Annotated in this window: 54 protein-coding genes and 1 pseudogene (1 of these 55 only partly in view); 33 read left to right on the plus strand and 22 right to left on the minus strand. The window is 71.0% G+C overall.

The annotated features are described in order from the left end of the window. Positions 1-642 carry the 5' portion of an extracellular solute-binding protein gene (locus ACZ7L5_RS27905; protein WP_471519735.1) on the minus strand. Its footprint begins 627 nt before the window's first position, so 642 of the gene's 1,269 nt are visible here — the first part of the coding sequence; it begins with the start codon at positions 640-642; its stop codon lies beyond the left edge, outside the window. Positions 643-907: 265 nt separating this feature from the next. Here ACZ7L5_RS27905 and ACZ7L5_RS27910 point away from each other — a divergent pair, with 265 nt between their 5' ends. Continuing rightward, complete coding sequence (locus ACZ7L5_RS27910; protein WP_471519737.1) at positions 908-1,753, plus strand: GntR family transcriptional regulator; 846 nt, start codon at positions 908-910, stop codon at positions 1,751-1,753. Positions 1,754-1,763: 10 nt separating this feature from the next. Here the strand turns inward: ACZ7L5_RS27910 and ACZ7L5_RS27915 are convergent, their stop codons facing one another. Beyond that, positions 1,764-3,410 (minus strand): serine/threonine-protein kinase, encoded by a 1,647-nt coding sequence (locus tag ACZ7L5_RS27915; RefSeq protein WP_471519739.1) that lies wholly within the window; start codon positions 3,408-3,410, stop codon positions 1,764-1,766. Between the two features lie 277 nt (positions 3,411-3,687). On the opposite strand from ACZ7L5_RS27915, the gene ACZ7L5_RS27920 reads away from it, so the two are divergent. The 3 genes from ACZ7L5_RS27920 (at position 3,688) to ACZ7L5_RS27930 (ending at position 6,308) form a co-directional block, all read left to right on the plus strand. Further along, entirely contained in the window at positions 3,688-4,941 is a 1,254-nt protein-coding gene (locus ACZ7L5_RS27920) for a low temperature requirement protein A (protein WP_471519741.1), read from the plus strand. Positions 4,942-5,050: 109 nt separating this feature from the next. Beyond that, on the plus strand, positions 5,051-5,845 hold the full coding sequence (locus ACZ7L5_RS27925; protein ID WP_471519743.1) for a hypothetical protein: 795 nt from the start codon (positions 5,051-5,053) through the stop codon (positions 5,843-5,845). Then, entirely contained in the window at positions 5,838-6,308 is a 471-nt protein-coding gene (locus ACZ7L5_RS27930) for a GntR family transcriptional regulator (RefSeq protein WP_471519745.1), read from the plus strand. Before ACZ7L5_RS27925 ends, ACZ7L5_RS27930 begins: the two co-directional genes overlap by 8 nt. Before the next feature lie 90 nt (positions 6,309-6,398). On the opposite strand, the gene ACZ7L5_RS27935 is transcribed toward ACZ7L5_RS27930, so the two are convergent. From ACZ7L5_RS27935 to ACZ7L5_RS27945, 3 genes are all read right to left on the minus strand, one after another. Then, positions 6,399-7,535 carry a PQQ-dependent sugar dehydrogenase gene (locus tag ACZ7L5_RS27935; RefSeq protein ID WP_471519747.1) on the minus strand — a complete coding sequence of 379 codons (1,137 nt, stop codon included), beginning with the start codon at positions 7,533-7,535 and terminating at the stop codon, positions 6,399-6,401. Positions 7,536-7,715: 180 nt separating this feature from the next. After that, complete coding sequence (locus ACZ7L5_RS27940) at positions 7,716-8,198, minus strand: hypothetical protein (protein WP_471519749.1); 483 nt, start codon at positions 8,196-8,198, stop codon at positions 7,716-7,718. A gap of 93 nt (positions 8,199-8,291) precedes the next feature. Then, positions 8,292-9,653 carry a glutamate decarboxylase gene (locus ACZ7L5_RS27945; RefSeq protein ID WP_471519751.1) on the minus strand — a complete coding sequence of 454 codons (1,362 nt, stop codon included), beginning with the start codon at positions 9,651-9,653 and terminating at the stop codon, positions 8,292-8,294. A 330-nt stretch (positions 9,654-9,983) separates the two neighbouring features. Between ACZ7L5_RS27945 and ACZ7L5_RS27950 the strand changes: the two genes are divergently transcribed. Next, on the plus strand, positions 9,984-10,463 hold the full coding sequence (locus ACZ7L5_RS27950) for a potassium channel family protein (RefSeq protein ID WP_471519753.1): 480 nt from the start codon (positions 9,984-9,986) through the stop codon (positions 10,461-10,463). 183 nt (positions 10,464-10,646) lie between these two features. Further along, positions 10,647-11,096 (plus strand): annotated as a pseudogene (locus ACZ7L5_RS27955) (HD domain-containing protein); the annotation flags it as partial. Positions 11,097-11,188: 92 nt separating this feature from the next. Here the strand turns inward: ACZ7L5_RS27955 and ACZ7L5_RS27960 are convergent. Continuing rightward, complete coding sequence (locus tag ACZ7L5_RS27960) at positions 11,189-11,767, minus strand: dihydrofolate reductase family protein (RefSeq protein WP_471519755.1); 579 nt, start codon at positions 11,765-11,767, stop codon at positions 11,189-11,191. A gap of 236 nt (positions 11,768-12,003) precedes the next feature. Here ACZ7L5_RS27960 and ACZ7L5_RS27965 point away from each other — a divergent pair, with 236 nt between their 5' ends. The 3 genes from ACZ7L5_RS27965 to ACZ7L5_RS27975 all read left to right on the plus strand — a co-directional run bounded on the left by ACZ7L5_RS27965 (position 12,004) and on the right by ACZ7L5_RS27975 (position 15,039). Next, the gene (locus tag ACZ7L5_RS27965; protein ID WP_471519757.1) at positions 12,004-12,567 is read left to right on the plus strand and encodes a snapalysin family zinc-dependent metalloprotease; all 564 of its coding nucleotides are present in this window, start codon (positions 12,004-12,006) and stop codon (positions 12,565-12,567) included. A 227-nt stretch (positions 12,568-12,794) separates the two neighbouring features. Continuing rightward, positions 12,795-13,781, plus strand: coding sequence for a pyridoxal-phosphate dependent enzyme (locus tag ACZ7L5_RS27970; RefSeq protein ID WP_471519759.1), 987 nt, complete (start codon positions 12,795-12,797; stop codon positions 13,779-13,781). 181 nt (positions 13,782-13,962) lie between these two features. Next, on the plus strand, positions 13,963-15,039 hold the full coding sequence (locus ACZ7L5_RS27975) for an NAD(+)/NADH kinase (protein WP_471519761.1): 1,077 nt from the start codon (positions 13,963-13,965) through the stop codon (positions 15,037-15,039). Between the two features lie 117 nt (positions 15,040-15,156). On the opposite strand, the gene ACZ7L5_RS27980 is transcribed toward ACZ7L5_RS27975, so the two are convergent. Beyond that, positions 15,157-15,666 (minus strand): COG1361 family protein, encoded by a 510-nt coding sequence (locus ACZ7L5_RS27980; RefSeq protein ID WP_328883595.1) that lies wholly within the window; start codon positions 15,664-15,666, stop codon positions 15,157-15,159. 326 nt (positions 15,667-15,992) lie between these two features. Between ACZ7L5_RS27980 and ACZ7L5_RS27985 the strand changes: the two genes are divergently transcribed. Beyond that, positions 15,993-16,814 carry an aminoglycoside adenylyltransferase domain-containing protein gene (locus ACZ7L5_RS27985; RefSeq protein WP_471519763.1) on the plus strand — a complete coding sequence of 274 codons (822 nt, stop codon included), beginning with the start codon at positions 15,993-15,995 and terminating at the stop codon, positions 16,812-16,814. A gap of 20 nt (positions 16,815-16,834) precedes the next feature. On the opposite strand, the gene ACZ7L5_RS27990 is transcribed toward ACZ7L5_RS27985, so the two are convergent. Beyond that, a complete protein-coding gene (locus ACZ7L5_RS27990) occupies positions 16,835-17,092 on the minus strand; it encodes a hypothetical protein (protein ID WP_471519765.1) in 258 nt (85 codons plus the stop codon). A 171-nt stretch (positions 17,093-17,263) separates the two neighbouring features. On the opposite strand from ACZ7L5_RS27990, the gene ACZ7L5_RS27995 reads away from it, so the two are divergent. Beyond that, positions 17,264-17,842 carry a hypothetical protein gene (locus ACZ7L5_RS27995; protein ID WP_471519767.1) on the plus strand — a complete coding sequence of 193 codons (579 nt, stop codon included), beginning with the start codon at positions 17,264-17,266 and terminating at the stop codon, positions 17,840-17,842. A gap of 45 nt (positions 17,843-17,887) precedes the next feature. Here the strand turns inward: ACZ7L5_RS27995 and ACZ7L5_RS28000 are convergent, their stop codons facing one another. Together ACZ7L5_RS28000 and ACZ7L5_RS28005 are read right to left on the minus strand one after the other, a co-directional pair. After that, positions 17,888-18,529, minus strand: a complete 642-nt coding sequence (locus ACZ7L5_RS28000; protein ID WP_471519769.1) for a response regulator — start codon at positions 18,527-18,529, stop codon at positions 17,888-17,890. Next, complete coding sequence (locus ACZ7L5_RS28005) at positions 18,526-19,728, minus strand: sensor histidine kinase (RefSeq protein WP_471519771.1); 1,203 nt, start codon at positions 19,726-19,728, stop codon at positions 18,526-18,528. Before ACZ7L5_RS28005 ends, ACZ7L5_RS28000 begins: the two co-directional genes overlap by 4 nt. A 235-nt stretch (positions 19,729-19,963) precedes the next feature. Here ACZ7L5_RS28005 and ACZ7L5_RS28010 point away from each other — a divergent pair, with 235 nt between their 5' ends. Next, complete coding sequence (locus tag ACZ7L5_RS28010) at positions 19,964-20,533, plus strand: GlcG/HbpS family heme-binding protein (RefSeq protein WP_471519773.1); 570 nt, start codon at positions 19,964-19,966, stop codon at positions 20,531-20,533. Positions 20,534-20,554: 21 nt separating this feature from the next. On the opposite strand, the gene ACZ7L5_RS28015 is transcribed toward ACZ7L5_RS28010, so the two are convergent. Continuing rightward, positions 20,555-21,139 carry a TetR/AcrR family transcriptional regulator gene (locus ACZ7L5_RS28015; RefSeq protein ID WP_471520195.1) on the minus strand — a complete coding sequence of 195 codons (585 nt, stop codon included), beginning with the start codon at positions 21,137-21,139 and terminating at the stop codon, positions 20,555-20,557. Between the two features lie 125 nt (positions 21,140-21,264). Here ACZ7L5_RS28015 and ACZ7L5_RS28020 point away from each other — a divergent pair, with 125 nt between their 5' ends. Both ACZ7L5_RS28020 and ACZ7L5_RS28025 read left to right on the plus strand, forming a co-directional pair. Then, positions 21,265-21,693, plus strand: a complete 429-nt coding sequence (locus ACZ7L5_RS28020; protein ID WP_471519775.1) for a nuclear transport factor 2 family protein — start codon at positions 21,265-21,267, stop codon at positions 21,691-21,693. Then, a complete protein-coding gene (locus ACZ7L5_RS28025) occupies positions 21,690-22,571 on the plus strand; it encodes an NmrA family NAD(P)-binding protein (protein ID WP_471519777.1) in 882 nt (293 codons plus the stop codon). Before ACZ7L5_RS28020 ends, ACZ7L5_RS28025 begins: the two co-directional genes overlap by 4 nt. 170 nt (positions 22,572-22,741) lie before the next feature. Here ACZ7L5_RS28025 and ACZ7L5_RS28030 read toward each other — a convergent pair whose 3' ends face one another. Genes ACZ7L5_RS28030 through ACZ7L5_RS28045 form a run of 4 tightly spaced genes read right to left on the minus strand, consistent with a single transcriptional unit; the run spans position 22,742 to position 27,572 of the window. After that, entirely contained in the window at positions 22,742-23,758 is a 1,017-nt protein-coding gene (locus ACZ7L5_RS28030; protein ID WP_471519778.1) for a peptidogalycan biosysnthesis protein, read from the minus strand. Further along, a complete protein-coding gene (locus ACZ7L5_RS28035; protein ID WP_471519780.1) occupies positions 23,755-25,062 on the minus strand; it encodes an MFS transporter in 1,308 nt (435 codons plus the stop codon). Before ACZ7L5_RS28035 ends, ACZ7L5_RS28030 begins: the two co-directional genes overlap by 4 nt. Continuing rightward, positions 25,059-26,318 (minus strand): ATP-grasp domain-containing protein, encoded by a 1,260-nt coding sequence (locus tag ACZ7L5_RS28040; protein ID WP_471519782.1) that lies wholly within the window; start codon positions 26,316-26,318, stop codon positions 25,059-25,061. Before ACZ7L5_RS28040 ends, ACZ7L5_RS28035 begins: the two co-directional genes overlap by 4 nt. Positions 26,319-26,321: 3 nt before the next feature. After that, positions 26,322-27,572 (minus strand): ATP-grasp domain-containing protein, encoded by a 1,251-nt coding sequence (locus tag ACZ7L5_RS28045; protein ID WP_471519784.1) that lies wholly within the window; start codon positions 27,570-27,572, stop codon positions 26,322-26,324. Positions 27,573-27,788: 216 nt separating this feature from the next. Here ACZ7L5_RS28045 and ACZ7L5_RS28050 point away from each other — a divergent pair, with 216 nt between their 5' ends. The 3 genes from ACZ7L5_RS28050 to ACZ7L5_RS28060 all read left to right on the plus strand — a co-directional run bounded on the left by ACZ7L5_RS28050 (position 27,789) and on the right by ACZ7L5_RS28060 (position 32,216). Further along, positions 27,789-29,228 carry a coproporphyrinogen-III oxidase family protein gene (locus ACZ7L5_RS28050; protein WP_328883608.1) on the plus strand — a complete coding sequence of 480 codons (1,440 nt, stop codon included), beginning with the start codon at positions 27,789-27,791 and terminating at the stop codon, positions 29,226-29,228. Then, positions 29,225-30,292 carry a DUF1152 domain-containing protein gene (locus ACZ7L5_RS28055; protein WP_471519786.1) on the plus strand — a complete coding sequence of 356 codons (1,068 nt, stop codon included), beginning with the start codon at positions 29,225-29,227 and terminating at the stop codon, positions 30,290-30,292. The genes ACZ7L5_RS28050 and ACZ7L5_RS28055 overlap by 4 nt, the downstream gene beginning before the upstream one ends. Positions 30,293-30,593: 301 nt before the next feature. Then, a complete protein-coding gene (locus tag ACZ7L5_RS28060; protein ID WP_471519788.1) occupies positions 30,594-32,216 on the plus strand; it encodes a sigma-70 family RNA polymerase sigma factor in 1,623 nt (540 codons plus the stop codon). Positions 32,217-32,282: 66 nt separating this feature from the next. Here ACZ7L5_RS28060 and ACZ7L5_RS28065 read toward each other — a convergent pair whose 3' ends face one another. The 7 genes from ACZ7L5_RS28065 to ACZ7L5_RS28095 all read right to left on the minus strand — a co-directional run bounded on the left by ACZ7L5_RS28065 (position 32,283) and on the right by ACZ7L5_RS28095 (position 40,489). After that, positions 32,283-33,716, minus strand: a complete 1,434-nt coding sequence (locus ACZ7L5_RS28065) for an aminobutyraldehyde dehydrogenase (protein WP_471519791.1) — start codon at positions 33,714-33,716, stop codon at positions 32,283-32,285. Continuing rightward, entirely contained in the window at positions 33,709-35,043 is a 1,335-nt protein-coding gene (locus ACZ7L5_RS28070; RefSeq protein WP_471519793.1) for a flavin monoamine oxidase family protein, read from the minus strand. The genes ACZ7L5_RS28065 and ACZ7L5_RS28070 overlap by 8 nt, the downstream gene beginning before the upstream one ends. 74 nt (positions 35,044-35,117) lie before the next feature. Next, on the minus strand, positions 35,118-36,188 hold the full coding sequence (locus ACZ7L5_RS28075) for an ABC transporter ATP-binding protein (RefSeq protein WP_471519795.1): 1,071 nt from the start codon (positions 36,186-36,188) through the stop codon (positions 35,118-35,120). A gap of 5 nt (positions 36,189-36,193) precedes the next feature. Continuing rightward, positions 36,194-37,078, minus strand: a complete 885-nt coding sequence (locus tag ACZ7L5_RS28080; protein WP_363032131.1) for an ABC transporter permease — start codon at positions 37,076-37,078, stop codon at positions 36,194-36,196. Beyond that, complete coding sequence (locus ACZ7L5_RS28085) at positions 37,075-37,974, minus strand: ABC transporter permease (RefSeq protein ID WP_471519798.1); 900 nt, start codon at positions 37,972-37,974, stop codon at positions 37,075-37,077. Before ACZ7L5_RS28085 ends, ACZ7L5_RS28080 begins: the two co-directional genes overlap by 4 nt. 3 nt (positions 37,975-37,977) lie before the next feature. Beyond that, a complete protein-coding gene (locus ACZ7L5_RS28090) occupies positions 37,978-39,102 on the minus strand; it encodes a polyamine ABC transporter substrate-binding protein (protein ID WP_471519800.1) in 1,125 nt (374 codons plus the stop codon). 193 nt (positions 39,103-39,295) lie between these two features. Continuing rightward, complete coding sequence (locus tag ACZ7L5_RS28095) at positions 39,296-40,489, minus strand: aromatic ring-hydroxylating oxygenase subunit alpha (protein WP_471519802.1); 1,194 nt, start codon at positions 40,487-40,489, stop codon at positions 39,296-39,298. A gap of 430 nt (positions 40,490-40,919) precedes the next feature. Here ACZ7L5_RS28095 and ACZ7L5_RS28100 point away from each other — a divergent pair, with 430 nt between their 5' ends. The 16 genes from ACZ7L5_RS28100 to hypA all read left to right on the plus strand — a co-directional run bounded on the left by ACZ7L5_RS28100 (position 40,920) and on the right by hypA (position 55,477). Continuing rightward, complete coding sequence (locus ACZ7L5_RS28100; protein ID WP_471519804.1) at positions 40,920-41,348, plus strand: hypothetical protein; 429 nt, start codon at positions 40,920-40,922, stop codon at positions 41,346-41,348. After that, positions 41,345-42,583, plus strand: a complete 1,239-nt coding sequence (locus tag ACZ7L5_RS28105; RefSeq protein ID WP_471519806.1) for an NADH-ubiquinone oxidoreductase-F iron-sulfur binding region domain-containing protein — start codon at positions 41,345-41,347, stop codon at positions 42,581-42,583. Before ACZ7L5_RS28100 ends, ACZ7L5_RS28105 begins: the two co-directional genes overlap by 4 nt. 54 nt (positions 42,584-42,637) lie before the next feature. Then, on the plus strand, positions 42,638-42,829 hold the full coding sequence (locus ACZ7L5_RS28110) for a ferredoxin (protein WP_362379586.1): 192 nt from the start codon (positions 42,638-42,640) through the stop codon (positions 42,827-42,829). Between the two features lies 1 nt (position 42,830). Next, positions 42,831-44,885, plus strand: a complete 2,055-nt coding sequence (locus tag ACZ7L5_RS28115; RefSeq protein ID WP_471519808.1) for an acetate--CoA ligase family protein — start codon at positions 42,831-42,833, stop codon at positions 44,883-44,885. Between the two features lie 47 nt (positions 44,886-44,932). Then, positions 44,933-46,105 carry an acyl-CoA dehydrogenase family protein gene (locus ACZ7L5_RS28120; RefSeq protein WP_471519810.1) on the plus strand — a complete coding sequence of 391 codons (1,173 nt, stop codon included), beginning with the start codon at positions 44,933-44,935 and terminating at the stop codon, positions 46,103-46,105. Positions 46,106-46,145: 40 nt separating this feature from the next. After that, positions 46,146-47,318 carry an acyl-CoA dehydrogenase family protein gene (locus ACZ7L5_RS28125; protein WP_383232867.1) on the plus strand — a complete coding sequence of 391 codons (1,173 nt, stop codon included), beginning with the start codon at positions 46,146-46,148 and terminating at the stop codon, positions 47,316-47,318. Positions 47,319-47,352: 34 nt separating this feature from the next. Beyond that, positions 47,353-48,255, plus strand: coding sequence for a 3-hydroxybutyryl-CoA dehydrogenase (locus ACZ7L5_RS28130; RefSeq protein ID WP_471519812.1), 903 nt, complete (start codon positions 47,353-47,355; stop codon positions 48,253-48,255). Positions 48,256-48,302: 47 nt separating this feature from the next. Further along, positions 48,303-48,914, plus strand: a complete 612-nt coding sequence (locus ACZ7L5_RS28135) for a TetR/AcrR family transcriptional regulator (RefSeq protein WP_471519814.1) — start codon at positions 48,303-48,305, stop codon at positions 48,912-48,914. 109 nt (positions 48,915-49,023) lie between these two features. Continuing rightward, positions 49,024-50,517, plus strand: a complete 1,494-nt coding sequence (locus tag ACZ7L5_RS28140) for a hypothetical protein (RefSeq protein WP_471519816.1) — start codon at positions 49,024-49,026, stop codon at positions 50,515-50,517. A gap of 1 nt (position 50,518) precedes the next feature. Beyond that, on the plus strand, positions 50,519-51,607 hold the full coding sequence (locus tag ACZ7L5_RS28145) for an NADH-quinone oxidoreductase subunit B family protein (protein ID WP_328883627.1): 1,089 nt from the start codon (positions 50,519-50,521) through the stop codon (positions 51,605-51,607). A gap of 88 nt (positions 51,608-51,695) precedes the next feature. Continuing rightward, a complete protein-coding gene (locus ACZ7L5_RS28150) occupies positions 51,696-53,489 on the plus strand; it encodes a nickel-dependent hydrogenase large subunit (RefSeq protein ID WP_471519818.1) in 1,794 nt (597 codons plus the stop codon). Continuing rightward, a complete protein-coding gene (locus ACZ7L5_RS28155) occupies positions 53,482-54,048 on the plus strand; it encodes a NifU family protein (RefSeq protein ID WP_471519820.1) in 567 nt (188 codons plus the stop codon). Before ACZ7L5_RS28150 ends, ACZ7L5_RS28155 begins: the two co-directional genes overlap by 8 nt. Then, positions 54,045-54,641 carry a DUF5947 family protein gene (locus tag ACZ7L5_RS28160; RefSeq protein WP_471519822.1) on the plus strand — a complete coding sequence of 199 codons (597 nt, stop codon included), beginning with the start codon at positions 54,045-54,047 and terminating at the stop codon, positions 54,639-54,641. The genes ACZ7L5_RS28155 and ACZ7L5_RS28160 overlap by 4 nt, the downstream gene beginning before the upstream one ends. A gap of 42 nt (positions 54,642-54,683) precedes the next feature. Next, positions 54,684-54,890, plus strand: a complete 207-nt coding sequence (locus ACZ7L5_RS28165) for a hypothetical protein (RefSeq protein WP_383232847.1) — start codon at positions 54,684-54,686, stop codon at positions 54,888-54,890. 22 nt (positions 54,891-54,912) lie between these two features. After that, positions 54,913-55,113 (plus strand): hypothetical protein, encoded by a 201-nt coding sequence (locus tag ACZ7L5_RS28170; protein ID WP_471519825.1) that lies wholly within the window; start codon positions 54,913-54,915, stop codon positions 55,111-55,113. A gap of 7 nt (positions 55,114-55,120) precedes the next feature. Next, entirely contained in the window at positions 55,121-55,477 is a 357-nt protein-coding gene (hypA, locus tag ACZ7L5_RS28175) for a hydrogenase maturation nickel metallochaperone HypA (protein ID WP_328884577.1), read from the plus strand. The last annotated feature ends 51 nt before the right edge of the window (positions 55,478-55,528 follow it).

Raw genomic sequence — 55,528 nt, forward strand, 5'->3', positions numbered from 1 at the left:
CCGCGTGGCGAGGTCGCCGCCCTCGTCCCAGATGAACCCGGCCAGCGCGTACCACATCCGGCCCGGCAGGTAGATGCCCTGAGTCCCGCCCTTGTTCAGCTTCTCGGTGGCCGTGATCCACTGGTCGCGGGTCTTGATGGCGGCGGGGTCGATGCCGGCCTTCTTGAACAGGTCGGTTCGGTAGATCACCACTCGGTTGGCCGCGTAGTACGGGATGCCGTATTGCTTGCCCTCGTAGGCGCCCGGTTCGGCCAGGCCTTTGAGCCAGTTGCCGCCGCCGAGCTCGTCGACCTTGCCGCTGAGGTCGAGCAGCCCGCCGCTCTGCGCGAACTGGGCGACCTGGGTGTTGCCCGTCTCGATGACATCCGGAGCGTCATTGCTGGCGAGGGCGGCGGTCACCTTCTCGCCGATGCCGTCCCACTCCTGGATCTGGACCTTCACGTCGATGTCCGCGTGGGCTGCCTCGAAGCCCGCGACGAACTCCTTCTGGAACTGCGCCGAGACGCTGTCGCGCATGAGCCAGACATCGATGGTCGTCCGGCCGTCGGCGGATTCACCGGACGAGTCCGAATCGCCGCCGCAGGCACTGAGACCGCCGGCGAGCACCAGCGCGGAAACACCAGCAAGCATGCGGAGCTTCACAGTTCACCCCTGGGAGGAAAGCACCACGCCACTTGACCAGTTCATCGACTGGTCAGGTGACCTCTTGTTGGTCGATGAAGGTGGCATAGACCAATCGAGGCGTCAACCCTCCGCGTCTATCTGGCGGTTGGTGGAACGATTCACGCTGAGCCGTGCCGTGGTGGAGGGTTGATGGCTACACTCGATCTGACCAGTGCCCGACCGGTGGTAAGAAGGAATGAGGACTGGTCAGGTGAAGTCACGGACGCGGGGCGGGAGCAGCAGCATGAACGCTGGCGAGTCGGGGACGGTTCTCAAGCGAGAGCGCGTCCGGGACCACATCCTCGAACTCATGGAATCGCTCAACCCCGGCGACGCCATCCCCTCCGAGCGGTCCCTGTGCGCTGATCTGTACGTCTCCAGGCCAACTCTGCGGGCAGCAGTCGACGAACTGGTCGCCGCGGGACTCCTTGTGCGTGAGCACGGCCGAGGCATGTTCGTGGCACCGGAGAAGATCACACAGGAGCTGGTGTCGGACCACCGGGCCATGGTCGTCCCCAGGGCATCCGGCGCCTGGACGAGCCGCCTGCTGGAGTTCACCACCATCGCCGCCGGTGCCAGGGTCGGCCGCAAACTGCACCTGTCACCCGCCGCCGACATCGTCTACGTGGCGCGGCTACGGCTGGTCGACGGCGTCCCCATGGCCATCGAGCACCTGCACATCCCCGCGAGCCTGGTGCCGACGCTGACCGCGCAGGAACTCGAAACGGGCGACCTCTACGAGCACCTGCACGACCGCCATGGAGTCCGGGTGAGCGAAGCCGTGCAGACGATCGAGCCCACCGTCGTCAGCCAGGCCGAGGCCAGGATCCTCGGGGTGCCGCACCTGTCGCCGGCGCTCCTGTTCGAGCGCCTCACCAGCGACACCAACGGCCGTGCCGTCGAGTACGTCCACTCCATCTACCGCGGCGACCGCTACCGCATCGTCACCCGCCTGACCTTGGGAGGACCGTCGGCCGGTGATGAGCAGGCGACCCGGACGGAGTCCATCCCGGGTATCCCGCCCGGCGCCTTCCCTCAGCAAGAGGCCGTCGTTGTCACGGCTCAGGGGGACGTGCACGCCGACCGGTGACGGTCAGGTGTCAGGAGGAGCGGGTCAGCCGGGAAGGCGACCCCGTCGTCTGACTGCCCTCGTTCTTCAGGGCCAAGGTGTCGGCGCCGGTCTTGGCCAGGGTGTAGAGGTTGCCTCGCGTGCACAGGATGCCGGCCGACGGATCCGTGGGTGCGCTGGTGACCGCCTCGAAGACCATGGACGTTCGATGCGTCTCCCGCAGGCTCAGCGTCTCGGTGCACCCGAGGTCCCGGCCTGTGCCGTCCTCGGTCACGTGGCTGACCTGTCTGCCCACGATCTCGCCCTGTCCCGCAGCGTGGAGGGTGACGGTCACGGCGACCCGTGTCGTGCGCGCGTTGACGATGCCGTCGCCGGCGGGGCTGCCGGGTCCTGTGCCCTTCCAAGTGCCCACCCAGGACGCGGGCAGAGCCTTCCCGGCAGCGGTGGCGGAAGGAGAGGTGGAGGCGGGCGGGGTCGTACGACCGTTCCCACCCGCCCTGTCATCGGCGCCGTTGTGCCAGGCCGGCGCCGTGACGACGGCCGCGGTCACCACCGTGCCCGCGGCCACTGCGGCCGTCCACGCCGCCCGCGCCGACCGCCGGCCGGGCGCGGCACCGGCCCCGGACGGAGCGTCAGGCACGCGGCCGGGAGCGGGACCCGAAGGGAAGGCAGGAGGAGGGCCGAACGCGATCGGCGAGCCGTCGGCGGTCGGTGGCCCGAACCCGGTCTGCGGTGCCGGGTTCGGCGCTGGTTGTGACTCCGGGGGGAGGGGTGCCGAGTGTTCCAGCAGCGCCGCCAGCTCGGCTTCCCGCGCGGTGATGTCCGCCTCCAGGCCCGGCGGCCGTGCCGAGGCCCAGGCCCCGGGCCCGGCCTCGAACCCTTTCAGCAACTCCTCCGCGGTGGGACGGTCCTGCGGTGACTTCTCCAGGCAGGCGGTCAGCAACGGCGCGAGCGCCTGCGGCACGCCGACGAGCGCGGTCTCCTCGTGCGCGATGCGGTAGAGCAGTTGGGCCGCGGACGGATCCTCGCCCGGGTGCAGAAAGGGCCCGTTCCCGGTGACGGCGTACACCAGGACCGCGCCCAGCGAGAAGATGTCGCCGGGCTCGGCCGATATGACCCCGGTGACCTGCTCGGGTGCCATGTAACCGGGGGAGCCGATGACACCGCCGGTACGGGTGTGCCGGGTGTCGTCAACGGCCCGGGCGATTCCGAAGTCGATGAGCAGCGGATGGCGGCGGGCGAGCAGCACGTTGGACGGCTTCACGTCGCGGTGCGCGAGCCCCGCCCGGTGAACGGCCCGTAGCCCCTCGGCGAGTTCCGCCGCCAGAGCCCGGACGGCGGACTCGGGCAGCGGACCGTCGGACGCCACCCAGTCCGCGAGGGAGGGTGCTGCCACGTACTCCGTGGCCAGCCATTGCGGCCGGTGCCCCGCCGGGCTGTAGTCGACGACCGACACCGTCCAGGGGGAGCGCACCTGGTCGCTGCTGGCGATCTCGCGGGCGAACCGCTGCTCGAACCCGGGGTCGCGGCCGAACTCGGGGCGTACGGTTTTGAGGGCCAGCGGACGGCCGGACGGGGTGCGGGAGAGAAACACCTGCCCCATGCCGCCGGCGCCGAGTCTCGCCAACAAGGGGTAGCCGCCGATGGCCGGCGGATCGGTGGGATCCAGACGTCTCATGAAACTCTCCGGGCACTGCTGGGGCCGCAGGGGCGGTGTGGACGGTGCGCCGTGGCTGTGGGGGACGGACATCGCCCGTGTGACACGCGGGTCTGTCCTGCACGCGATGCATTCATATCAGTTCATATGCTGAGTGCCCGGCGGGACGGGACCGCAACAGCGGCAGCGGCAGCGGAGCCCGGCTCGGCGGCTCTGCCGCCCGCGGCACGAACGTCCCCGAGTGCAGCCGTCACCAGCACCGCGCCACACGTTCGGCCGCGCCATACAGGAGCCTCACATGTCCGACAGCGCCCCCGAGCCCCGTCCTGTCACCGCGGCCGCAGTCCCCCTGGGCGCTGGTACCCGCCGATGGCTCTTCCGCCCGCCCCGGCGCCACGGCGAGGTCGACACCGGTCGCAGCGTCAGCTTCCTCGAGCTCTTCTACGACCTCGTCTACGTCGTCCTGGTCGGGCAGGCGGCCCACACCTATGCCGAGGACTTCTCCTGGCGGGGTACGGCAACGTTCGCCGTGGTCTTCGGGCTGATCTGGATCGCCTGGCTGAACGGCACGCTCTTCTACGAACTGCACGGCCGCGAGGACGGTCACACCCGCTCGCTGATCTTCGTGCAGATGCTGCTGCTGTCCCTCATGGCGGTCTACGTCGGCCACGCCGACGGCGACGACGGCCGCACCCTGGCGGCGCTCTACGCACTGCTGCTCGCCCTGCTGAGTTACCAGTGGTACTCCGTGTACCGACTTGACGAACCGGAGCTGCGCAGGACGCCCCGTCGCTATCTGACCGTCATGGTCGCGGGCATCATCCTGATCGCCGCATCGGCACCTCTGTCGGCCGACGTCCGTCTCGTTCTCTGGGCGGTGTTCGTTGTCGCGTGGTGCGGCGTGGAGTGCGTCATTCTCATCTACTGGCGCAGAGCGCCGAGTTATCACGTTGTGACCGAACCCATGGTCGAACGCTTCGGACTCTTCATCATCATCGTGCTCGGCGAAGTCGTCATCGGTGTCGTGAACGGCCTGACGGACACCGAACGCAGCACACTCGTCACGACGACGGGCCTGCTCGGGCTCGCCATCGGCTTCGGCTTCTGGTGGAACTACGCCGACTTGGTGTCCCGACGACTGCCTCGCGAGTCCGGCCACTCGCTGGCGACGTGGATCTTCACGCACCTGCCGATGGCGATGGCCGTGGCGGCAGCCGGAGCGGGCATGGTCGGGCTCGTGGAGCACGCCACCGACCACCGGACACCGGTCGCCCTGAGCTGGCTGATGGGCGGGTCCGTAGCCGTCATGCTGATCACCACCGTGGTGCTTCTGCCCACCCTGGCGGACTACGACCGCTTCCTCGCCGTCTACAAGTCGGTGCAAGCCGTACTCGTCACAGCGGCCGTCGCCGCCCTCCTCGCCGGCTGGTCCCGTCCCGCCCCCTGGCTCCTGGCCCTCATCCTGCTGCTTCTCCTCTCCGCGACCTGGGTTTTCGCATTCGTTCGATGGCTGAGACAGGGCTCCCTGATCAACGAGATCCCAGCCGACTGACACCGATCCGCCTGCTCGGCGTCTTCTTGTATCGAGGGTTTGACACAAGATTCCGACCAGGGCATCTTGTACCCACCGTTTGGTACAAGATGCCCTGGGGGATCTCCACGTGCTCGACACCGTCCCGCTCCAGTCCCGGCTCCTCGACCACGCCGACCACTACGCCCGCTGGTCCGGCCTGGCCATCGGCATCGTGGCCGCACAGCAGTTGGTCATGATGGAGAGCGGCGACATCACGATCCCCCTCGTGTTCGCCATCACGGCCTTCGGCTTGTGCGCCGTGGTCGGTGTCCTGCTCGGTGACGCTCTGACCCTGCGTCCCCAGGAAGCGGTACGCACCGCGAGCCTCGCCCCGCGGCTGGTCAGAAACCACGTACCGCCCCGCATGGCGCCGTTGCTTCTTCTGCAGGCCGCCTCCCTCGTCGCTCTGCTGGTCATGGGCGCCGTCACGGCCTCCTCCGGCCCCGACCGGGCAGGCGGGGCGGGCCGTGTCATCAACGTCGCCTGCCAAGGGATGGGGGCATCCCTCGGCCCCTGGCCCGGCCTGTACTACAGCGGCCCGATGTTCGCCGCCCTCGCGGTCGGAACCCCCGCCTGTGTCTGGGCCCTGCGCCGTATCGCCTACGGGCCGGGCGACTACCAGCAGCGCCGCGACCGCGCGTGGGCGATCACGGGAGCCTGGGGGCTGTTGGTGTCGAGTCAGGTCCTGCTCGTCGTCCTGATGCTGCTCGTCGCGCTCACGGAAACGTCCTGCGCAGGACTGCTCGGCGCCGTCACCATCGTGGCGATCTGCCCCTTGGGCCTGCTGAGCCTGTTCACGTTCGGGTGGTCCCTGGTAACCGTGGTGGCACCGCGGGCGGTTGACGACGAGGTAGCAGACGATGGGACTTCCGCCGATGAGTGACCGCACCGTTCGCGTCGACACCACCAGCCAGGTGCCTCCGTACGAGCAGATCCGCGCCCAGCTGGCCGCGCTCATTCGCACCGGCCGGCTGACCGAAGGCGAGCGCCTGCCGACCGTGCGCCAGCTCGCTGCCGACCTCGGTCTGGCGCCGGGCACCGTGGCCCGCGCCTACCGCGAGCTGGAGGCCGTCGAGCTGATCCGCACCCGCCGCGGGGCTGGCACCAGGGTGGCCGCACCGCCGTCCGGGCCGCAGGTCCACGATGCCCCCCAACTCGGCACTCTGGCCCGGGACTTCACCTCCGCCGCCCGGGCGCTGGGAGCCGACACCGAGGACATCTTGACCGCCGTCCGCAATGCCCTCAACTCGGAACCCGACGTCGACAGCGGAGCGGGCGGCCACCGGACGACCGAGGCGTCGGTGAAAGTCACCGGTGTGGGTCGCAGGCGTCAGGCACAGGCTTGAGTGACGGGCCTGAGCGACAGTCGTAGCCGCCGCTTGGCCATCGAGCAGTCACTCCTGCGTCCGCGGGCAAGGTTCTCCGTCCGTTAGCCGTTACGCCGGGTCGATACGGAAGACGCTGCCGCCGATCGCGAGCACGTACAGTTCGCCGTTGCCGCCCTGCGCGAAGGAGATGACCTCGCCGCCGTTGACTCCGAGGTCGTTCACGGCGGTCACCTTGCCGTTCTTCAACTGCAGTGAGCGGACGGTGCCGTCGCAGTAGTCGCTGTACACGTACTGGCCCCTGAGGGCGGGGATCGCCTTGCCCCGGTAGACGAAGCCGCCGGTCACCGAGCAGCCGAAGTTCGCGCGGTCGTATTCGTGGACCGGCGGCACGTGGTTCGCGGGTTCCGTGCCGCCGCGGAATGGATGGGTGCCCTCCATCCGGGCCCAGCCGTAGTTCTCGCCGCCCTTGCTGCTCGCCGGGGCCCAGTCGATCTCCTCCCAGTCGTTCTGGCCGACGTCACCGATGAAGAGGTCGCCCGTGCCCGAGTCGAAGGAGAACCGCCACGGGTTGCGCAGCCCGTACGCCCAGATCTCGTCCTTCGCGTTCGGGTCGTTCACGAACGGGTTGCCCGACGGGATCGCGTACGGCGTGCCGCCCCTCGGGTCGATCCGCAGGAGCTTGCCGAGCAGCGTGTCGAGGTTCTGCCCGTTGCCGTGCGGGTCGCCGCCCGAGCCGCCGTCGCCGAGCGCGATGTAGAGGTAGCCGTCGGGGCCGAACTTGATGTCGCCGCCGTTGTGGTTGGCGTAGGGCTGCGTCTGGGTGATGACCGTACGCCGGGTCTGCGGCTGGATCTTGCCGTTCCGTACGGCGAACTCGTCCACGGTGCTGGTGCCTTCGAGGTTCGTGAACGAGATGTAGAAGTGCGCGAACCTCTTGTCGAACGCGATGCCCAGCAGCCCGCGTTCGCCGTCGGTGGTGGTCTCGGCGGATATGTCGAGGACGGGCCGACTGAGCCCGTTCTTGTCCAGGACCCTTACGGTGCCCGGGCGTTCGGCGATCCAGAGCTTCCCGCCGGGACCGGCCGCGCCGGCCGTCGGATTCTGGGCCCTGGCCACGTTCTTGAGGGTGACCTTCGCCGCTTGCCGCGGCGAGGCGGGCTCGTCGGCCGACGCCGCGGTCAAGGCGAAGGTAGCGACGAGACAGACGGTGCCGATGATCGCCGTGCTTCTGGTGCGAACACTCACCGAGATCCTCCTAGAGGCGGTGAATCGGCAGGTCACGCGGCTGCCGGGGCGTGTCGTGGGGCGCCGCTCGCGTCAGCACGCAACCTGGTGGGGGGAGAGAACGGTGCGCTGATTGGCTCGCTACGGATGAGGATACTGAGACAGCGCCGCTTGGTATAGACCAGCTGCGTGTGATTACGGTCAGTGTGAGAGCGATCCGACGCTGCGCACCCAGACGGGGAAGGGTGCGGCCGCTGGCTCTGGCGCGGTCTGCTCGGGCTGGTCGCGCCCCTCCGCAAGGTCCGACCAGGCGACCACGCCCGGCTCCCGCTGGCTCAGGAAGCCCTCGACCACAGCGCCGAGATCGCCGCAAGGCACATAGGCGCCGCCAAAAGGCAGTTCGTCAGCGGTCACCGACCCGGTTGAGCACCGGAGCTGCCCAGCCTGCTCGTCGTGCCACACGTAGAACGTCGCCATCCCCGCGAAGCCCATCTCGCGGATACGGCGCCGGAGGCCGTCGGCGGTCCGCTCAAAGGCGGAGACCACCTCCGACACGGACAATGCCTCTCTGTCCTCGGCTTCCGCACTCAGCGACCAGGTGTTGGTTTCCCGCTCCACCCGCCGGTCGGTCGGCTCCAGCACCAGCGGCTCGTCCGCCACCTCGGCGATCCATGTCAACAGCACCGGAGAAGTATCCCCGCACAGCTCGGCGCCGGGCCGAGCATTGCCACGACACCCTCGTGCGCGTTCACGTTCCGCGCCCGCACCGGTCGGGTGTCAGTACGTGGTGTGGAGCTGCTTGGTGACTTCCGTCAGGTCGGCGATGAACATTGCGGCGAGTTCGGCGGTGAACCCGGTGCGTACCACCAGGCGCAGGACGGAGATGTCCTGGCAGGGGGCGGGGAAGGCATAGGCGGGCAGATGCCAGCCTCGTGCTCGCATCGCCTGGGCGACGTCGAAGACCGTGAAGCCCGGCGTGCCGGGTGTCAGGCGGAAGGCGAAGGCGGGGAGTTCGGAGCCGTCCGTGAGCAGTTCGTAGGGGGAGATGGCCTGGATGCGGGTGGCGAGCAGGCGGGCTGTCGTGCGGTTCTTCGCTGCCAGGTTGCGCAGTCCTTCGAAGCCGTACCTGAGGAAGCTGTAGTACTGCGCGACGACGTGGGCGCCCGGGCGGGAGAAGTTGAGGGTGAAGCTGGGGGAGCGGCCGCCGAGGTAGTCGACCTCGAAGACCAGGTCGTCGGGGAGGGCTTCGGCATTGCGCCACAGGGCCCACCCGAGACCGGAAAAGACGTGCCCGAACTTGTGTCCCGAGGTGTTGATGGAGGCGACGCGTTCGAGCTGGAAGTCCCACATGAGACCCGGGTCGAGGAATGGGGCCACCATGGCGCCGGACGCCCCGTCGACATGGACGGGGATGTCGGTGCCGGTGGCGGCCTGGTACCCGTCGAGGGCCACGCAGATGTCCGCAACGGGCTCGTAGGAGCCGTCGAAGGTGGACCCGAGGACGGTCACGACGCCGATCGTGTTGTCGTCGCAGTGGGCAGTGAGGGTGTCGGGGGTGAGGTGGTAGCGGCCCGGTTCCATCGGGACGAAACGGGGCTCGACCTCGAAGTAGTTGGCGAACTTCTTCCAGCAGACCTGGACGTTCGCGCCCATGACGATGTTCGGGCGGGTCGTGTCCTTGCCCTGGGTGCGCCGGCGGTCCTGCCAGCGGCGTTTGAGCGCCAGTCCGCCGAGCATGGCCGCCTCGCTGGAGCCGGTGGTGGAGCAGCCGCGGACCTGCTCCGGGCAGGGCGCGTGCCAGAGCCGGGCCAGCATCCGCACACAGCGCTCCTCCATCGCCGTGATCTGCGGGTACTCCGCGCGGTCCGCGAGGTTCTTCTCCGCGGTCTCCGCCATCAACTGCTGAGCCTGTGGCTCCATCCATGTCGTCACGAACGTGGCGAGGTTCAACCGGGCATTGCCGTCGAGCATCAGCTCGTCCCGCACGCGGCGGCCGACCAGTTCGGGCGACGACGCCGACTCGGGAAGTTCGTCGACCGGCAGCACGAGGGTGTCGGTGGACGGGTGGCCGGGGTGGGGTGAAGAGGTGGAGGTGTCGGACTCGCTTGCGGGGAGGGCGTCGGCTTGCGGGACGGACATGAGTACGTGGATGCCTTTCTGGCCTGTGTGACCCCGTGCACTCCGACGCTAGATCCATGGGCGGCCCGCCATCCGTGCCGATTACACCGATCCGGTGACCGGTTTGCAGACTGATGAACTGGATTTTCCCTTGGGCATACCGGCTGTCGGCTTCGCCGGAACGCGGTGGTCCTCCTCGGCGGCGATACGTCAGTCGCTCCGGGGCCGTGGCGCCGTTCAGGTCCGGCTGTGTCGCCTGCCCGTCGACCGGGGCCGCTGTTCGGGTCGGGGTTCTTGTCCCGCGGCGCGTTCTCGTGGGGCCCGGTTGGGGTGTGGCGCAGGATGCGGGGTATGTTTCCCGGTTTCCTGGCCCGGGTGGTCGAGCTGCTGTCGGGCCGTCAGGGGCGTTCGCTGCATGTGAGGGCGGCCGGAGCCGCGACGGTCGTCCTCGCGGTCGTGATCCTGGTGGGTTCGGGCCTCGTGGTGTCCGCCGAGCGGGGTGCGCCCGGGGCGCGGCTGACCTCGTATCCGCGGGCGCTGTGGTGGTCGGTGGAGACCGCGACGACGGTCGGGTACGGCGACTACTATCCGGTGACGTTGTGGGGGCGGCTGATCGCGGTCGTGGTGATGGTCGTCGGGATCACCGCCTACGGGATGGTCACCGCGGCCCTGGCCACCTGGTTCGTGGGACGGGACGAGGAACGCCGACACCACCGCATGCACGAGGCGGAGCAAGCGATGGAGCAGACGTACGCGGAGGTGACCCACGCCGTGCACGAGCGTTTCGATCGCCTCGAACGCATGCTGGAGGGCGACGGCAGGACACCGTGACGTCCTGGTCCTCCGGCTCCCAGGCCGGGAGCAGGTCGGACACACGTCGGTCGCCGTCGAGCTTCAGCGAGTCCACCGGAACACGGCCGTACAGGGCGAGAACCGGTTCACCGGCCGTGCCGCGGGCGGAGGCGCCGGCCGCGTCCGGGGCCCGTCGGCAGCGGTGGGCGGGTGGAGACGGACGACCACTCCCGGCGGGTGTTCCTGTTCGGGGCGCTGCGCGGGCGGGAGCAGCGGCTGCGCGTCGATCCTGAACTGCTGTACGTGGGGGTGATGTTCCACGACCTGGGGCTGACCGAGCGCTTCCGGCGCACCGACCGGCATTTCGAGATCGACGGTGCCGACGAGGCCCGCCGCTTCCTGCAGGCCCACGGCGTCACCGGCGGGCCGGCCGACCGGGTCTGGGCGGCGATCGCCCTGCACACCACCCCGGAGATCCCCCTGCACATCGGCCGCGCGTTGCTCGTCGCAGACGGCGTGGTAGCCGATGCCCAGGACGTCCAGCTCCACACCCCGGGTGACCAGGGCCACTTCGGGTGCCACGTCAAGGCGGACGTGCTGGCCCACTTCTCGCCCGGCTTCGTACGCGGCGACTTCGTGGCGGTCATCAAGAACTCGGAGTGGCCCGAGTAGCCGGCTGTGCGACCGCGAGTGCCGCCCGCAGCGGTGATGGCGGAACTCCCGTGACGCTCGGCCCCTTGACGGGATGGGGTGCCCGGACGGGCTCAGGCATGCAGCGTGGGGCGATAGATGAGCTCCTGGATGTGGCCGTCGAGGGTCCGGTGCTCGATCAGTTCGAGGTCGAAGTCGGCCGCACCCTGGAAGATCGGGTCCAGCCCGGTCCGGCCGGTGATCACAGGGAAGAGGGTCACCTGGACGCGGTCGACCAGGCCGGCGGCCATCAGCGCACGGTTCATCGACAGGCTCCCGTGCGAGCGCAACGGTACGTCGGACTCCTCCCTCATCCGCGCGACGACGTCGACGGCGTCGCCGCTCGCGACGGTCGCGTCGGGCCAGTCGAGGGGTCCTTCCAGGCTGGTCGACACGACCGTCGTCGGCATGTTCCGCATCCGCGTGACCCAGGGGTCACGCACCTCGGACTCCTCGGTGCTTGCCGCCATCATCTGCGCGAACAGCCGGTACGTGTTGGCCCCGAAGACCATCCGTTGCTCCTCGCCGTACAGGGCCAGGCGGCGGTCGAGGAGCTCGGGGCCCTGCTTGCCCCAGTAGCCGGTCCAGTCGCCGCCGGCGGCGCCGTAGCCGTCGAGGCTGGAGAAGACGTCGAAGGTGTACGTCGCGGTCATGATGGTCTCCTTGAGTGCGGGTGACGCCTGCTGGAAATACAGACTGGCAACCAGGACGACACTCATCGCGTGACCGGCGACGCGACACGGCGGGCGAGAAGAAGAGCGTGACCCGCACGAGCCGGAAACAGGTCGGCGACCGCCTCGGGTTTGACGGATTCACATCCACTCCCGTTGGGCAATGGATCAGGGAATGTCATGAGCACGACTCCCCTTCCCCCACGAGGAGGTCGATCATGCACGTACGTAGGCTGACCGGCGGACTGGCCGCCGCCTGTGTGGTGTCCCTGTCCCTGATGGGTGGCCAGGCGGTGGCCGGTCCGCTCGACGAGGCGGACACCACCCTGGCAGCCCGTGTCCTCACCTACGACGCCAGCGGCTCCGCGGAGTTCAGGAGCGCCGTCGACCGGGGCGCGGCGATCTGGAACGAGAGCGTCGACGCCGTCGAGTTGCGGCCGGCCGGCGCCGGGCAGCGCGCGAACATACGGGTCCTCGCGGACAACGGCTGGCCGCGCGCCCTGCCCACCACGCTGGGCAACGGCACCGTCTACATCGGGCGCCAGGCCGTCGACCAGGGCTACGACACGATCCGCATCTCCGCCCACGAACTCGGGCACATCCTGGGCCTGCCCGACCGCAAGCCCGGACCGTGCTCCAGTCTGATGTCCGGTTCCAGCGCCGGTACCGCGTGCACGAACCCGTACCCGGACGCGGCGGAGAAGGCGGAGGTCGAGGGGAACTTCGGCGGCGCGCTCGTCGGGCGGGCAACGGCGGCCGGCGCCGAACTGATCGTGGACTGACGCCTGCCGCACCACGCCCCCTGAGGCGGACGAGCCCGCCCGATGCCCTGTCGGCCGAAGCGCTGCAGGCACCGGGCGGGCTCGGATCAGCGGGTGCCGTCGCCGGGTTCGATCCCGTCACCGGCCCGCCCGCTCGATCGGCCGCCGAACGATTTCGGGCCGGGCAGGATGGAACTCGCCGGCAACGCTGCCGGCGTTCCCGCAGAGTCCCGACAAGGGTGGTGCGCATGACCTCCGACGGCCGATTCCCACAACCGGCCTCGCTCGGCACCTGGCCGACCCCGCTCGAGCCCGTGCCGCGCCTGGCCCGCGCGCTCGGTCTCGGGCCGGACGACCTGTGGGTCAAACGGGACGATCTCACGGGCCTGGGCGGCGGCGGAAACAAGATCCGCAAGCTCGAGTGGCTGTGTGGCGCGGCGCTGGCCGACGGCGCGACGACCCTCGTGACCACAGGCGCGCCGCAGAGCAATCACGCGCGGCTGACGGCGGCCGCTGCGGCCCGGCTGGGCCTGGGTGCCGTACTCGTGCTCGCCGGCACACCCGGATCGTCGGCGTCCGGAAACCTGGCCTTGGACGGGCTCTTCGGCGCCAGGGTCGTCTGGGCGGGGTCCGCAGGCGGCGAAGCGCTCGCCGCCACGGCGGTTCAGGTGGAGCAGCAGCTACGCAAGCGGGGCAAGATCCCGGTGCTGATCCCCTTCGGCGGTTCCAGCGTGACCGGTGCGCGCGGCTATCAGGAGTGCGGGCGTGAACTCCTCACGCAGGCCCCGGACATCTCCACCGTCGTGGTCGCACTGGGCTCCGGCGGGACCATGGCCGGCCTGGTCGGCGCACTGGGTGCCGAGCGCGTCCTCGGCGTCCACTGCGGCGCCGTCCCCGACCCTGTCGGGACCGTGGCCACCCTCGTCTCCGGGCTGTCCGGCACACACCAGGCTCCGGAAGCGCTCAGAGTGAGGTTCGACCAGGTGGGCGACGGATACGCCGCACTGACCGAGCCCGTCATGGCCGCGCTGACCCTCACCGCACGTACCGAAGGTCTCGTGCTCGATCCCGTCTACACCGGGCGCGCGATGGCGGGCCTCGCCGCAGCCGTCGAGGACGGCGACATCCGCCCCGGCCGGCGCACCGTATTCCTGCACTCGGGCGGCCTACCTGGACTCTTCGGTCACCAGGCGGCCCTCACGAGAGCGGAGGCCGAGCTGACCGCCGAAGACTGAACGGCTCGCCGCCGAGGCACAGGGGCCAGGAAGCGAGGTGCCTTCCTCCTCGGCCGCCGACCGCGCGTGCGGGGCCGGCTGACCGCGCGTGCGGGGCCGGTGCAATGCAGGGATGCTCGAATGGGTCGGCTTGCCGGCCGGCAGCCGTCGGCCGACCGGACGAGATGCCCTGGAGGCGGAGATGACGTTGAACCGGCTCGGCCTGGTCGTGCACGGCGGACGTCCGGAGGCCGTCGAAGCGGCTCGGGTGGTCCGAGCATGGTGTGAGGCGCACGCCGTGCGGTGCACGGACATCGACGTGTGGGGCGAGGACGGGCACCGCCGCGGTGCCCGTGCGGAGGTCGAGGCCGCGGGCAATCCCGACCTCGTCGTCACCCTGGGCGGAGACGGCACCTTCCTGCGCGGCGCCCGGCTGGCCGCGCAGAACGACGCCCTGGTCCTGGGCGTCGATCTCGGGCGGGTGGGCTTTCTGACGGAGGTGCCGGCGTCCGGGGTGCGTGCCGCGCTGGACGCGGTGCGCGAGGACCGGCTGAGGCTCGACACGCGCATGCTGCTCGCCATGCGCGCCTCCTGCCCCCTGAAAGTGCCGGCGGGTCTGGAGGAATGGGTGCGGTACGGCCGTGGCCCGCTCCTGCCGCCGCCTCCGGTGCGCCCGGACTGCGAGATCAACGACGAGTGGGGCGTCCCCCTCGACGTGACCGCGCTCAACGACGTCGTGCTGGAGAAGCTGGCCCGGGACCGCCAGGTGTCGGTCGGCGTGTACATCTCCGGCAGACTCCTGGCCGCCTACTCCGCCGACGCGTTGCTGGTGGCCACCCCGACCGGCTCGACCGCCTACAGCTTCGCCGCCGGCGGGCCCGTCGTCTCGCCGCGCGCCGAGGCCCTCGTCTTCACGCCGGTCGCCCCGCACATGGCGTTCGACCGGTCGATCGTCACGGCTCCCAACGAGGCCGTCGGACTGCGTGTCCTCGAACGGTCGGGACCGGCGGCCGTCAGCATCGACGGACAGGTGCGGGGCGTTCTGGACCCGGGAGACTGGATCGGCGTGTACGCGGCGCCGCGCCGGCTGCGGGCCGTACGGCTCGGACCGATGGACTTCTACGGCCGGCTGCGCGAGCGGATGAACCTGACCGACGCCCCGGCCGCCGTCGCCGACGGGAGTCCGGCGCCCCTCTGGTCGGTGAGCACGCCACCGCCCGGTGACCTTGCCCATCTGGCGCTGCTGGGGGTTCCGGACGGTCCGTCGACCGTTCAGTGACGGCCGGCCGAAAGGGGCGCCGGCCATGGCCCGGTGCACGTCCGGCACCTCGTGATGCCGCCGTCTTGCCCCGCGCAGGAAGGAACCTGCACGGGGCGTCGGCGGGTTGTACGGGTGTCAGGCGCAGAGCACGCGCGTCTCCGGCGTGAAGACCGGACCGCCGCTGGCGTTCGTCGCGTCGCTGAACTCGGCGTAGTAGTACGAGTAGAAGCCGATGTTGCCGTTGCAGCCCGAGTCGGCGGCGACCTGGAGGGTCAGCGTGACGGTGCGGCTCTGGCCGGGCGGGATGGTGGCGCCGTAGTTCTGGCCGAGGTTGCTGGGCCCGGTGCCGGCGCAGGGCGTGCTGCCGGCGGCGGTGGCGAGGGTGCAGCCCGTGAAGCTGTACTTCAGGTCGGGGCGCTGCGTGGTGAGCCACGTCGGCTCGATCGTCTGGTAGACGAACAGGACGTCGTACGTCTTGTTGTTGGTCAGCGTCATCGAGAGTTGCACCGTGCCGCCGGGTGTCGTGGTGGCGGAGTCGGCGGTGAACGTCAGGGCGGCCGGGGCCGGGTCGGCGCTCGCGCTGGGGGCCAGGCCGAACACGGCGAGCAGGAGACCGAGGACGGCGGAGAGACCCAGGCGTCTCATACGTGGTGATCGCATGGCCCGGGAGGCTAGGCATCCGGCGCGCACGTCGTCTGCCCCTCGAAGGGCCCTCCGGTCATCGGCAGGCCGAATGTGTGCCTCGTGTAATGGGCATGCGGCGGCTGTGTGAAGCCCCTGCTGAGGGTGCATATGTGCACGGCAAGAGGCGGGACGGGCCGTCTGCGGGGCGCGGCGAAGTGCCCGTCGCCCGCGAGGTGTCTGATGCTGATATTGGCGTGATTCCGGATGTGCCGGGAGCCGTGGCGCGAAGCCCGGTGCGGAGGTTCTCGGGCATTCGTCGATTTCCGGCCTGGGCGGACACTGACGGTATGACCCGGACTCTCGTGGACCCGTACTCCGTCCCGGACGAACTGCGTCCCTACCTCCAGGAGGTCGTCCACCGCACGCATGCCCTGTGCGGATCTCACCTGGTGAGCGTCATCGCCGTCGGCTCCGTCGCGCTCGGCGACTACCGGCACGGACGCAGCGACGTCGACGTGACGGTGGTCGTGGACGGCGCCCTCCCCGGCCGAGCGCACCCCGGCCGAGCCCTCCCCGAGCTGGCCGCCGCACTGGCCCACCCCGCCCTGCCCTGCCCCGCGACGGGACTTGAACTCGTCGTCTACGACCGCGACTTCGCGGCCCGGCCTTCCGGCGAGGCCGGGTACCTGCTGGACCTCAACACGGGGCCGCTCCTGCCCGAACGGGCCAGCCTCGACCCGTCGGAGTCGCCCGCGTTCTGGTACGTCATCGACCGTTCCGTCGCCCGGCAGGCCGGCCGTGTGCTGTACGGCAGGCCGGCGCGGGAGATGATCGCCGAGCCCGCACGCGCCGACGTGCTCAGGGCGCTCCGTGCCTCGGTCCGGGAGCACAGTGCCGGCGAAGGGCATCTCTCGGACAACCGGGTCCTCAACGGCTGCCGCTCCGTGCAGTTCTGCCGTACGGGCCGCTGGCAGGCCAAGCGCCGGGCGGCGGAGGCGGTCGCGGCAGCCGAGGAACGTTTCCGTCCGCTGTTGCGGGCCGCACTGCACAGCTACGAACGCCCCTCCCGCACTGCCGCGGGCGCACTGCCCGCCAACGACGTACAGGCCTTCCTGGCCTGGGTGGCGGAACGAGTCGACGAGTCGGTCGAAGCGGACCCGCTGGGGTAGTGCCGCACGCCCCCACCCCCTCAGCCTTTCTGCGCCCCGCCCGAGAAGGCGGGCCGGTCGCCGACCCGGACGCGGCCCACGCACGCACCGCCGGCCCATCCGGTCACCCGCACCTGTGTGGCGTCCGGCCGGACGAGGTGTCCGTCCGGGGACGAGCGCAGGTCGACGTGGAGCCACGCCTCCTCACCCGGTCCCAGGACAAGGGGCACTCGCACCGCCTCCGTACGGTGGCCGGGTCGGGTGGCGAACTCCGTCAGCAGCTCGTCGTCCTGCACCATGTGGTGCGTGTCGGCGGGCAGCGGCCAGGGGTGACCGGCACGTCGGACGAGAACACCGGCACCCCGTCGGCCGCCGCCACGAGGTCCGCCGAAGCTCGAACCCGGTGCGTGTCGCCGCTTGCGGCAGCGGAGTCGGGACCCCTCCCGGCGGGTCGTCCCTACGATCGCGGCATGTTCTCGGGACGAGATGCGATCAGGCGGACGTGGCCGTTGCCGCTGGCTGTGGCCGCCGGAGTGCTGCTTACCGCGTGCAGTGGCGATCCGGCGCCTGCCGAGCCGACGCCGTCGCCGGCGAGGTCGTCGGAGTCGGCCACCGCTTCAGCCGTCCCGGACTCCTCCGCGTCCGCAACGACATCGCAGCTGACGCGGGACATCAAGGCCGCCTACGATGCCGCGACCGACGCTTACCCGGACGTCGACCTGGACAAGTGCACGAGGACGACTTCACTGGACGACAGGCGCTGCGGGGCTGCGCTCACCGCGGCCGAGAACGTCGCCGCCGACACGGCACGACGGCTGCGGGTCAAGAAGCCCGAGTACGCGGATGTGTTGTACAGCGACGTCTTCCTCACCACCAGCGCTGTCCAGGACGGCATCGACCGGCTGCGTGACCCGATTCCCTGCTACGGACTCAGCGACGCGGCGGACCCTCCGCCGCCGCTTCGGGCAGAGGCCGAGAGCATCTGTGCCGAGGGCGCCGACATCTTCAAGAGCGAGTGGGGGATCTTCCTCAGCAGCGTCAACCCTTGAGCCGTCCGATGACGTGCGCACGTGCCGCGGCAGGCCCGGCTCCCCTCACGGCAGCAAACGCTGTTCCTTCGCTACCGCTACCGCGCCTGCCCGGGTGTCGACGCCGAGCTTGTCGTAGATGCGGCGCAGGTGGGTCTTGACGGTGGCCTCGCTGATGAACAGGGCGCGCGCGATGTCGCGGTTTCCGATGCCGCGGGCGAGCTGGGTGAGGATGTCACGCTCACGGTCGGTGAGGGTGGGGCGGGGTCGTCGGAGGTTGGCCATGACGCGGCCCGCCACCGGCGCGGACAGGGCGGGGTGTCCCTCGGCGGCGGCGTGGATCGCGGCGAAGAGTTCGTCGGGGCGCTCGGCCTTGAGCAGATAGCCGGTGGCGCCCGCCTCGATGGCGCGGGTGATGTCGGCGTCGGTGTCGTAGGTGGTCAGGACCAGGACGTGGGGGGAGGCGCCGGGGGCCGACGTCAGGCGGCGGGTGGTTTCCACGCCGTCGATGCCCTCGCCCAGTTGCAGATCCATCAGCACCACGTCCGGTGCGAGTTTCGCGGCCAGCGCGAGCGCCTCCTCGCCGGTGCCGGCCTCCCCGACGACCTCGATGTCGGGCGCACTGTCGAGCAGCGCGAGCAGGCCGGCCCGTACGACGGCGTGGTCGTCGCAGACGAGGATGCGTACGGCAGCACGGTCGGGGGTCATCGGGGCGCCTCCAGGGGAACGGCCGCGGACAGGACGGTGCCCTCGCCGGGCGAGGAGTCGACGGTGAGGCTTCCGCCGAGCGCGCGCAGCCGGGCCCGCATGGCGGGCAGTCCGTGGCCGCGTTCGACGCCGGGGGAGTCGGAAGTTGCGGCCGGGTCGAAGCCGTGGCCGTCGTCGGAGACGTCCAGGACGACCTCGTCGTCGAGGAGGGTCAGGGTGAGGGCGGCACTGCTCGCGCAGGCGTGCTCGCGGACGTTGGCCAGGGCGCCCTGGGCGATGCGCAGCAGGGCGGACTGGACGCGGTCGGGCAACTGCGGGAGGCGCTCGGCACCGTCGACGTGGACGCGTACAAAGAGGTCGGCGCCGGACTCCCGCCCGGCCAGCGTGCGCAGGGCCTGATCGAGGCCACCGCCGGCGAGGTCGGCGGGGGCCAGGTCGTGTACGAAGCGCCGGGCCTCGGCGAGGTTGTGCGCGGCGACGGACGCGGCGGTGCGCACATGGGCGCGGGCCTTGTCCGGTTCGGTGTCCCACACCCGGTCCGCCGCCTGCAGCAGCATCTGCTGGCTGGACAGGCCCTGGGCGAGCGTGTCGTGGATCTCCATGGAGAGCCGCTGGCGTTCGGCGAGAGTGCCCTCGCGGCGTTCGGAGGCGGCGAGTTCGTGGCGGGTGCGGATCAGGTCGTCGATCAGGACGCGCTGGCGCGCGGTGTGCCGTTCCATCTGGAGGAAGACGGCGGTGGCGAGGGCGGCGACGGCGGGCGGCGCGAGGACCAGGTTCGGGTCGAAGCGGCCCGACAGCTGTACCTGCGCGGCGACGACGAAGACGGTCAGGACCGCCACGAGCACCAGAGCCGCGCGGGCCGGCAGCGTGCGAAGACCGGTGTAGAAGAGAGGCACCGCGCACCAGGCGAAGCTGGGCGCGAGTACGACCAGGACCATCCACACCACGACGACCAGCGCCAGCCAGGCCGATTGCCGCCCCGTGAGTTTGGGGCGCGTGTCGCCGGTCCTCGGGCCCAGCAGATGCAGGACGGCGAGCACGACGCACAGCGCGATGATCCAGGGAGTACGCGGTTCGCCGGGATGCCGCAGCACGAACCGGGCCAGCGCTCCGCCGAGCAGCAGGAAGAACGCCGCGTGCATCACGACGCCGAGCCACCGGGTGTCCACGGTGCTCGGTTCGTAGGACCGGTTCGGCATCCTGGGTCCGCCTCCTTTCCTGCTCACGCCCGCTGAACTGGGCAAACACCTCCATTGTGACCCGGCGCCCGGCCCGGGCAGGTCAACCGATCGGATGACCCCGGCGTCGTCCGTCGCGCTGCCCCCACGCAGCCGGAACGTCGACGGTCCGGGCCCCGTTTCGGGCCGAGGGTGGAGAGCGGACGAAGCGGGGCGGCAACCGGGCCGCCCGCCCGCCGAAGGAGTGGACCGACCCATGAACCCCGTGCACAAGAAGTTCTCCCGCCGCGCTCGCGTCGCCACCGGCGGTGCCGTGCTCGCCGTCGTCGCCCTGGCCGGCTTCGGTGCCGTGTCCGCCAACGCCTCGGCGCCCGCCGCGACGCCCGCGACCGCCACCTCGGCCAACGCGCCCGCCCGGGCCACCACCACCTCCACCCACCTCACGATCGACGCCGCCACCAAGGCGGCACAGGCCGCGCTAGACGCCGCCGAGAAGGAGAACCAGCGCGTCACCGTCGCCGTCGTCGACCGCAACGGCAACACCATCGTCACCCTGCGCGGCGACGGCGCCGGCCCGCAGTCCTACGAGTCCGCCGAGCGCAAGGCGTACACCGCGGTCTCCTGGAACGCCCCCACCTCCCAGCTGGCCGAGCGCCTGGAGCAGGCCCCCAACCTCAAGGACATCCCCGGCACCCTGTTCCTCGCGGGCGGCGTCCCCGTCGCGGCCGGCAACGCGCCCATCGCCGGCATCGGCGTCGCGGGCGCTCCGTCCGGCGCGCTGGACGAGAAGTTCGCGCAGGCGGGGGCGAACTCAGTGGCCCGCTGACCCGCTGACGTCCGGACCGCTTCACGCGCCGCTGCCGAGCACTCCGGCAGTGAACCTCGCCAGCTGCACGCGCAGCTCCTCGCGTGGCACCGCCTTCGCCCCGGCCAGGTATTCGACGAGGTCGGCCCGGGTGGCGGCGAGCAGCGCGTGGGCGGCGAAGTCGCTGCCGGACACGCCCGGGACGCGGTCCAGGAGATCGCGGAGCAGGGAGTGCCAGTGCTCGTAGTGGTCCGCGTGGTAGGGGCTGTCGGCACCGGTTGTCTCAAGTGCCAGTGCGAGATGCCGGTTGTCGAGCTTGAAGCACAGGACGGCGTCGAGCAGGGCCGGTACGCGCTCAAGGGGCGGCGTGGCCGGGCCCAGCGGCGCAGGGCCCTCTTCCACGGCGATCCTCAGGGGTTCGAGTCGCGCGCTCACCAGTGCGTGGATCAGGCCCGTGCGGTCACCGAAGGCGCGGAACAGGGTCGCCTTGCCGACGCCGGCCGCTGCCGCGATGTCGGCCATGGTGACCTCGTCGGGGCTCCGGCATTCGGCGAAGAGCGTGTCGGCGGCCGCGAAGGCCGCTGCCCGGTTGCGGGTCGCGTCCTTGCGGGGCCTGCGTTCGGCCATGGGGGTCGGCATGGGACTCCTCCGTTGCTCCTCCGTCGCTCCTCCGCTTGAAAAGCGGACCGGTGGTCCGTATCGTTCACGGAAGAAGCGGACCGCTGGTCCGTATCGTACGGGAGGACACGCCCATGCCCGCAACCACCTCACCGGCAGATCTGTACCGCCACAGCCTGCGGCTGCTGCTGGACAAGGACATTCCCGCCTGGGTCGGCCTCTGGGCCGAGGACGGCGTCATGGAGTTCCCCTTCGCTCCCACGGCCTGGCCCGCGCGACTCGAGGGCCGGGAGGCCGTCGCCGACCACATGCGGGACTACCCGGACCACATCGACCTGCACGACTTCCCCGACCTGCGGATCCACGAGACGACCGACGCCGGGACCATCGTGGTCGAGATGCGCGGGGTGGGCCGTGTGGTCGAGACCGGAGGCGCCTTCGAGATGACCTACATCGCCGTCGTGACCGTCCAGGACGGTCGCTTCACCTCCTACCGCGACTACTGGAACCCCCTGGCGGTCCAGGCATCCGGCGTGGACTTCACCGGGAGCAGCGCCCGATGACCGTCACCCGCACCGCCCTGGTCATGGGCGCCACCGGCACCACGGGCAGCCGTACCGCCGCACAGCTGATCGCCGCCGGCCACCGCGTCAAGGCCGCGAGCCGTCGAGCCACCCTGCTGCCGGGCACCGAACCGGTCCGCTTCGACTGGTACGACCCCGCCACCTTCGGCGCCGCCCTCACCGGGGCCGACAGCGTCTACCTGGTGCCGCCGATCGGCGATCCGGACCCGGCCGCGGTCATGCTGCCCTTCCTCCGGCAGGCCCGCGCCTGCGGTGTGGAGCGTGCCGTACTGCTGAGTTCCTCGGCGATCCCCGAGGGCGGCCCGGCGGTGGGAGCGGTGCACCGGGCCCTGCCCGGCCTGTTCGACGAGTGGGCGGTGCTGCGGCCCTCGTGGTTCATGCAGAACTTCACCGGCACCCACGCCCACGCCGACAGCATCCGCGACCACGGCGTCATCCGGACCGCCGCCGGGGGCGGACAGGTCGGCTTCGTCGACGCCGAAGACATCGCCGCCGTCGCCGTACGCGCCCTGACCGACGAGCGCGCCCCCGACTCGGACCTGATCCTGACCGGGCCGGAAGCACTCAGTCACGACGACATCGCCGCGATCGTCACCCAGGTCACCGGCCGCCGCGTCACCCACGACCGCCTGACCTACGACGACATGCGCGACCGTCTCGCCGCGGTGATCCCGCTGGAGTTCGCCACGATGCTGGCCGACATGGACCGCGCCATCGCAGGGGGAGCGGAGGACCGGACCACCGACACCGTCCTGCGCCTGACCGGCCGCCCGCCGAACGGGTTTCGGGTGGTTGCGGAACGGGAGCTGGCACCGACGCAGCCTCAGCCGGTGCCGGAGACCGGTCCGACCCGGTAGGGGAGCGTCGCCGCCGCGCCGGTACGGACACCCGCCCCGCGGGGCAGGATGACCCTCATGGCGAGCATCGTCGTACCGGGTGCCGCGCTCGGCGGCCGCCGGGCCCCTCGCGGTCGGAGGTCCTCGAAGCCCTCAGCGCCCAACGGCGAGTGCCTGGGACTCGGCGCACCTCATGCACGCCCCTCCGCCCGCGTGTCGTCGAGCGCGTACAACCCACTGACCCGCGCACCACGCAACCGCTTCGCCTCGATCGCCTTCATCCCGGCGTGCAAGGCGGTCGTGCCATGGCGGTACGCGTCCTCGATCGGCTCGTAGTAGGTGAGGGCGAAGTACGCGAACGGAGCCGGGCTTTCGGGGTCGATGCCGACCGCGCGCAGCCAAGTGGTGCTGCCCTGGTGGTAGTAGAGGCAGAAGCCGGTCATGCGGGGACCGTCGTAGGCGGCGACGACTCGGGCGCGTTCGCCCATCGCGTCGGCCTGTCGTTTCAGCAGGCCCGTCATCGCGTCGGTGTCGTCACCGTGGCCGTGGGATCGCTGCAGCGCCGCCAGCAGCCGTCCGGCGTCCGCGTAACAGTCCATGAGGTACTGGCGACGTACGTCGAGCCCCGCCGCTTCGAATGCCGCACGTTCGTGCCGTATCGCCACGCGGCGCTTGGACGGCAGGGCCGCCAGGTAGTCGTCGAACCCGGCGCCGGGCAGCGGGATCGTCGCGTCGTCCTCCATGTGGTGCGGGGGCGTGTCGTACAGGGGCGCGAGCCGTCGCGTGGCGGGCTCGGTCAGATAGGGCCACCAGTGCGAGGTCCCGTGCCGGCCGGCGTGGTCGCGTGCCGCATCGCGGAGCAGGGACAGGCACTGGAGCTCGACATCGCCGGGAAGGCGCGGGTCGGTCAACGGCGTGCTGTGGTAGCCGCGTCGGGCGCCCGCGATCACACGCGGCCTCTCCGCGCCGGGCGGCAGGTGTGTGGGCTCGTAGTAGGTGTTGGGCTCGTTGTGCACGAGGTGCAGGGGCGCGGCCGCGGCCAGGGCGCCGTCGTGGTCGCGGATCAGCGCGTACGAGACGGTCGCGGTGGGGTCGCTCTCCTCGCCGGCGAGCCAGCGGTGCGACAGGTACACCCCCGCGTGCTCCGCGACCCGGTCCCAGTCCGCCGCCGGCACGGCGTGGACGCTGCTGACGATCTCGGTCTTCATGTCTGCTGCCTTCCGCCCTGCGCGGCAGGGGACTTGAGGGCGGGGATCACCGCAAGGGCCAGGAGACACGCCACGCCCTGCACGGTCCAGGGAAGCAGGGCGTGGGCGTCGAGGAGGCCGGTGAACAGGGCGGGGGCGGCGATGTTGCCCGCGGACCAGGAGAGTTGGTACAGGCTCTGCCTGCTGCCGCGGGCGGCGCCGGGGGTGAGCGTCACGGACAGCTCGCTGACGGCCGGCGAGTAGAAGATCTCGGCGAGGCTGAACAGCACGATCGCAAGTACCAGTGCCGGCCATGCGGGCAGGTCGGCGTCGGGCAGCGCCGGCGCGGCGAACGCCAGCATGGCGCACACCAGCAGGACATGACCCAGGGCCATGGTGTGCCGGGGCTGCACGGGGGCGGCGTGTGCCGTCAACGGGCTGGTGAGGGTGGAGACCATCGCGGTGTTCACCACGAGCAGGATGCTCGCGGACCAGGCAGGCAGCCCGAGTGTCTCGGTGGCGTACACGGCGATGAGCACCGACAGCATGGCCTGGGACAGGACGAAGGGGATGTTGCATGTCACCAGGAGCAGGTATCGGCGCATGTCGCCGGCGCCGGACCTGGCGCGTGCCGCCCGGTCCTCGCTCGGCGGCTCTTCGGGGATGCTCTGCGGCGGCGGGCTTGTCGGAACGGACTGGGGCGGCGGGCTCGTCGGAACGCGCGCGAAGCAGAACGCCGCCAGCAGATACAGCGGTGCCGCCGTGACGACGAGCCACGTCAGGGCGTCCGTGCCGAACAGTGCCAGCGCGCCTGCCGCCAACAGCGCCCCCACACCGATGCCGATGTTGCGCAGGCTGCCGGTGAAGGCGAACCAGCTGCGCGTCTCCGCGGCCGGTGCGGCGTGCAGGATCAGCGTGCGCTGTGCCGTGTAGTAGGAGTTGATGCCGGACTGCACCAGAAGGTAGGCGCAGGCGATCTGCCAGGGCCGCTCGGCGAGGAGGAAGGAGAGGAAACCGGCCGCGCTGACGACATTGGCGATGACGGTGAGACGTCTGGGCCCGCGCCGGTCCATGACCCGGCCGGCGACGAAGACGACGGGCAGGGCGGCCAACTGGCCCGCGGTGACGGCCGCTCCGACCGCGGCCAGGGGAAGATCGCGCACGGTCGTGAAGTACAGCAGGCCCAGCGGCAGAAGCATGCCGTTGCCGAGGGAGTCGATGAGGTTGCCGGTGATGAACCGGCCGTGTCCGCGTGTGGCCGGGATGCCGAGCACGCGACGCAGCCGGGACCCACGGGGCGCACGGGGCGTGACGGTGCCGGTCATGGGGTGAGCAGGGCCCGGATCTTGCCCAGAATCTCCTGACGCGGCCAGCCCACTGTCCGGTGCAGCTCCTCCAGTTGCTTGACGGTCTGTTGCTCGTCGCCCTCCGCGAGCGTGAACACGACGATGTCGCCGTGACTGGTGTCGTCGATCACCAACTCGTGGGCCGTCACCAGATCCAGACGGTCAGTCAGTTCCGTTTGTGCCCGCTCCGGCAGGCGTTCGGGGGAGAGGAACTCGATGGCCCATCCCGTACGTCGCACGGGGGCCGGGCTGTAGTGGCCGCGGGCCATGGCCGCCAGGGCGTCGAACGTGTTCGTCGTGGAGGCGGCGCAGCACAGTGTGGTGGCGCCGCCGATCCGGGGGTTGATCTCCAGGACCACGTACCGGGAACCGGTGTAGATCATGTCGACGTTGACGGAGCCGTGGACGCCGAGGTCCTCGCACAAGGCGATCAGCTTCGCCGCGACGGGTTCGAAATCGGCGTCGGCCTGCGGCCGCGGCCCGCACCAGCGCAGGTCGGCGAAGGTGAACACCGGCTCGGTGCCCGCCGTGCCGGTCCAGCACACGGGCAGTACTCGGTACTTGCCCGGCTCGCCCACCACATCCACCGAGCACAGCGCTCCCCCCACGCACTCCTCGATCACCGCGGACACCTCGGGCGGATCGGCGAGGTACGCATCCAGAGCGGCGGCGTCGGGCAGCGCCCTGATCCCCATGCTGGTGGAGTCCCACAACGGCTTGGACAGGAGCGGATAGCCGATGCCGGCGGCCGAGGCGCGCAGGGCGTCCGTGTAGGCGGGAAACGCCACGCCGCGCCCGGCGAGCAGATCGGAGTCGACCTTGACGCCACGCGGGGTGTCCAGGCCGGCGCGGGCGAGGAGTTGCTTGGTCTCCCACTTGTCGCACAGGGCCAGGGTCGACGGCAGCGGGGTCATGACCGTGGGGATGCCCCGGGCGTCGAGGATTGCCTTGACGGTGGCGTCCCGCAGCGCGTTCTCGCAGGGCAGGGAGATGGACACGGCGGCGTCCGCGCCCCACGCGGCGACCTCGTGGGCGAGTTCGGCGGGTGTGACAGCGGCGTCGAGGCGGCGGCGCGTGCCGGGGAAGTCCCGTTCGTCAGCCGTACCGTGGGTGTGGAACACGCAGCTCTCGATGCCCTGTCGGGCCAGGTCGCGGACGGTTCGCTGGATATAGGGGTCGGCGCGTCGGATCTCCACGGACCGCAGAAACGCGATCTTCCGGACGGGACTGGGCACGGATCAGCTCACTTTCACCAGGGAGTCGGCGATCACTTGGCCGGCAAGGCGGCGGGCCTCGTCGACGGACGCGGCGCGTGCCACGACGTGCCCGACCCGGCCGGAACTGTCGGAAGGTTCGGGCACCCGTTGTCCGGGACGAATGTCGATGTGGCTGTGGGTGCCGGGCACGTCGGGAATGAGGACGTCCTCCACCGTGCCCGCCCGGTCGGGCAGCAGAAAGCGCAGCGCGGCCGCCTCCTCGCGGGTCGGCGCGATGTGCGGCAGCTGCCCGGTGACGGCCTGCAGATAGGCGACCGCTTCACTGACGCCGGTCGCGGCCTCGACGATCTCGCAGATGTTGTCGCCGGGCAGCCGGGCCCCGGTCTCTATGACGACAGGCTCGCCGCCAGGAGGGACCTTCACCTCGGTGTGGGCGATGCCGTTGCGCACCCCGACGGCGAGGGCCGCACGCGCCGCGGTGTCCTGGATCGCCCGTACCGTGCGCGGGTCGAGGCCGGCCGGGCAGGAGTGCCCGGTCTCCACCCGGTAGGTGCCCGCTGTGGTGTCCTTGCGGACCACGGGCAGCGGATAGGGCACGCCCTCGTGCACGACCGTGTCGGCGGAGAACTCCTCGCCGGGCACATAGCTCTGCAGCAACACCCGTGAGTCCAGCGGCAGACCGTGCGGCTCGGCGCGGGTGAACCGCCCGGCGGCGGCCACCGCGGCATCGAGTCCGTCCGGGCCCGCCACCACGCTCACGCCCCACGAGCCGCCCTGCTCGGCCGGCTTGACGACCAGCGGCCACCCCAACCGGCCGGAGACGGCGACGGCGTGCGCCTGCTCGGCGCCGGTGACCACCGCCTCCGCGGGGGCCGCCACGCCCGCCGCGCGAAACGCCTCCCCCATGACGATCTTGTTGCGGGCCGCCTTGGCGCGCAGCGGATCGTTGCCCGGCAGCCCGAGGCGCGCGGCGAGCAGGGCGGCCAGCGGGGTCAGCAACTCCCAGCAGACCGCGACTCCTGCGATGCGATGCTCCCGGCAGAACACCTCCATGTCGTCCAACGCGCGCTTGGTGTCGGCCAGTTCGGTCAGGCACACCCCGGCGAGGCCGCGGGCCAGCCACGGCTCGTAGTCGGCGTGCACCCGCTCGTCGGTGGCCGCGTACAGCCGTATGCCCAAGCGGTCGACTGCGTCCGCGAGGAAGCGTCCCGCATTGCCCATCGGCTCGATCACCATCACGCCGGTCGTGCCCGGCTCGTCGCTGCTGTCCACGAACCCAGTGGATCGGTCACGGCGGCGCGCCGTCCATCGGGCTGTTCTCTGAAAACAACTTGCTGATGACAGGCCCGAGTTGGCCGAAGCCACAACGATGACGTCCCGCGGGGGTGTGGGAGTTGGTGCACAACACCGATAGCTTCAACAAATTGTTGCGTGTTCGGATCGGGGTGCACGGTCAACCGAACGGCATGGTGCGAAGGAGTCATCCTCGTGAACAGCCCGCACGACCAGCTCGCCGAGTACATCCAGCAGGGCGTCATACCCCCGTACCAGTACTCGTATCCGCCCCGCTCCACCTACCGGCCGCTCGACGAGGGCGCCTGGGACGTCCACGACGTGTGGGCGAGGGACCTGGCCAACCACCCGGTCCCGGAACTCAACCTGTATCTGCACGTCCCGTTCTGCCGCTACAAATGCGGGTTCTGCAACCTCTACACCGTCATCTCCACCGACGAGGACCTGTACGACGCCTACACCGACGCGCTCTGTACGCAGCTCCGCGACCACGCGGAGATCATCCGGGCGCGCCGGCTGCGGACCGTCTACATCGGCGGCGGCACGCCCGCACTGCTGTCGACCCGGCACTTCGAGCAGATCTTCGCCACCCTCGGCGAGATCTACCCCAACTGGCGTTCCACCGTCGAGGAAGTGGCCCTTGAGGCCACCCCGGACTCCATCGTCGCCGACCCCGACGGCTTCGGCCGGCTCCTCGACATGGGGCTGACGCGCGCCAACATCGGTATCCAGTCGCTGGTCCCGCAGGAGATCCGCGAAGCGGGGCGGGGCCAGGCGGGCGAGGACGTCATCCGCCGGGCCGTCGAGATCGTCCACGAACGCGGACTGCCGGACCTGTCGACGGACCTGATCATGGGATTCGCGGGGCAGACCCCCGAGACCTGGCGGCACTCGGTGGACGAGCTGGCCAAGCTCGCCCCGACGACGATCTCCACCTACTTCCTCACGGTGCGACCGGACGCGTGGTTCTCCAGGACCGGCGCGTACCAGTACATGTGGAAGCCGGAGCTGTACGAGCGCTACGACTACGCCCGCGAGGTGTTCACCGCCCATGGCTACGTCCAGGAGGGCTCCGTCCGCTACAAGAAGCCCGGCCGCGGCGGGTACGTGCAGAAGGTCCTCACCTTCCACGGCGTGCCCCTGCTCGGCCTCGGTGTCGGCGCCCGCTCCTACAGCTCCGTCCTCGACTACATGACCGGCAGCGTCAAGCCGTCCCTGAGCGAGGTCGCCGACTACATCGAGAACGCCAGGGCCCACCGCCTCCAGCCCACGACGGGATTCGCCCTCACCCCGGAGGAGATCGTCCGCAAACGGCTCGTGCTCGACACCTTCGACCTCGACCTGTCCGAACTCGACCGCTTCGGCCTGGACGCCATCGCCCCCGAGGTGGACCGGATCCTCGACGCGGCCCAGGCCAACGGCTTGATCCACCGCGTCGGCCCGCGTCGCGTCCAGCTCACACCCAAGGGCTTCAAGTACCGCGACATCTTGTCCTGGATGTTCTACTCCGACCACGTCAAGAAGCTCGACCGCGAGTACTACGAGGGCCTCCACGAGGTGAACACGCGGGCGCGCAAGAACATGGGGACGCCGGTGCGGATCACCGGTATCGGCACCGCACGGGAGACGGTGTGAGCGACCTGTTCATCGCCGCGGGCGGCGGCGGGGACCCCGTGGGGACCGCGATCACCGCGGCGACCGTGGGCCGCGTCCTCACCGGCACACCCCTCGGCGAGACCACGATCGCCACGTACGCCTGGGAACGCCTCGAAGTAGACCCCACCCCCGGTCCGCTCGGGGCCGTGCACTTCGCCGGCCTCGCACACCATGCGGGCATGCCGGTGATCGCCCCCACCACGCGTCCGATCCCGCCCGCCGGCTCCACGCTGCCCGCCCTGGCGGCCGACCTGCCGGCACGCCTGGCCCTGCTCGACCCATGGCAGGGGCTGCCGGCACTGGCCGAACAGATCCGACGCCTGGCGGACACCGGACACGACCACGTCCGCATCGTCGACGTCGGCGGCGACGTCCTCGCGCACGGCGACGAGGACACCCTGTGCAGCCCCCTCGTGGACGCCCTGGTCCTCGCCGCCTGCCGGCTCGCCGGGGTGCCCGCCACCGTGTACGTCGCCGGGCCCGGAGCCGACGGGGAGATCCCCCAGGCCGACGTACTGGACCGGCTGGACGGCGACGCTTTCACCCCGCTCGCGCAGGACGTGGCCGCGGTCCGCGCAGCCCTGTCCTGGCACCCCTCGGAAGCCTCCGCCCTGTTCGCGGCGGCCGTCGACGGCGTACGCGGACCGATCCGTACGGTGAACCACCTCATCCCGCTCACGGACGCGTCCGCCCGCATCCACTCCGCCACCCTGGACGATGCCCTCGCCCACAACACGGTCGCCGCCCACCTGCTCGGCGTACTGCCGCCGACCCTGGAGGCCGCCGCCGACCTCTCGGCCGAGCTCACGCAGATCCATGAGCTCGACCGAGAGCGCGTCGCGGCAGCGGAGCCGTCGGCACCCGCCCGAGCCGCGCTGCCCTGGACCGAACCGGCCGCATGGGAGGCGATACGTGACGCGGCGCAGGGCGCCCCGCATGTCACTCTCCGATTCGCCGCCCTCGCTCTCGGCTTGACCTGGCGTCAAATCCCGTCCCTACGCGCTCTGTTGGGTGCGCGGGGTCCGGTGCTGGCCGTGGCCTGAGACGGGCGCACGATTCGGCGTCGCAGCGCGTTGCGGCGCCGAATCGGCGGAACAGGTCACGGTATTTGATAACTCACCGGCATACGGCTGTACTTAACTGTCAAAACACACACAAACAGGACGCTCCCGGCGGGGAGTCGTGAAGGTTTTCAGGCCGATGTGACTTTCCCCATTGCGCCGCCCGAACGGTCCCGTGAGTCTCTCGTGGAACATGCGTCCGAAGAACTGTTATCCCGGGCTCACCGATCGATCTCCCAAGTATCGGACAGCATCGTTCGGCGTCGAGGACAGGGAAGTTTTGATGAGTACAGAGCGCAACTCGGAGTCGGTGGCACTGGTGATCGCTGCCCGGGGCGGCGAGCCGGCGGCTCAGGACGCCCTGGTCGGCGCGTACCTCCCGTTGGTCTACAACGTCGTGGGGCGGGCGCTGAACGGCTCGGTCGACGTCGACGACGTCGTGCAGGAGACGATGCTGCGCGCCCTCGACGCGCTGGGCGGGCTGCGTGCTCCCGAGAACTTCCGTTCCTGGCTCGTCGCCATCGCGATGAACCAGGTGCGGGCGCACTGGCATGCCCGGCAGTCGGTCCCGGGCGGAGTCGAGGTGGCCGAGGATCTCGCGGATCCGGGCGCCGACTTCGTGGACCTGACCTTGATGCAGCTCCAGCTGTCCGGGCAGCGCATGGAGACCGCACGGGCGACCCGCTGGCTGGAGCCCGACGACCGGGGGCTGCTGTCGCTGTGGTGGCTGGAGTGCGCCGGCGAGCTGACGCGGGCCGAGGTCGCCGAGGCCCTGGAGCTGTCGCCGCAGCACACGGCGGTCCGGGTGCAACGGATGAAGGCTCAGCTGGAGGCGGCCCGCGTGGTGGTGCGGGCCCTCGACGCACGGCCACGCTGTGAGGAACTGCAAGGCGTGCTGGCCGCCTGGGACGGCCGGCCCTCGGCGCTGTGGCGCAAGCGAATAGCCCGGCATGCCCGTGGTTGCTCCCATTGCTCCGGTTTGTGGAGCGGTTTGATGCCCGCAGAGGGGCTGTTGGCCGGTCTGGCGCTGGTCGCCGCGGCACCCGCGCTGCTGGAGAGCGTGCTCTCCGCCGCCGGCGGTATGGCCCTGGCCGGCTCGGCGACCCAGCTGAGCGCGTCGGGAGGCCACGGCAGGTCGGGCCGGGGAGCCGGCGCCCGGTCCGCGTCCCGTACCGAGGCGCGGCGCCGCCGCCGCAACCGCCGCCGGGCCGTCGGAGGCGCAGTCGTGGCGGCCTGCGTGGCGGGCGGCGCCCTGTGGTACTTCGACACGGACCCCGGAACCGGCAAGGAGGAGACGGCCGCCGCGGGGACCCCCGGCGCTCCCGCCGCGGAGCTCTCGGAACCGAGCCCCATCGACACCTCCCCGTCGGCGTCGAAGTCGCCGTCCCCGTCCGCATCGCCCTCGAAGAAGGCGAGCCCCTCCAAGTCGTCCCGCCCGACGAAGAAGAGCGTGCCGGACCCCCGGCCCTCCAGCCGGCCGACCCGTACCGCGACCAGCACCCCGCAGACACAGGCGGCCCCGTCGGGCGCCGTCGCGCAGGTGGTCGCGCTGGTGAACAAGGAGCGGTCGGCGGCCGGCTGCGGTCCGCTGTCGGAGGACTCCAAGCTGAACCAGGCCGCGCTGCGCCACTCCGAGGACATGGACGCCCGCGACTTCTTCGACCACACCAACCCGGACGGCGCCGACCCCGGGCAGCGCGTCACCGCCGCGGGCTACACCTGGTCCACGTACGGAGAGAACATCGCCCAGGGCCAGCAGACGCCCGAGGCGGTGATGGAGTCCTGGATGAACAGCCCGGGCCACCGTGCCAACATCCTCAACTGCTCGTTCAAGGACATCGGCGTGGGCATCCACAGGGCTTCCGGCGGCCCGTGGTGGACCCAAGTGTTCGGCGCCAAGCAGTGAAGCCGAAGCCGAAGCCGAAGCCGTAACCGAAGCCGGGGTCGGCGGCAGCGTCCGTGCCGCCGCCCGTCACAGCATGACGTGCTTGACCTGTGTGTAGTCGAGCAGGCCGGTCATGGAGAGGTCGCTGCCGTATCCGGAGTGGCCCACGCCGCCGTGCGGCATCTCCGACACCGTCGTGCCATGGGTGTTGACCCAGACGATGCCGGTCCGCAGCGCACGGCTCGCACGCATCGCCCGGTCGTGGTCGCGGGTCCAGACGCTCGCGGCGAGTCCCTGGGTGACTCCGTTGGCCAGGCGGAAGGCCTCGGCCTCGTCGGTGAAGGGCTGGACGGTGACGACCGGCCCGAACACCTCGCTGCGTACGATCTCGTCCTCCTGCCGTACCCCGGCGACCACCGTGGCCCGGTGGAAGTAGCCGGGGCGGGGCAGCGCGGAGCCGCCCGTGACCACCTCGGCGTGGTCCGGCAGCCGCTCCAACAGGCCGCTGACGCCCGCCAGTTGAGCGGCGTTCGCGAGCGGCCCGAAGTCGGCGTGCTCGTCGTCCGGGGCGCCGGGCAGCAGTCGGGCGGCCCGGTCGGCGAAGAGGTCCAGGAAGGTGTCGTGGATCCGCCGGTCGACCAGGATCCTGGTCGCGGCCGTGCAGTCCTGGCCCGCGTTGTAGTAGGCCAGCGACGACAACTGCTCGACCGCGTCGTCGAGATCGGCGTCCGCGTGGATCAACACCGGCGCGTTGCCGCCGAGTTCCAGGTGCAGCCGCTTCAGGTCGGCGGCTGCCGCGGCGGCGATCTGCTGTCCCGCGCGGACGCTTCCGGTGACGGCGACGAGCCGGACGTGCGGATGGGCGACGAGGGAGCGTCCGGTGTCACGGTCGCCGCACACGACGTTGAGCACGCCGGGCGGCAGATGCTCGGCGGCCAGCCGGGCCAGGAGCATGGCCGACGACGGGGTCGTGTCGGAAGGTTTCAGGACGACCGTGTTGCCGGCGGCCAACGCGGGGGCGACCTTCCACACGGCCATCATCAGGGGGTAGTTCCACGGGGTGATCTGGGCGCAGACGCCGACCGGCTCGCGCCGCAGCACGGAGGTGCGGCCCGGCGTGTACTCCGCGGCGGCGGCGCCCGGCAGATTGCGGGCGGCTCCGGCGAAGTACCGCAACACGTCCACGATCGCTGGGAGTTCGTCGCCCAGGAACAGAGCGCGCGGCTTGCCCGTGTCGGCCACTTCGGCGCCCGCCACCGCACCGGCCTCCCTCTCCAGGGCGTCGGCGATCCGCAGCAGTGCGGTCTGCCGCTCGGCCGGAGTCGTCAGCGACCAGCCGGCAAAGGCTTCCTCGGCCGCCCGGCAGGCCGCGTCCACGTCCTCGGCGCCGGAGAGCGGCGCCGTGCCGTGCAGGAGTCCGGTGGCCGGATCGATCAGCCTGAGGGTGGCGCCGGACGCGGCCGGCACCTCCTTTCCGCCGATGTGGTTGAGGACGATTGCGAGGTCGTCGGTGTCAGCCACGGCGCAGCGCCTCCTCGGCGGCGGCGCGGCCGGTGCGGACGGCGCCCTCCATGTATCCGGCGACCCACTGGTCGGAGCCGCAGACGTAGAACGGCGGTTCGTGCGTGCCGTGCAGCGGACCGACGGCCATGACCTCGCCCGGCGGCCACTGGGTGACGTATCCCTGGGTCCACGGGTCGGTGCCCCACAGCCGCAGATGGCAGGCGGCCGGCCGCAGTGCCTCGTCGCCGAACATGCCGGCCATCTCGGCGAGCAGTTCGGGCGTGCGCAGATGAGGTGGCGTCCCGAGCAGGACGCCGTAGCGCTCGGGCGGGATCAGGGCCGACAGGACACCCTCGTTCTGCGGCCAGGTGCTGCCCAGCACCCCCTCCGCCTCGGACAGGCCGTTCAGGTCGGCGTCCCGCCAGAAGGGGCGGTCGTAGACGGCGGCGAACTTCGCGGCCGTCGCGTGGCGTTGCCGGTGCAGGGAGGCGAGCCGGGCCTCGCTGACTCCGCCGATGGCGACATCCCGCAGCGGTCCGACCGGCAGTGCGCTCACCACAGCCGTCGCGGTGAGGACCTCACCGGTGACCAGGCGTACGGTGCAACGGCCGGGGCGGATGTCCAGGGCGGCGACGGGGGAGCCCAGCCGGACGCGCGGGCCCAGTTCACGGCCCATCACCTCCGCGAGCGTCGCCGAGCCGTCCGCGAGCCGCAGTCCCTCCCAGTCGTCGTAGTCGTAGTCGCCCTGACCCGATCCGGGCACCGCCGCGCTCTTGCGCAGCGCGGCCAGCAGCGAGATCCGCTCGTACGAGCCGCCGGCCAGAGCGAGTTGGCCGATCTCCCACAGCCGTACGACGGCAGGAGAGGCCTGCCGGGAGCGAAGCCAGTCGGCCACGGACAGCCGGTCCAGGGCACTCGCGTCGGGGTGCGACCACGGGTCGTCGGGGTCGACCGTGGCGGCGAGGGCGCCGAACTCCGCGCCGAGCCGCTCGTGCAGGGCCGCGTCGCCGGGGCCGAACCAGTGCGGGGGATCGCCGGCCGAGCTGCCCTCCGGCGTGGCACGGGTCATGCGGCCGGGTTCGGCGACATAGCTGGGCACCAGCTCCAGGCCTAGTTCCTTGGCCAGTTGCAGGTACGCGGTGTGGGCATGGCCGACCACTTCGCCGCCCAGCTGGACGAAACGGCCGTCGGGGGTGTGGGTCTGCTCGACCCGGCCGCCGACGCGGTCCCGGGCCTCCAGGACGAGCACGTCGGTGCCGGCGGCGGCCAGGTCCCGGGCGGCACTCAGGCCCGCCAGACCGGCGCCGAGCACGATCACGTCGTGATGCATCAGCTTCGCTTTCATGACAAGAGCTCGTACGACAGAGCTGGTGAAGAGACAGCTCTGTCGTACGGCAGAGCTCGTGAACTGACAGAGGGTCAGGCGAGGACCAGACAGTGCTCGGGCCGCCAGCCGAACTCCACCGTCTCGCCGCCGCTCCAGCGGTCCTCCATGCGGGCTCGGGCCGTGTTCTGCTCCAGCACCGACAGCGTGACGCCCGGGGCGAGTTCGATGAGGTAGGTCGTGGTCGGGCCGCTGTAGACGGTCTCGCGGATCACGCCGCTCAGCATCGACATGCCCGGCTCGAAGTCCGACAGCCAGATCTTCTCGGGGCGCACGGACACGCTCACCGCGGTCCCGTCCGCGATGTCGGAGCGGGAGCCGACGGGCAGGGCGGGCCCCTTCTCCAGGGTCACCTCACCGCCCCGGTAGGTGCCGGTCATCAGGTTGGAGGTGCCCATGAAGGAGGCGACGAAGCCGGTGGCGGGGTGCTCGTAGATGTCCTCGGGGGTGCCGCACTGCTCGATGCGGCCCGCGTTCATCACCGCGATCCGGTCGGACATGGTCAGCGCCTCGTCCTGGTCGTGGGTGACGAAGACGAAGGTGATGCCGACCTCGCGCTGGATCTGCTTCAACTCCACCTGCATCTGCCGGCGCAGCTTCAGGTCGAGGGCGGCCAGCGGCTCGTCGAGCAGGAGGACGGCCGGACGGTTGACCAGCGCCCGGGCCAGGGCGACGCGCTGCCGCTGCCCGCCGGAGAGCGTACGGGGCCTGCGGTCCGCGAACCCGGCGAGCTGGACCAGGTCCAGCATCTCCCCGACGCGCTGCCGGATCTCGGTCTTGGCGACGCCTGCGCGCTTGAGACCGAAGGCGACGTTGTCGGCGATGCTCAGGTGATCGAACAGGGCGTAACTCTGGAAGACCGTATTGACGTTGCGCTTGTTGGGCGGCAGCGCCGTCACGTCCTCGCCCGCGAGCAGCACCGATCCCTCGGTGGGGTCGCTGAACCCGCCGATCATGCGCAGCGAGGTGGTCTTGCCGCAGCCGGACGGGCCCAGCAGGGAGAAGAAGTGGCCGGCCTCGATGTCGAGGTCCAGGTGGTGCACGGCGTAGGAGTCGGCGTACTGCTTGGAGACGCCGTCGAGCCGGACGGCGGGGGTCGCGTCCATGGAAGTCACTCCCCGGAGAGGATGTCGAGGCCGCCGCGGCGGCCGAAGAGGCGCGGGATGAACAGGGCCAGGGCGATCAGGGCGATGGATCCCGCGAGCATGAGCGTGCCGACCGCGTTGATGGTGGGCTGCACCCCGAAGCGGATCGCCGAGTAGATCCGCACCGACAGCGGCTGCGGGTCGACGCCGGTGGTGAAGTAGGCGAGCACGAAGTCGTCGAAGACCAGCGCGAAGATCAGTACGGCCGCGGCGAGCACGGCGGGCAGCAGGGCCGGCAGCGTCACCAGCCGGACCGCCTGCCAGCGGGTGGCGCCGAGGTCCATCGCGGCCTCCTCGACCTCCGGGTTCAGTGCGGCGACCCGGGAGCGCAGGATGACCGTGACGTAGGAGATGGAGAAGGTGATCTCGGCGAGCATCACGGTGCCGGTGGACAGCGGTATGCCCAGCCCCTTGAACAGCAGCATCGACGCCACGCCCGTGACGATCTCCGGCGTGATCAGCGGAACCAGCATGATCAGCCCGGCCAGCGAGCCGAGCCGGGTGCGGCACCGGACCAGTCCGAGGGCCAGCGCCACTCCGAGGAGCACCGAACCGGCCATCGCCACCAGGGAGATGCGCAGGCTGGTGCCCAGGGAGGCGATGAGGACGTCGTCGTGGACGAAGGCGCGGTACCAGCGGAGGCTGAAGCCGTCGAACACGGTCAGCGATTTCTGGGAGTTGAAGGAGAACAGCGCCACCACCGCGATGGGCAGATAGAGCAGCGCGAAGAACAGCCCTGTCACGGCGATGAGACCGCGGGGCCTGCGGCCTGCTCGGCCGCGTCGCGTGCGGGTCCGGGCCTTCGGACGGGCCGCCGGGGTGGTGGCGGTCGGCAGTTTGAGCAGGGTCATCCGCGGGCCTCCGCCTCGTCCTTGCGGGTACGCCGCAGATAGCCGAGCATCCCGATCAGCAGGACCAGCATCAGCAGCATGGTGAGCGCGGAGCCCAGCGGCCAGTTCTGGCCCTGGAAGAACTTGTCCTGGATGAGGTTGCCGATCATGATCTGGTCCGGGCCTCCCATGAGCTGTGCGCTGACGAAGTCGCCCATGGCGGGCAGGAAGACCAGGACGAGCCCGGCCGCCGCGCCCTGCCGGGTGGCGGGCAGGGTGACGAAGAAGAAGGTGCGTACCGGGCCGCCGTACAGGTCGCGGCCGGCCTCGATGAGGGAGACGTCCAGCCGTTCCAGGGCCGCGTACAGCGGGATGATCATGAAGACGACGAACCCGTAGACGAGTCCCGCGACCACGCCGAGGCCGCTGTTGAGGATCTTCGTGCCGTCGTCGGCGATCCCGACCGCGCGCAGCGTGCGCAGCACGGGCCCGTCGTCGGAGAGGACCACCGACCAGGCGTACATCCGCACCAGGTAGTTGGCGAAGAACGGCACCACGATCGCGGCGATCAGCGCGTGCTTGTACCGCCCGCCGTACAGGGCGATCGTGTACGCCACCGGATAGGCGATCAGCAGAGAGATCAGGCAGGTCAGCAGGGCGTAGCCGAGGGAGCGGGCCATGACCTCGGTGTAGGCGGGGTCCGCGAGCGCACGTATGCCGGCCAGGCTGAAGCCGAAGCGGGGGTTGCCCAGTTCGTCGGTGGTGCCGACGGCGAGGACGCCGACGAGGACCAGCGAGGCGATCAGGAAGCCGGTCATCCAGAGGGTGCCGGGCAGCATGAGCCAGGTCCAGATACGGGTGCCGTTCGCGTTCGGGCCGCGGCGCCGGCTGCGTGAGGAGGGGCGGGGCAGTGCCATGGATCAGCCCGCCTTCACATGGGTCCAGGCGGCGTCGCGGGCGTCCTCCGCCGCGCGGTTTCCGTTCCGGAAGAACCGGTCCGCCGTCAGGTCGTCCTGGGTGACAAGGCACTCGGGGAACGGTTCGACCAGGCTCGCGTAGACCTTCTCGGTGCCCGCGACCGGCATCGGGTAGCCGATGTACTCGATGTTCTTCTTCACGTTCTCCGGCCGCAGCATGTAGTCGATGAACAGCATCGCGGTGCCGGGGTGCGGGGCGTTCCACGGGATGGCGTAGCAGTCGGAGTTGATCGGCGTGCCCTCCTTGGGGGCCTGGAACCCGAACACGGCGGGATCGTCGGCCTGGTTGAGCATGGCGGCCATGTCACCGCTCCACGCCTGCTGGATCAGCGCGTTGCCGTTGAGGAGGTTGTTGTAGCTGTCGCTGGAGAAGCCGCGCAGCCGTGGCCGCAGGGTGCCCAGCAGGGAGGTGATGCGGTCGAGGTCGCCGCTGTCGCCGGTGCTGACGTCGAGACCGAGGGCGAGGGCGCCCATGCCGAGGACCTCGTCGCGGTCGTCCAGCAGGAAGACCTTTCCCTTGGCCCGGTCGCTCCACAGGTCCCGCCAGGAATCGGTGAGCTCACCGATCTTGTCGCGTCGCCAGCCGATGCCGGTCTTGTACGCGGTGAACGGGATGGTGTGTGCGGAGCCGGGGTCGTACCAGGGGTCGGCGAAGTACGCGTAGGCGCCGAAGATGTCCCGCGAGTGAGCGAGCTGGGAGTGGTCGATACGGCGCAGCCGGCCCCCGCGGACCAGCCGCTGGGCCCACTTGGCCGTGGGGAAGATGATGTCGTAGCGGTTGCCGGCGTTGAGCTTGGCGACCATGCCTTCCATCGAGTCGAAGTTCGACTGGATGACCTTGACGCCGTACTCCTTCTCAAAGCCCTTGAACACGGACGGGTCGACGAAGTCGGCCCAGTTGAAGTAGACGAGATCGCCGTCGACGCGCGCCTTCACAGGCGCCAGCTGTTCGGCGTCGGGCGTTTTCGCGGGCATGAACCCGCAGCCGCCGGCCGCGGCGCCCAGCAGGCCGCAGGCGCCCGCCCGTAGAAAGGCGCGTCGGGACGGCGGTATTGCCTCGGGGGACATGAACGTCCTCTCCGTCGAGGAACGGCACAACTCCAGGGCGGGACCGGCTGGTCGGCTCACTTGGGGCCCTGATTCCGCAGTGAAGACCGGTCTGGGGAGGGTGCGTGCGCGCGTCAGACTGCGCGCGATAAGGCGGCACGCAGGCCTGCGGCGGCCTCGTGCGGATGCGGCGGACGCGCCGCGCCGAAGGGCGTCACCCGGCGTCCCCCTCCAGGTCCTCCCGGACCCGGCGGGCGAACCAGCCGACGGCGACCTCGCGCTGCGACAGCGGACCGGGCTCGAAACCGGGGGTGCGCATACCTGCCTGCACGCGCTCCACGAGCTCGGCGTCCTCGTCGTTGGTGACCCAGCCGATGTGGATGTTGATCCGCCGGGCCAGCCGGGTGCGGACGCTCTCCCCGTGCCGGGTGTAGAAGCCGCCCGGAATCGCCGCCCGGTCCTGGGCGGTCGGCAGGGCGGTCCACGCGAGCACGTGGTCAGGGTAGAAGTCGATGAGCGTATTGGGATAGATCACGGCGTACCGCCACACCCTCCGGTCGGCCTCGGTCAGCCCCGGCATCGGGGTCGCCAGCCGCTGATAGAGCCGCTCGGTCCAGTTCGAGGACGGCTTGTCACGCAGCGGCGACTCGAAGAGTACGTAGTTCTCCTGCACGTCCACCGTGTACGCCTGGTAGTCGAGCAGTCGCATGAGGGAGGGATGCGCCACGGGGACGTGGTAGCCCTCCAGATAGTTGTCGACGATCACCTTCCAGTTGGCGTTCTGCTCCTCGCCGTCCGAGACGTCGTGGATACGGTGCTTGCCGACCGGGACCAGGCCGGGCCCGGCGTAGCGGCCGACGGCCTCGGCCAGCCCGGCGCAGCTCTCGGCGAGCGGGGTCGCCTCCATGTCCAGGTTGACGAAGACGAAGCCGAGGAATGACTCGACGTTGACCGGGTGGAGCCCGAGCCGGGGCTTGTCCAGGCAGGGGATCCGACGGGCCTCGGGGGCTCCGACCAGCCGTCCGTCCAGCTTGTAGGTCCAGCCGTGGTACGGGCAGCGGATCGCCTTGCCCGACGGCTCCGGCTCGGTGACCAGGCGGGTGCCGCGGTGCCGGCAGACGTTGAGGTGGGCGGCGAGTCCGCCGTCCTCGGTGCGCACGACCAGCACCTCACGGCCGGCGGCGGTGGCGGTCAGCCGGGCGCCGGGCCCGGGGAGGTCGGACTCGTGACAGACGAGCTGCCAGGACTTGGCGAAGATGCTCTCGGTCTCGGCCTCGGCGATGGCCGGATCCGTGTAGTAGCGGGCGGGCAGCGCTTCCCCGGGGTGATCGAGGGGCGACCGGGCCGGCTGTGGCGACTCCGGCTGGGGAGCGGAGACGGTGTCTGCCCGTGTGGTCGAGGGATGCATTGGGGTCCTCCTCCGCGCCGCTGCGGCGGCGATGGGCGGTGAGGGTGAGGGCCGGTACGGACGGCCGGTGGGGCGCCAGGTCTGCACGATGCAGGGCGCCGGACCAGCCGCAATCCGGCTAACTGATTGGTTAGTCAGAGTGGGACCATCGAGGTGGCAAGTCAAGACTTGTGGGCTGACTAATTAGTTAGTTAGTCTCCTGGCAGGCGGATGGCCCGGGACCCGCAGACCGATGCCCGGGCGCACACCGCAAGCCCGCGGACCACCGTCCGCGCCACAGCGGGCGTCCGGATCCGGACACCCCGCACAGCTCCCGCCCCTTCGCGTCACGGCACCGGAGCATCCGCAAGCACGTCATCCCGACTCACGTCATCGCCGCGCCACCCCCGTCTCCGGACCACCCGGGGACGGTGCGAACCCGGAGGCACGCATGAGCGCTCGCCGCAGTCTCGTATGGCTCGGCCTCACACCGGAGCCCGAACAGGAACTGCCCACCGCGGTGGCCGCCCTGCGCGCCCCGGAGGACGGCAGCCCGCCGCCGGCCATGGTCACCGCCGAACGACACCGCGTCGAGCGACTGGTCCTGCGCGGTACACAGCGCGGCTGGCTGCGCTACCTCGGCGAGGTCACCGACCTGGTCGTCGAGGCTGCCGCCGGCTCCGGCACCGCCGATCCACGGGCGGCGCTGGTGGCGGGCGAGGTCGTCCTCGACCACCACCGCATGCTGATCGGCCTGCCCGGCGCCGGTTATGCCCGCACCGCGACGCAGCGCCGGGATCTGGAACGGGCGCTGGGACTCCTGCGAGCCCGCCGCACCCCTGCCCGCAATGGACACCACCAGCCCAGGAGCACCGTATGACCGGCGTGTACTCCCTCCTCCCCGAAGGGCGCCACGGCCTGCTCGCTCCGCTCGGAGGCGGCGAGGACATCGACGGCTACCTCGCCGTGGGCGGTTACGCGCCGCTCGTCGCCCCGGACCGCCTGCTCGACCGCATCGCCGCGACGGGACTGCGCGGCCGGGGCGGGGCCGGGTTCCCCGCCGCCGTCAAACTTCGTGCCGTCCGTGATGCACCACCCGGCCCGCGCGTGGTCGTCGCCAACGGGGAGGAGGGTGAGCCCGGCTCCGTAAAGGACCGCTGGCTGCTGCGGCACCGCCCGCATGTGGTCCTCGACGGTGTGCGGCTGGCCGCGGCCATGACCGGCGCCGAACGCGGATTCGTGTACCTCTCCGACGACCGCGCCGAGCAGGCCGTGCGACAGGCGCTCACCGAGTCCGCGCCCGAGGTGCGCATCGACGTCGTCCGCACGCGGCACACCTACGTCGCGGGGGAGGAGAGCGCGGTCGTACGCGCTGTCGACGGCGGCCCGGCGCTGCCCACGGCGAAGCCTCCGCGCCCGTTCGAGAGCGGTGTCGGCGGGGCGCCCACGCTGGTCGCCAATGTGGAGACCCTGGCCCGCGTCGCGGCGATGTACTCGCGTCCGGACGAGGCGGACTCCGTCGCCGGAGCTCATCTGGTGACCCTCTCGGGCGCAGGGCCCGCCGGTGCCGCGCTGGCCGAGGTCCCCGCCGGTACGCATCTGAAGGTCCTCGCCGACCTGTGCGGACACGGTACGGCCACCGCGGTCGTACTGGGCGGCATGTTCGGCGGGCTGTACGGCGAGGGCTGGACGGACCTGCCCCTCGACCACGACCGACTGAAGGAGGCCGGCGGAGCCCTCGGCTGCGGAGCCCTGCACTTTCTGCGCCCCGAGGACTGCCCGGTCGGCGTGGCCGCCGAGGCCACCGCCTATCTGGCCGCCCAGAGCGCCCGGCAGTGCGGGGTGTGCGTGTCCGGCACCGGGGCGCTGGCCGCAACGCTCATGGCCGCGGCCCGCGGCGAGGCCGGCCACGACTCCGTCGACAAGCTCCGCCGCTGGTCGCAGCAGTTGCCCGGCCGCGGGGCCTGCGGGCTGCTGGACGCCGCCGCTCGCATTGTCGGCAGCCTCCTCGCCCACTTCCCCGACCGAATCGACGCCCACCGCCGCTCCGGCTGCCCCGCCTGCGAGGGCGCGGCACCCGAGGACGGGCGCCGGTTCACGGTGCCGGTGCCCTGAGCCGCATTCATGCCCCGTACGCCCCCGACCCCGCCGCACCGAAAGGACCGCTCCATGAAACTCCTGCTTGACTCCACCCGCTGCCAGGGCTACGGCCTCTGCCAGGAACCCGCACCCGAGCTGATCGACCTCGACGAGTGGGGCTACGCCCAGATGCGCGCGACCGACGTGCCGCAGGGCGACGAGGAAGCCGCCGAGGCCGCTGTCGCCGCCTGCCCCAACGCTGCGCTGCGGCTGGTGAAGTGACATGGGACGTGACCTGTCGGCCCTCTTCGACCCCGTATCCGTCGCCGTCGTCGGAGCCAGCGACGACCCGGCCAAGTACGGCCATGCCATAGCCGCCCAGGCGATCCGCGCCAACGGCCGCCGCCCCGTGCACATGGTCAACCGCCGTGGCGGCACGGTGCTCGGGCGGACCGTCGCCCCCAGCCTGAGCGCGATCGGCGAGCCCGTCGACCTCGCGGTGGTCTCCGTGCCCGCCGCCGGCTTCGAGGACGCCGTCGACGAGGCCCTGCGGTGCGGGGCCCGGGCGATCGTCGCCATCACCGCCGGATTCGCCGAGACCGGCGACGCGGGGCGGATACGGCAGCAGGCCGTCGCCGAACGCGTACGCGCCGCCGGTGCCGTGATGGTCGGCCCCAACTGTCTCGGGATCGCCGACAACACCACCGACCTCTTCCTGGCCTCCGACACCTTCACTCCGGGCGGAGTCGCGCTCCTGAGCCAGAGCGGCAACCTCGCCCTCGAACTCCAGCTCCGCTTCCGCCCGCACGGCCTCGGTTTCTCGCGGTTCGTCTCGCTCGGCAACCAGGCCGACGTCACCCTCGTCGACCTCCTCGCCGACTGCGCCAGGCACGAGGGCACCCGGGCCATCGCGGTCTACGCCGAGGACTTCGGCGACGGACGCGCCTTCGCCGAGGCCGCCGCCGACGCCGGCAAGCCCGTGGTGCTGCTCACCGCCGGACGCGGCGACGCCTCAGCGCGCAGCGCACAGTCCCACACCGGCGCGCTGACCACGTCGGCCGACGTCGTGACCGCGGCCTGCCGGGACGCCGGCGTGGAACTCGTCGCCACACCCCGCGAACTCACTGTCGCCGTGGCCGCGTTGAGCGGCGCGAGGCGGGCATCGGGACGCCGGGTCGCCGTGCTCACCGACGGCGGCGGACACGGCGTCGTCGCCGCCGACGCCGTCGAGGCGGCCGGCCTGACCGTGCCCGAACTCCACGAGCCGACACGGCAGCAGCTGAGGGAGGCCCTGTGGGAACAGTCGGCCGTCGCCAACCCCGTGGACCTCGCCGGCATGGGTGAGCAGGACCCCGCCTCGTACGCGGAGACCATCGCCGCGCTCCTTGCGGCCGAGGAGGTCGACGCCGTGCTGATGACCGGCTACTTCGGCGGCTACGCGGCGGCCGAAGGCGGGCTCGGCGGAGGCGGCAAGGCCCTTGCGGACGGGGAGGAGGAGGCCGCTCGCCTCATCGCCGCCCGGCACCGCGCCACCGCCAAGCCGCTCGTCGTGCAGTCCATGTACCCCGAGTCCCCGAGCTGCCGCACCCTCGCCGCGGCCGGCATCCCGGTCTTCGCCGCCACCGAGGACTCCGCCCGCGCCCTCGCCGCGACGGCACCCGTGGCACAGCGCACCGGTGTCACCCCCCTTCCCGTGCCGGCGTCCCCGCTGCGCGAGAGCGGCTACATGGAGACCCGCCGAGCCCTCGAAGGGGCCGGACTCGCCTTCCCCGCGGCCCGCGAGATCCACGACGAGGCCGAACTGCTCGCGGCTGCCGGGGAGTTCAGTGGCCCGTACGTCCTCAAGGCCCTCCATCTGCTCCACAAGTCCGACGCGGGCGGAGTGGTACTCGGCCTGGCCGGACCCGACGAACTGCTCGCCGCCTTCCGTGAGATGCACGCCCGGCTCGGCGCCTCCTCCTACTCCGTGGAGGCCATGGCCGACCTGACCGACGGCATCGAGCTGATCGTCGGCGTCAACCGCGACCCGCGCTTCGGCCCCGTCGCCATGGTCGGGCTCGGCGGAGTGCTGGCGGAGGCCCTGCACGACGTCGCCTTCACCCTCGCCCCCGTGCCCGCCGAACGGGCCGTGAGCCTGCTGCGCGGACTGCGCACCGCCGCCCTCCTCGACGGGGTGCGGGGCAAACCGCCCGTCGACGTCGAAGCGGCCGCGAAGGCCGTCGAGGCGATCACCGCGTTCGCCGCCGCCCACCCGGAGATCGCCGAGATCGAGGTCAACCCCCTTCTCGTACGCCCCGATGGAGCACTCGCCCTCGACTCCCGCGCCGTACTCGCCTGACCCCCCTCCCCGCACGCCGTACCCCCGACCTGACCGAAGAGGCCCCCATGGACATGCGCTACACCCCCGAGCAGGCCGACCTCAAGCGCCGCGCCGCCGAGTACTCCCGCCTGCTGATGCGGTACGAGGACCAGTCCGAGCAGGCCGGCGGACCCCTGCCGCAGCAGCTGGTGACCGAACTGACCCGGGCCGCCATGGACGCCGGCGTCTACGCCATCAACATGCCCGCCGAATGGGGCGGCGCCGGACTCAGCCTGCTCGACCAGGTCATCGTCGAGGAGGAGTTCGGCAAGGTCACCAACTGCCTCTGGGACATCCCATGGCGGCCCGCCAACGTGCTGGCCTACGGCGACGAGCGGCAGCGCGAGAAGTACCTGCTGCCCGTGATCCGCGCGGAGAAGTTCGACGCGTTCGCGGTGACCGAGCCGGGCGCGGGATCCGACCCGTCCTCCGGCACCTCCACGGCCGACCGCACCGACGGCGGCTGGGTGCTCAACGGCGAGAAGTGGTTCGTCACCTGCGGCGACATCGCCGACTTCCTGCTGGTGCAGGCGGACGCCGGACCCGAGCGGCAGCCCACGCTGTTCTTCGTCGACCGGGCCGCGCCCGGCGTCGAGATGACCAGGGTCCCCCACTTCATGCACTCCGCCGTCAACGGGCACCCCGAGTTCACCTTCACCGACGTCTTCGTCGCCGACGAGGACGTGCTCGGCGGCGTCGGCAACGGCTACGACCTCACCAAGGAATGGTTCACCGACGAACGCCTGATGATCGCGGCCCGCACGGTCGGCGCGGCCGAGCGTGCCCTGCAACTCGCCCGCGACTGGGCCGTGGAGCGCGAGCAGTTCGGGGCGCCCATCGCCTCGTACCAGCTGATCCAGGGCATGCTCGCCGACTGCGCCGTCGACATCGCCGTCAATCGTGCCTACACCCACCAGGTCGCGTGGGAGGCCGACCAGCCCGGCACCGACCGCAAGACGCTGCACGCCAAGGCCTCCACCGCCAAGCTCGCCGCCAGCGAGGCCGCCGGCCGGGTCGCCGACCGCTGTCTGCAGATCTTCGGCGGCCGGGGCTACGACCGCACCTACCCCGTCGAGCGCATGTACCGCGAGCTGCGCGTCGACCGGATCTGGGAGGGCACCTCCGAGATCCAGCGGCTGATCATCGCCAACGAGCTCATCAAGCGCGGCACGCGCGCCCTTGCTCTGCCCACGCCCTGAAACCGCCCACCCGTCACATCACCGCACAGCGAGGACTTCCATGGACTTCCGTCTCACCCCGCGCCAGGTTCAGCTCAAGGCCGACGCACGCGCCCTCACCGACTTCATCGCCGGTTACGAGATCCAGTGCGAGGAGGACAACGGCCTGCCCGCCGACGCCCACGCCAAGGTGCGCGACGCCGTGCTGGACGCCGGACTCCAGGCCGTCAACATGCCGGCCGAGTGGGGCGGCGCCGGCCTCACCATCGCCGAACAGGTCACCGTGCAGGAGGAGTTGGGGCGGCTCACCGGCGCCCTGTGGGACATGGTGTGGCGGCCGGCGAACGCGTTGCGCTTCTGCACCCCCGAGCAGCGCGAGCGCTTCCTCGTCCCGGTGATCAACGGCGAGCGGCGCGACTGCTACGCCGTCACCGAGCCCGGCGCCGGCTCCGACCCGCAGAACCTGGCCACCACGGCGACGAAGAACGACCAGGGCTGGGTGCTCAACGGCGAGAAGTGGTTCGTGACCGTCGGCGACCACGCCGACTTCATGATCGTGCTCGCGGCGGCAGGCCCCGAGCGCGCACCCACCCTCTTCCTGGTCGACAAGGACACCCCCGGCATCGAGATGACGCGCGTCCCGCGCTGGATGCACACCTTCGTCTACGAGCACCCCGAGTTCACGTTCACCGACGTCCAGGTCGGCGAGGACGCGGTGCTCGGCGGCATCGGCGAGGGGTACGACATCACGCGCTCGTGGTTCACCGAGGAGCGCCTGATGATCGCCGCCCGCACCATCGGCGCGGCCGAGCGGGCGCTGGAGCTGTCCCGTGACTGGGCCGTGGAGCGCGAGCAGTTCGGGGCGCCGATCTCCTCGTATCAGCTGATCCAGGGCATGCTCGCCGACTGCGCCGTGGACATCGCCGTCAACCGTGCCTACACCCACCAGGTCGCCTGGGAGATCGACCAGGCCTCGGCCGAGGACCGCAAGACGCTGCACGCCAAGGCGGCCATCGCCAAGCTCGCGGCGAGCGAGGCCTCGGGCCGGGTGATCGACCGGTGCCTCCAGATCCACGGCGGGCGCGGCTACGACCGCTCGTACGCCGTCGAGCGGCTCTACCGCGAGCTGCGCGTGGACCGTATCTGGGAGGGCACCTCCGAGATCCAGCGGCTGATCATCGCCAACGAGCTCATCAAGCGCGGCTCCGGGGTCCTGGACCTGCCCAGCGCCTGACCCGCACCGCCGCAGACCAGAGAGAGGGATACGGATGACCGACATCAACCGCGTGGGAGTCGTCGGCTGCGGGCTGATGGGCGCCGGCATCGCCGAGGTCTGCGCACGGGCCGACGTACCGGTCACGGTCGTGGAGCGCGATGCGGAGGCGGCCCGGGCCGGCCGCCTCCGCATCACCCGCTCGCTCGACCGGGCCACCGCACACGGCAGGCTCAGCGACGAACGACGGGAGGCCGCCGCGGCCCTGGTCACCGTCGTGCACGACATCGAGGCGCTGCACGACCACGACCTGGTCATCGAAGCGGTCGCCGAGGACGAGGCCCTCAAGATCGACGTCTTCACCCGCCTCGACTCCGTGATCACCGGCGACGACACGATCCTGGCGACCAACACGTCCTCCATCCCGGTCATCAGGCTCGCCGCCGCGACGACCCGCCCCGACCGGGTCGTCGGCGTGCACTTCTTCAACCCCGTACCGGTCCTGCGGCTCGTCGAACTCGTGCCGTCGCTGCTCACCTCGCCGGCCACGGCGGCACGGGCCGAGGAGTTCGTGACCGGCACCCTCGGCAAGGAGGTGGTCCGGACCCGGGACAAGGCGGGTTTCGTCGTCAACGCGCTCCTCGTGCCCTACCTCCTGGCCGCCGTCCGCATGGTGGAGTCGGGCAGCGCGACCGTCGAGGACGTCGACCGCGGCATGGTCCTCGGCTGCGCGCACCCCCTCGGCCCGCTCGCCCTGACCGACCTGATCGGCCTGGACACCACACGCGCCATCGCCGAGTCGCTGTACGCCGAATTCCGCGAGCCCCAGTACTCGCCACCCCCACTGCTGTCCCGCATGGTGGAGGCCGGGTTGCTGGGGCGGAAGTCCGGGCGGGGCTTCCACGCGTACGACGCACAGGGCCGTCCCGAGGCCGCGGCACCGGCGGCGCGGCCGTGAGGGAAGATGGTCATGGCCTACGTCCACGGAATGAGGGGAGCCCGAGGGTGACCACGAAGGTGCGCACGGCAGACACACGCGAGCGCATCCTGACCGCGGCGTGCGAGGTCATCGCCGACATCGGGTTCGAGAAGATCCGGATGCGCATGGTCGCCGAGCGGGCCGGTGTGTCGACGGCGCTGCTGCACTATCACTTCGACACGCGCGAGAAGCTGTTCACCGAGGCGATGACCCACTCCTTCGCCAACACGGCCGTCGACGTCGAACGTGACGCGGAAACGGCCCCGGCGGCGGTCATCCTGGCCCGCATCCTGCGCAACCTCCTGCCCACCGACCCCCAGCTCCACCAGGACTGGCGGCTCTGGCAGGAACTGTGGGTCCGGGCGCTGCGCGACGAGACCACGCGCGTCTTCGCCGTCGACCTGTACGGCCAACTGCACGCCTGGGTGGGCGACGCGGTACGACGCGGTATCGCCTCCGGCGAGTTCACGCCGACCGACGTGGACGACCTCAGCACCCTCGTCCTGTCCCTCAGCGACGGCTACGGCATCCGCCTCATGCTGCGCGACCCGACGGTCACCCTCGACAAGGCGCTCACCTCCATCTGGCGCCATGTCTCCGCCGCGCTGGGCCTGCCGGCGACCGTGCCGTCGGACTGAGCCTCCTACCCGAATGGCCCATCGCCGCTGCGCCGGAGGAGGCGAGGGTGGGTGAGTGGTGTGAGCGTGGTGGAAGGGATGCGCGTGCACACTGCGACGAGGAGGCGCGATGACGGCGGAGGGACGGGCCGAGGGCGGCACAGCATGCGCTGACCCCGGGCAGGGCGTGGGCGTATTCGAGCAGGTGAGTGCGGTCGCCGACGCCGTCCTCTACGAGGGCTACCTCCTGTATCCGTATCGGCGCTCCTCGGCCAAGAACCGCGTCCGCTGGCAGTTCGGGGTGCTGTTCCCCCGGGACTGGGTGGAGTCGGACGGTCCCGTCGTCGCCGGTGTCTCCGGCTCCGCCGACTCCTGGTACCAGCAGACCGAGTGCCTGCTGAGGCTCCGGCAGCCCGGTGCGGCCGTACGGGTGCGACTGCGCTGTCTGCAGATGCAGCGCAAGCAGGTCGAGGAAACGGGACGGGACGGCGAACACCGCCCCGTCGAGTCGTTGCGCACCGAGGACGGCACGACCCATCTGACCTTCGACGAGGCCGTACCGCGCGAGTTCGATGCCGTGGTGCCTGTGGACGAGCTCCTTCGTGGCGCACACACCGTCGCGGTGACAGCGCCGGCCGGTGTGGAGGTCGAGCCCCTGCCGGGACACGCCGGGCGGGTGGTGCGGCGCCGCGAGGAGGTACGGGCGAGCCTCACCGTCGCCGCCGAGCGGCTCGCGCCGTATCTCTGCCGCCTCCGGGTGCGCACCACGAACACGGGATCCGCGCCGGATTCTCGAACCCCGCGCGACGAGGCGCTGCGCCGAGCGCTCATCGCCACGCACACCCTCATCGGCGGTGACGGGGTGGAGTTCGTCTCGCCGACCGATCCGCCCGCGGAACTGTGTGCCCATGCGAGGGCGTGCCGCAACGAGTTCACGTTCCCCGTGCTCGGCGGTGACCCCGACGAGGTCGGACGCGTCCTGCTGTCCGCCCCGATCATCCTGCCCGACCACCCCCAGGTCGCCCCGGAGAGCCCCGGCGACCTGCACGACGCGGCGGAGATCGACGAGATCCTCACCCTGCGCACCATGCTGCTGACCGACGAGGAGAAGCGCGAGGCGCGCGCCACCGACCCGCGGGCCGCCGCGATCCTCGACCGGGTCGACACCATGCCTCAGGAAGTCTTCGAGCGGCTGCACGGCGCCGTCCGCTCCCTGACTCCGTCAACCCATGCCACCCCCGTCGCCCCGGCCGCCCCGGTCACCCTGGCAACCCCGCCCGCCGAACGACCGGCCTGGTGGCAGGAAGGCGCCGACGACGGTCTATCGCCGTCCACCGACACCGTGCTCGTGGACGGCGTACCCCTCGGCTCGGGCAGCCGCGTAAGGCTCCGTCCGCGGGGACGCGGAGCCGACGCCCAGGACATGTTCCTGGCCGGGCGGACCGCCGAGGTCGCGGCCGTGTTCCATGACGTGGACGGCAGCGTGCACCTCGCCGTCACCGTCGACGACGATCCCGCGGCCGAACTGCACACCTGGTACGGCCGCTTCCTCTACTTCCGGCCGGACGAACTCGAGCCCCTGGAGCCCGCTCCATCCGAAACCCCCCGCAGCGGAGGCCGATGACATGGCAACGCACAGCAGTACCGCCGAGGTCAGCAAAGAACCCAGTCGCGGCGAGGACCGCGAGGGCTTCGACGAGATCACCATCCTGTGGATCTCCGAGGGCATGAGCTGTGACGGCGACACCGTCTCCCTCACCGCCGCCGACCAGCCCTCCATCGAGGACCTGGTCCTCGGTCTGATCCCGGGTCTGCCGAAGGTGAACCTGGTCAACAAGGTGCTCTCGCCCAGCCTGGGCGGCGAGGACTTCCTCGCTCCATACCGGGCCGCAGTACGGGGCGATTTGTCACCGTTCATCCTCGTAATCGAGGGTTCGATCCCCAACCAGAACATCATCGAGGGCGACGGCTACTGGACGTCGTTCGGCAACGACCCGGAGACCGGTGAGCCGCAGACCCTGAACTGGTGGATCGACCAACTGGCCCCCAAGGCCTGGGCGGTGGTGGCCGCCGGCACCTGCGCCACCTTCGGTGGCATCCACGCCATGTCCGGCAACCCGACGGGCTGCATGGGCCTCGCCGACTACCTCGGCTGGGACTACACCTCCCAGGGCGGCCTGCCGATCGTCAACGTGCCCGGCTGTCCGATCCAGCCCGAGAACTTCATGGAGACCCTGGTCTGGGTCCTCTACCACGCGGCCGGCTCCGCACCCCCGCCCCCGCTGGACCACATGCTGCGCCCGCAGTGGCTGTTCGGCAGGACGGTCCACGAGGGCTGCGACCGCGGCTCGTACTACGAGCAGGCCAACTTCGCCAAGGACTACAACTCGCCCAAGTGCCTCGTGAAGACGGGGTGTTGGGGACCGGTCGTCAACTGCAACGTGCCCAAGCGCGGCTGGATGGCCGGCATCGGCGGCTGCCCGAACGTCGGCGGCATCTGCATCGGCTGCACGATGCCCGGCTTCCCCGACGCGTTCATGCCCTTCATGGACGAGCCCCCGGGCGGCACGCTCTCGTCCCTGGCCATCAAGCCGTACGGGGCCGTCATCCGCAGGCTGCGCGGCATGACGAACGAGCTGGTCAACCACGAGCCCAGGTGGCGTCACAACAAGCGCAAGCTGACCAGCGGCTACGACCCGCACTGGCGCCCCTGATGACGCCGCGCGCGCAGGTCCGCACGCCGCACGACCCCCACCTCACGACCCACCCGCACATCACCGACAGCGAGGGGCAGCACCGCAGATGACCACCACCGAGGCCCGGCCCACGGACCGCAAGCCGCCACAACTCGTGGACATGTCCTGGGATCCGATCACCCGGATCATCGGGAACCTGGGCATCTACACGAAGATCGACTTCGCCAACCGGGAAGTCGTGGAATGCCACAGCACCTCGTCCCTCTTCCGCGGTTACTCCGTGTTCATGAAGGGCAAGGATCCGCGCGACGCCGGCTTCATCACGTCCCGGATCTGCGGCATCTGCGGCGACAACCACACCACTTGCTCCGACTACGCCCAGCAGATGGCCTACGGCGTCAAGCCGCCCCCGCTGGCCGAGCACATCGTCAACCTCGGCGAAGCGGCCGAGTACATGTTCGACCACACGATCTTCCAGGACAACCTGGTCTTCGTGGACTTCTGCGAGGCGATGGTCAAGGCCACCAACCCCGGTCTGCTGGCCCGCGCCGAACGCACCGAGGCGCCTCGCGGCGAGATCCACGGCTACCGCACGATCGCCGACATCATGAAGGCCTTCAACCCCTTCGAGGGCGAGGTCTACAAGGAGGCCCTGAAGGTCAGCCGGGTCACCCGCGAGATGTTCTGCCTGATGGAGGGGCGGCACGTCCACCCGTCCACGCTGTACCCGGGCGGCGTCGGCACGATGCCGCAGCCGACCGCCTTCACCGACTACCTCAGCCGGCTCATGCGGGTCATCGACTTCGTGAAGAAGGCCGTCGCCATGAACGACGACGTCTTCGACTTCTTCTACGAGGCACTGCCCGGCTACGAGGAGGTCGGCCGCCGCCGCGTCCTGCTGGGCTGCTGGGGCGCCTTCCAGGACCCCAAGGTCGTCGACTACCGCTACGAGACGATGAACACCTGGGGCAAGGCGATGTACGTCACCCCCGGCATCATCGTCGACGGCGAACTCGTCACCAACAACCTCGTCGACATCAACCTCGGCCTGCGCATCATGCTCGGCAGCTCGTACTACGAGGACTGGGTGAACGAGTCGCCCTTCGTCACGCACGACCCGCTCGGCAACCCCGTCGACATGCGCCACCCGTGGAACCAGACCACCGTCCCGGTGCCGCAGAAGCGCAATTTCGACGACAAGTACAGCTGGGTCATGAGCCCGCGCTGGTACGACAAGCGGACCGACCAGCACCTCGCCCTCGACACCGGCGGCGGCCCGCTCGCCCGGCTGTGGTCGACCGCGCTGAGCGGCCTGGTCGACACCCCGTACATCAAGGCCACCGGGCACAGCGTGCGCATCTCGCTGCCCAAGGGCGAGACCCTGCCGGAGACCACCCTGGAGTGGCGCATCCCGCAGTGGAGCAACACCATCGAGCGCGACCGCGCCCGGCCCTACTTCGTCGCCTACGCGGCCGCCATGGCCCTGCAGTTCCTGGAAGAGGCCATGGGGCTGGTGCGGGCCGGCGAGACCAAGGTCTTCGAGAACTACGAGGTGCCCGACGAGGCCATCGGCTGCGGATTCCACGAGGCGGTCCGCGGTGTCCTCTCGCACCACCTGGTGATCAAGGACAAGAAGATCGCCAACTACCACCCGTACCCGCCCACCCCGTGGAACGCCAGCCCGCGCGACATCTACGGCACCCCCGGGCCGTACGAGGACGCCGTACAGGGCCAGCCCATCTTCGAGGAGAACGGGCCGGACGACTTCAAGGGCGTCGACATCATGCGCACGGTCCGCAGCTTCGACCCCTGTCTGCCGTGCGGCGTCCACATGTACGTCGGCAAGGGCAAGACGCTCACCACCCTGCACTCGCCGACGTACGGGGCGAACCATGGCTGAGGCCGGTGCCGCCCGCCTGGCGGACCCGGACGTGGAGGCCCGGCTCGCCCGGCTCGACGAGCTGCTGGCGAGCCTGGAGTCCGCACCCGGCCCCACCACCCGCTCCGCGACCGAGGCGGTGGGGCTGCTGACCGAGGTCTACGGCGAGGCGCTGGCCCGCGTCATGGACCACGCGGACGGCCCGCTGGCCGAGCGCCTGGCCGACGACGAGTTGCTGGGCCATCTGCTGGTCCTGCACGACGTCCACCCGGAGCCGGCCGAGCTCCGGGCGGCCCGCGCGGTGGAACGGCTGCGTCCCGCCGTACAGGAACGCGGCGGTGACGTGGAGTGGGCCGGCGTGGAGGGACGGGTGGCCCGGGTGCGCATGACGTCGGGCGGCGGATGCGGCTCCGGGTGCGGTGCCGGTGCCGGTGCCTTGGACGTCACCGACGCGGTCCGCGAGGCGGTGCTCGCCGTGGCTCCCGAGCTGACGGCGGTGGAACCGCTGACGGCCGCTCCTCCTGCACCCGCCCCCGCGTTCGTACCGCTCGCCACGCTGACGCATCGGGGCGCACGGTGACCACCGACGGAGCCCTGGCCCGCCTCATCCGCTCCTCGGCCGACCGCACCGCGGCGGCCGGGGCGGAGGCGTGCGACCTGTGCGCCGCGCCGGTGCCGGACGAGCACGCGCACCTGTACGACACCGGGCAGGACGAGGTGCGGTGCGTCTGCGGCCCCTGCTCGGTGCTGTTCGCCGGTGCCGGGGCGGGTGACGGGCACTACCGGTTGGTGCCCCGGCGCCGGATCCGGCTGCCCAAGGTCGACACGGCGGCGCTGGGCGTACCAGTCGGCCTGGTCTTCTTCGTGCCCCGCGCGGACGGCACCGTCACCGCGCAGGGCCCGAGTCCGGCGGGTGCCATGCGCTGGGAGGTGGACGCGGCGGCGTGGATCGGGCTCGCCGAGACGTGTCCGCAGCTCGCCTCCGTGGAACCCGAGGTGGAGGCACTGCTGGTGAACACCGTCCACGGCCTCGACCACCACTGGATCGTGCCGATCGACGACTGCTACCGGATGGTCGCAGTCGTACGCCGGGAATGGCGCGGCCTGTCCGGCGGCGGCCAGGTCTGGCCGGCCGTCGAGCGGTTCTTCGAGGACCTCACCGAGCGGTCCTGAGCACGTACTCCGCAGGTCGGAGGCGAGGAAGGAGATCACCCCATGGGCAGCATCAGAGTGGGCCGGGCCCAGGCGAAGCCCGACACCCCCGGGCACGTGGCCGGCATTCACCAGGGCAACCGGGGGCGGTACAAGGACCAGAAGGGCCACCACGAGGACGGCACCGCCGACGCGCGCCGTTCCACCGGGATCCATTGGAAACGGCATGACGTGCTCGTGGAGACCATGCCGAACATCTCACCGGGATGAGAGACAGCAGGGAGTCGCCGCAATGAAGGTCCAACGAGCACAGTGGTCGGCTGCCACGGGCAGACGAGCCGGAAAGAGCGGACAGCGGGTGCTGATGGCCGAGGCGGCCCTGGTGGGCGGTCTGGTCCTCGCCGCGCTGGTCTGGGAGTTGCCCAGCCTCAGGCGCGAGGCGCGGATCTGGCGGATGGCCGGCGGGTTCCGCGCCGGTCGCCGGTACCCGTGAGCCGGTGGTGCACGAGCTGTCGATCGCGACCGCGATCATCGAGCGGGCCGGTGAGCTGGCCCGGGCGGACGGAACCGAGTCCGTCTCGGCGGTGACCGTCCGGGTCGGCGAACTGGCGGGCGTCGTCCCCGACGCCCTGGATTTCGCCTTCGAGGTGGCCCGGGACGGGACCCCCCTCGCCGAGGCGCGCCTCGTGGTCGAGCAGATCCCCGCGCAGGCCTGGTGCGGTCCGTGCGCCGAGGAGTTCCCGGTGGGCATGCCCCCGTTCTTCTGGTGCCCGCGCTGCGACGTGCCCTCCACGGACCTGCGCAGCGGCCGGGAACTGGAGATCGCCGGGATCGAGCCGTTACCGGCCTCGGCATAGCGTGCGTGGGCCCCGCCGAACACCCTCGGCGGGGCCCACGCACGTCCAGAC

The sequence above is a fragment of the Streptomyces sp. NPDC107528 genome (assembly GCF_055639295.1).

Bases quoted from the DNA above. Each gene is read 5' to 3' on its own strand.
- ACZ7L5_RS28060 (WP_471519788.1), top strand. From the start codon at position 30,594: ATGAGTACAGAGCGCAACTCGGAGTCGGTGGCACTGGTGATCGCTGCC.
- ACZ7L5_RS27960 (WP_471519755.1), bottom strand. From the start codon at position 11,767: ATGACCGCGACGTACACCTTCGACGTCTTCTCCAGCCTCGACGGCTAC.
- ACZ7L5_RS28140 (WP_471519816.1), top strand. From the start codon at position 49,024: ATGACGGCGGAGGGACGGGCCGAGGGCGGCACAGCATGCGCTGACCCC.
- ACZ7L5_RS27985 (WP_471519763.1), top strand. From the start codon at position 15,993: ATGACCCGGACTCTCGTGGACCCGTACTCCGTCCCGGACGAACTGCGT.
- ACZ7L5_RS28170 (WP_471519825.1), top strand. From the start codon at position 54,913: ATGAAGGTCCAACGAGCACAGTGGTCGGCTGCCACGGGCAGACGAGCC.
- ACZ7L5_RS28020 (WP_471519775.1), top strand. From the start codon at position 21,265: ATGCCCGCAACCACCTCACCGGCAGATCTGTACCGCCACAGCCTGCGG.
- ACZ7L5_RS28095 (WP_471519802.1), bottom strand. From the start codon at position 40,489: ATGCATCCCTCGACCACACGGGCAGACACCGTCTCCGCTCCCCAGCCG.
- ACZ7L5_RS27975 (WP_471519761.1), top strand. From the start codon at position 13,963: ATGACGTTGAACCGGCTCGGCCTGGTCGTGCACGGCGGACGTCCGGAG.
- ACZ7L5_RS28150 (WP_471519818.1), top strand. From the start codon at position 51,696: ATGACCACCACCGAGGCCCGGCCCACGGACCGCAAGCCGCCACAACTC.
- ACZ7L5_RS27945 (WP_471519751.1), bottom strand. From the start codon at position 9,653: ATGTCCGTCCCGCAAGCCGACGCCCTCCCCGCAAGCGAGTCCGACACC.
- ACZ7L5_RS28130 (WP_471519812.1), top strand. From the start codon at position 47,353: ATGACCGACATCAACCGCGTGGGAGTCGTCGGCTGCGGGCTGATGGGC.
- ACZ7L5_RS28110 (WP_362379586.1), top strand. From the start codon at position 42,638: ATGAAACTCCTGCTTGACTCCACCCGCTGCCAGGGCTACGGCCTCTGC.
- ACZ7L5_RS27910 (WP_471519737.1), top strand. From the start codon at position 908: ATGAACGCTGGCGAGTCGGGGACGGTTCTCAAGCGAGAGCGCGTCCGG.
- ACZ7L5_RS27970 (WP_471519759.1), top strand. From the start codon at position 12,795: ATGACCTCCGACGGCCGATTCCCACAACCGGCCTCGCTCGGCACCTGG.
- ACZ7L5_RS28025 (WP_471519777.1), top strand. From the start codon at position 21,690: ATGACCGTCACCCGCACCGCCCTGGTCATGGGCGCCACCGGCACCACG.
- ACZ7L5_RS27915 (WP_471519739.1), bottom strand. From the start codon at position 3,410: ATGAGACGTCTGGATCCCACCGATCCGCCGGCCATCGGCGGCTACCCC.
- ACZ7L5_RS28145 (WP_328883627.1), top strand. From the start codon at position 50,519: ATGGCAACGCACAGCAGTACCGCCGAGGTCAGCAAAGAACCCAGTCGC.
- ACZ7L5_RS28125 (WP_383232867.1), top strand. From the start codon at position 46,146: ATGGACTTCCGTCTCACCCCGCGCCAGGTTCAGCTCAAGGCCGACGCA.
- ACZ7L5_RS27995 (WP_471519767.1), top strand. From the start codon at position 17,264: ATGTTCTCGGGACGAGATGCGATCAGGCGGACGTGGCCGTTGCCGCTG.
- ACZ7L5_RS28085 (WP_471519798.1), bottom strand. From the start codon at position 37,974: ATGGCACTGCCCCGCCCCTCCTCACGCAGCCGGCGCCGCGGCCCGAAC.
- ACZ7L5_RS28005 (WP_471519771.1), bottom strand. From the start codon at position 19,728: ATGCCGAACCGGTCCTACGAACCGAGCACCGTGGACACCCGGTGGCTC.
- ACZ7L5_RS28000 (WP_471519769.1), bottom strand. From the start codon at position 18,529: ATGACCCCCGACCGTGCTGCCGTACGCATCCTCGTCTGCGACGACCAC.
- ACZ7L5_RS28010 (WP_471519773.1), top strand. From the start codon at position 19,964: ATGAACCCCGTGCACAAGAAGTTCTCCCGCCGCGCTCGCGTCGCCACC.
- ACZ7L5_RS27920 (WP_471519741.1), top strand. From the start codon at position 3,688: ATGTCCGACAGCGCCCCCGAGCCCCGTCCTGTCACCGCGGCCGCAGTC.
- ACZ7L5_RS28115 (WP_471519808.1), top strand. From the start codon at position 42,831: ATGGGACGTGACCTGTCGGCCCTCTTCGACCCCGTATCCGTCGCCGTC.
- ACZ7L5_RS28100 (WP_471519804.1), top strand. From the start codon at position 40,920: ATGAGCGCTCGCCGCAGTCTCGTATGGCTCGGCCTCACACCGGAGCCC.
- ACZ7L5_RS28120 (WP_471519810.1), top strand. From the start codon at position 44,933: ATGGACATGCGCTACACCCCCGAGCAGGCCGACCTCAAGCGCCGCGCC.
- ACZ7L5_RS27950 (WP_471519753.1), top strand. From the start codon at position 9,984: ATGTTTCCCGGTTTCCTGGCCCGGGTGGTCGAGCTGCTGTCGGGCCGT.
- ACZ7L5_RS28030 (WP_471519778.1), bottom strand. From the start codon at position 23,758: ATGAAGACCGAGATCGTCAGCAGCGTCCACGCCGTGCCGGCGGCGGAC.
- ACZ7L5_RS28090 (WP_471519800.1), bottom strand. From the start codon at position 39,102: ATGTCCCCCGAGGCAATACCGCCGTCCCGACGCGCCTTTCTACGGGCG.
- ACZ7L5_RS28080 (WP_363032131.1), bottom strand. From the start codon at position 37,078: ATGACCCTGCTCAAACTGCCGACCGCCACCACCCCGGCGGCCCGTCCG.
- ACZ7L5_RS27990 (WP_471519765.1), bottom strand. From the start codon at position 17,092: ATGGTGCAGGACGACGAGCTGCTGACGGAGTTCGCCACCCGACCCGGC.
- ACZ7L5_RS28075 (WP_471519795.1), bottom strand. From the start codon at position 36,188: ATGGACGCGACCCCCGCCGTCCGGCTCGACGGCGTCTCCAAGCAGTAC.
- ACZ7L5_RS28035 (WP_471519780.1), bottom strand. From the start codon at position 25,062: ATGACCGGCACCGTCACGCCCCGTGCGCCCCGTGGGTCCCGGCTGCGT.
- ACZ7L5_RS27980 (WP_328883595.1), bottom strand. From the start codon at position 15,666: ATGAGACGCCTGGGTCTCTCCGCCGTCCTCGGTCTCCTGCTCGCCGTG.
- ACZ7L5_RS27965 (WP_471519757.1), top strand. From the start codon at position 12,004: ATGCACGTACGTAGGCTGACCGGCGGACTGGCCGCCGCCTGTGTGGTG.
- ACZ7L5_RS28105 (WP_471519806.1), top strand. From the start codon at position 41,345: ATGACCGGCGTGTACTCCCTCCTCCCCGAAGGGCGCCACGGCCTGCTC.
- ACZ7L5_RS28070 (WP_471519793.1), bottom strand. From the start codon at position 35,043: ATGAAAGCGAAGCTGATGCATCACGACGTGATCGTGCTCGGCGCCGGT.
- ACZ7L5_RS28015 (WP_471520195.1), bottom strand. From the start codon at position 21,139: ATGGCCGAACGCAGGCCCCGCAAGGACGCGACCCGCAACCGGGCAGCG.
- ACZ7L5_RS28155 (WP_471519820.1), top strand. From the start codon at position 53,482: ATGGCTGAGGCCGGTGCCGCCCGCCTGGCGGACCCGGACGTGGAGGCC.
- ACZ7L5_RS27930 (WP_471519745.1), top strand. From the start codon at position 5,838: ATGAGTGACCGCACCGTTCGCGTCGACACCACCAGCCAGGTGCCTCCG.
- ACZ7L5_RS28165 (WP_383232847.1), top strand. From the start codon at position 54,684: ATGGGCAGCATCAGAGTGGGCCGGGCCCAGGCGAAGCCCGACACCCCC.